General features: G+C 35.0%; 66 protein-coding genes, 2 tRNA genes and 3 pseudogenes (1 of these 71 running past the window's edge). 11 read left to right on the forward strand and 60 right to left on the reverse strand.

Features of this window, described 5'->3' with window-relative positions:
- The 39 genes and pseudogenes from Q9R40_RS05860 to Q9R40_RS06055 form a co-directional block, all read right to left on the reverse strand.
- A pseudogene (locus Q9R40_RS05860) lies at window positions 1-1514 on the reverse strand (peptidase); the annotation flags it as partial.
- Between the two features lie 11 nt (window positions 1515-1525).
- A complete protein-coding gene (locus tag Q9R40_RS05865) occupies window positions 1526-1882 on the reverse strand; it encodes a DUF6711 family protein (RefSeq protein WP_304676897.1) in 357 nt (118 codons plus the stop codon).
- A gap of 18 nt (window positions 1883-1900) precedes the next feature.
- The gene (locus Q9R40_RS05870; RefSeq protein WP_304676898.1) at window positions 1901-7963 is read right to left on the reverse strand and encodes a lytic transglycosylase; all 6063 of its coding nucleotides are present in this window, start codon (window positions 7961-7963) and stop codon (window positions 1901-1903) included.
- Window positions 7963-8256, reverse strand: coding sequence for a hypothetical protein (locus Q9R40_RS05875; protein ID WP_304676940.1), 294 nt, complete (start codon window positions 8254-8256; stop codon window positions 7963-7965). Before Q9R40_RS05875 ends, Q9R40_RS05870 begins: the two co-directional genes overlap by 1 nt.
- A 92-nt stretch (window positions 8257-8348) precedes the next feature.
- The gene (locus tag Q9R40_RS05880) at window positions 8349-8759 is read right to left on the reverse strand and encodes a DUF6096 family protein (RefSeq protein WP_304676899.1); all 411 of its coding nucleotides are present in this window, start codon (window positions 8757-8759) and stop codon (window positions 8349-8351) included.
- Between the two features lie 65 nt (window positions 8760-8824).
- Entirely contained in the window at window positions 8825-9316 is a 492-nt protein-coding gene (locus tag Q9R40_RS05885) for a phage tail tube protein (RefSeq protein ID WP_304676900.1), read from the reverse strand.
- A gap of 2 nt (window positions 9317-9318) precedes the next feature.
- Complete coding sequence (locus tag Q9R40_RS05890) at window positions 9319-9687, reverse strand: hypothetical protein (protein ID WP_304676901.1); 369 nt, start codon at window positions 9685-9687, stop codon at window positions 9319-9321.
- Window positions 9688-10236, reverse strand: coding sequence for an HK97-gp10 family putative phage morphogenesis protein (locus tag Q9R40_RS05895; protein ID WP_304676902.1), 549 nt, complete (start codon window positions 10234-10236; stop codon window positions 9688-9690).
- Entirely contained in the window at window positions 10229-10582 is a 354-nt protein-coding gene (locus Q9R40_RS05900; RefSeq protein ID WP_304676903.1) for a hypothetical protein, read from the reverse strand. The genes Q9R40_RS05895 and Q9R40_RS05900 overlap by 8 nt, the downstream gene beginning before the upstream one ends.
- A complete protein-coding gene (locus Q9R40_RS05905; protein WP_370648960.1) occupies window positions 10579-10896 on the reverse strand; it encodes a phage head-tail connector protein in 318 nt (105 codons plus the stop codon). The genes Q9R40_RS05900 and Q9R40_RS05905 overlap by 4 nt, the downstream gene beginning before the upstream one ends.
- A 9-nt stretch (window positions 10897-10905) precedes the next feature.
- Window positions 10906-11955 carry a major capsid protein gene (locus Q9R40_RS05910; RefSeq protein WP_304676905.1) on the reverse strand — a complete coding sequence of 350 codons (1050 nt, stop codon included), beginning with the start codon at window positions 11953-11955 and terminating at the stop codon, window positions 10906-10908.
- Between the two features lie 20 nt (window positions 11956-11975).
- A complete protein-coding gene (locus Q9R40_RS05915; protein WP_304676906.1) occupies window positions 11976-12341 on the reverse strand; it encodes a hypothetical protein in 366 nt (121 codons plus the stop codon).
- Between the two features lie 2 nt (window positions 12342-12343).
- Window positions 12344-12994: a DUF4355 domain-containing protein gene (locus Q9R40_RS05920; RefSeq protein ID WP_304676907.1), complete on the reverse strand. Its 651-nt coding sequence runs from the start codon at window positions 12992-12994 to the stop codon at window positions 12344-12346.
- A gap of 174 nt (window positions 12995-13168) precedes the next feature.
- On the reverse strand, window positions 13169-13375 hold the full coding sequence (locus Q9R40_RS05925; protein ID WP_278944328.1) for a hypothetical protein: 207 nt from the start codon (window positions 13373-13375) through the stop codon (window positions 13169-13171).
- A complete protein-coding gene (locus Q9R40_RS05930) occupies window positions 13368-14471 on the reverse strand; it encodes a minor capsid protein (protein WP_304676908.1) in 1104 nt (367 codons plus the stop codon). Before Q9R40_RS05930 ends, Q9R40_RS05925 begins: the two co-directional genes overlap by 8 nt.
- A 6-nt stretch (window positions 14472-14477) precedes the next feature.
- Window positions 14478-14765 (reverse strand): ribosomal-processing cysteine protease Prp, encoded by a 288-nt coding sequence (locus tag Q9R40_RS05935; RefSeq protein WP_043921305.1) that lies wholly within the window; start codon window positions 14763-14765, stop codon window positions 14478-14480.
- Window positions 14695-16195, reverse strand: a pseudogene (locus Q9R40_RS09535) (phage portal protein). Before Q9R40_RS09535 ends, Q9R40_RS05935 begins: the two are co-directional and overlap by 71 nt.
- 15 nt (window positions 16196-16210) lie before the next feature.
- On the reverse strand, window positions 16211-17485 hold the full coding sequence (locus Q9R40_RS05950) for a PBSX family phage terminase large subunit (RefSeq protein WP_151498217.1): 1275 nt from the start codon (window positions 17483-17485) through the stop codon (window positions 16211-16213).
- Entirely contained in the window at window positions 17472-18323 is an 852-nt protein-coding gene (locus Q9R40_RS05955) for a terminase small subunit (RefSeq protein ID WP_304676910.1), read from the reverse strand. Before Q9R40_RS05955 ends, Q9R40_RS05950 begins: the two co-directional genes overlap by 14 nt.
- 214 nt (window positions 18324-18537) lie before the next feature.
- A complete protein-coding gene (locus Q9R40_RS05960) occupies window positions 18538-18942 on the reverse strand; it encodes a hypothetical protein (protein ID WP_151498215.1) in 405 nt (134 codons plus the stop codon).
- Entirely contained in the window at window positions 18932-19564 is a 633-nt protein-coding gene (locus Q9R40_RS05965) for a DUF4417 domain-containing protein (RefSeq protein WP_155692931.1), read from the reverse strand. Before Q9R40_RS05965 ends, Q9R40_RS05960 begins: the two co-directional genes overlap by 11 nt.
- 56 nt (window positions 19565-19620) lie before the next feature.
- Window positions 19621-20103, reverse strand: coding sequence for a hypothetical protein (locus Q9R40_RS05970; protein WP_155692930.1), 483 nt, complete (start codon window positions 20101-20103; stop codon window positions 19621-19623).
- 34 nt (window positions 20104-20137) lie between these two features.
- Window positions 20138-21085: a hypothetical protein gene (locus Q9R40_RS05975; RefSeq protein ID WP_155692929.1), complete on the reverse strand. Its 948-nt coding sequence runs from the start codon at window positions 21083-21085 to the stop codon at window positions 20138-20140.
- Between the two features lie 106 nt (window positions 21086-21191).
- Window positions 21192-21263: transfer RNA gene (locus tag Q9R40_RS05980), tRNA-Glu, on the reverse strand.
- 700 nt (window positions 21264-21963) lie between these two features.
- Window positions 21964-22404, reverse strand: a complete 441-nt coding sequence (locus Q9R40_RS05985) for an ArpU family phage packaging/lysis transcriptional regulator (protein ID WP_304676911.1) — start codon at window positions 22402-22404, stop codon at window positions 21964-21966.
- A gap of 26 nt (window positions 22405-22430) precedes the next feature.
- Window positions 22431-22634: a hypothetical protein gene (locus Q9R40_RS05990; RefSeq protein ID WP_304676912.1), complete on the reverse strand. Its 204-nt coding sequence runs from the start codon at window positions 22632-22634 to the stop codon at window positions 22431-22433.
- Window positions 22635-22761: 127 nt separating this feature from the next.
- Window positions 22762-22980 carry a hypothetical protein gene (locus tag Q9R40_RS05995; protein ID WP_304676913.1) on the reverse strand — a complete coding sequence of 73 codons (219 nt, stop codon included), beginning with the start codon at window positions 22978-22980 and terminating at the stop codon, window positions 22762-22764.
- Complete coding sequence (locus Q9R40_RS06000; protein WP_304676914.1) at window positions 22980-23441, reverse strand: RusA family crossover junction endodeoxyribonuclease; 462 nt, start codon at window positions 23439-23441, stop codon at window positions 22980-22982. The genes Q9R40_RS05995 and Q9R40_RS06000 overlap by 1 nt, the downstream gene beginning before the upstream one ends.
- Before the next feature lie 16 nt (window positions 23442-23457).
- Window positions 23458-23973: a methyltransferase domain-containing protein gene (locus Q9R40_RS06005; protein ID WP_304676915.1), complete on the reverse strand. Its 516-nt coding sequence runs from the start codon at window positions 23971-23973 to the stop codon at window positions 23458-23460.
- A gap of 19 nt (window positions 23974-23992) precedes the next feature.
- Entirely contained in the window at window positions 23993-24268 is a 276-nt protein-coding gene (locus tag Q9R40_RS06010) for a hypothetical protein (protein WP_304676916.1), read from the reverse strand.
- 3 nt (window positions 24269-24271) lie between these two features.
- Window positions 24272-24487 (reverse strand): hypothetical protein, encoded by a 216-nt coding sequence (locus Q9R40_RS06015; RefSeq protein ID WP_155692922.1) that lies wholly within the window; start codon window positions 24485-24487, stop codon window positions 24272-24274.
- 42 nt (window positions 24488-24529) lie between these two features.
- Window positions 24530-25090 (reverse strand): hypothetical protein, encoded by a 561-nt coding sequence (locus Q9R40_RS06020; protein ID WP_304676917.1) that lies wholly within the window; start codon window positions 25088-25090, stop codon window positions 24530-24532.
- A 1-nt stretch (window position 25091) separates the two neighbouring features.
- Window positions 25092-25490, reverse strand: a complete 399-nt coding sequence (locus tag Q9R40_RS06025) for a hypothetical protein (protein WP_011162201.1) — start codon at window positions 25488-25490, stop codon at window positions 25092-25094.
- A gap of 9 nt (window positions 25491-25499) precedes the next feature.
- Window positions 25500-25652: a hypothetical protein gene (locus Q9R40_RS06030; RefSeq protein WP_167797414.1), complete on the reverse strand. Its 153-nt coding sequence runs from the start codon at window positions 25650-25652 to the stop codon at window positions 25500-25502.
- Window positions 25653-26003, reverse strand: a complete 351-nt coding sequence (locus Q9R40_RS06035) for a helix-turn-helix domain-containing protein (protein ID WP_086874975.1) — start codon at window positions 26001-26003, stop codon at window positions 25653-25655.
- A complete protein-coding gene (locus tag Q9R40_RS06040; RefSeq protein WP_304676918.1) occupies window positions 25993-26739 on the reverse strand; it encodes a helix-turn-helix domain-containing protein in 747 nt (248 codons plus the stop codon). The genes Q9R40_RS06035 and Q9R40_RS06040 overlap by 11 nt, the downstream gene beginning before the upstream one ends.
- Window positions 26740-26750: 11 nt before the next feature.
- Entirely contained in the window at window positions 26751-27554 is an 804-nt protein-coding gene (locus Q9R40_RS06045; RefSeq protein WP_304676919.1) for an ERF family protein, read from the reverse strand.
- A gap of 1 nt (window position 27555) precedes the next feature.
- Window positions 27556-28449, reverse strand: a complete 894-nt coding sequence (locus tag Q9R40_RS06050; protein WP_304676920.1) for a DUF1351 domain-containing protein — start codon at window positions 28447-28449, stop codon at window positions 27556-27558.
- Window positions 28450-28485: 36 nt separating this feature from the next.
- On the reverse strand, window positions 28486-28632 hold the full coding sequence (locus tag Q9R40_RS06055; protein ID WP_257579050.1) for a hypothetical protein: 147 nt from the start codon (window positions 28630-28632) through the stop codon (window positions 28486-28488).
- Between the two features lie 63 nt (window positions 28633-28695).
- On the opposite strand from Q9R40_RS06055, the gene Q9R40_RS06060 reads away from it, so the two are divergent.
- Window positions 28696-28971 carry a hypothetical protein gene (locus Q9R40_RS06060; RefSeq protein WP_257579048.1) on the forward strand — a complete coding sequence of 92 codons (276 nt, stop codon included), beginning with the start codon at window positions 28696-28698 and terminating at the stop codon, window positions 28969-28971.
- A gap of 118 nt (window positions 28972-29089) precedes the next feature.
- Here the strand turns inward: Q9R40_RS06060 and Q9R40_RS06065 are convergent, their stop codons facing one another.
- The 4 genes from Q9R40_RS06065 to Q9R40_RS06080 are packed head-to-tail and all read right to left on the reverse strand — an operon-like array spanning window position 29090 to window position 29785.
- Window positions 29090-29239, reverse strand: coding sequence for a hypothetical protein (locus tag Q9R40_RS06065; protein ID WP_014567333.1), 150 nt, complete (start codon window positions 29237-29239; stop codon window positions 29090-29092).
- Window positions 29236-29445: a helix-turn-helix domain-containing protein gene (locus Q9R40_RS06070; protein ID WP_011161481.1), complete on the reverse strand. Its 210-nt coding sequence runs from the start codon at window positions 29443-29445 to the stop codon at window positions 29236-29238. The genes Q9R40_RS06065 and Q9R40_RS06070 overlap by 4 nt, the downstream gene beginning before the upstream one ends.
- 15 nt (window positions 29446-29460) lie before the next feature.
- Window positions 29461-29592, reverse strand: coding sequence for a hypothetical protein (locus tag Q9R40_RS06075; protein ID WP_004895221.1), 132 nt, complete (start codon window positions 29590-29592; stop codon window positions 29461-29463).
- On the reverse strand, window positions 29570-29785 hold the full coding sequence (locus Q9R40_RS06080; protein ID WP_044496728.1) for a helix-turn-helix domain-containing protein: 216 nt from the start codon (window positions 29783-29785) through the stop codon (window positions 29570-29572). Before Q9R40_RS06080 ends, Q9R40_RS06075 begins: the two co-directional genes overlap by 23 nt.
- 85 nt (window positions 29786-29870) lie before the next feature.
- On the opposite strand from Q9R40_RS06080, the gene Q9R40_RS06085 reads away from it, so the two are divergent.
- Complete coding sequence (locus Q9R40_RS06085; protein ID WP_304676921.1) at window positions 29871-30578, forward strand: hypothetical protein; 708 nt, start codon at window positions 29871-29873, stop codon at window positions 30576-30578.
- Here Q9R40_RS06085 and Q9R40_RS06090 read toward each other — a convergent pair.
- The 4 genes and pseudogenes from Q9R40_RS06090 to Q9R40_RS06105 all read right to left on the reverse strand — a co-directional run bounded on the left by Q9R40_RS06090 (window position 30554) and on the right by Q9R40_RS06105 (window position 32015).
- On the reverse strand, window positions 30554-30799 hold the full coding sequence (locus Q9R40_RS06090; protein WP_304676922.1) for a hypothetical protein: 246 nt from the start codon (window positions 30797-30799) through the stop codon (window positions 30554-30556). The two genes, Q9R40_RS06085 and Q9R40_RS06090, sit on opposite strands and share 25 nt — an antisense overlap.
- Window positions 30800-30847: 48 nt before the next feature.
- A pseudogene (locus tag Q9R40_RS06095) lies at window positions 30848-30946 on the reverse strand (phage antirepressor KilAC domain-containing protein); the annotation flags it as partial.
- A gap of 76 nt (window positions 30947-31022) precedes the next feature.
- On the reverse strand, window positions 31023-31766 hold the full coding sequence (locus Q9R40_RS06100; RefSeq protein ID WP_304676923.1) for a phage antirepressor KilAC domain-containing protein: 744 nt from the start codon (window positions 31764-31766) through the stop codon (window positions 31023-31025).
- Window positions 31767-31805: 39 nt separating this feature from the next.
- Entirely contained in the window at window positions 31806-32015 is a 210-nt protein-coding gene (locus tag Q9R40_RS06105; RefSeq protein ID WP_095182654.1) for a helix-turn-helix transcriptional regulator, read from the reverse strand.
- 168 nt (window positions 32016-32183) lie between these two features.
- Here Q9R40_RS06105 and Q9R40_RS06110 point away from each other — a divergent pair, with 168 nt between their 5' ends.
- The 7 genes from Q9R40_RS06110 (at window position 32184) to Q9R40_RS06140 (ending at window position 38150) form a co-directional block, all read left to right on the forward strand.
- Window positions 32184-32558, forward strand: a complete 375-nt coding sequence (locus tag Q9R40_RS06110) for a helix-turn-helix domain-containing protein (protein WP_304676925.1) — start codon at window positions 32184-32186, stop codon at window positions 32556-32558.
- A gap of 3 nt (window positions 32559-32561) precedes the next feature.
- Entirely contained in the window at window positions 32562-32984 is a 423-nt protein-coding gene (locus Q9R40_RS06115; protein WP_304676926.1) for an ImmA/IrrE family metallo-endopeptidase, read from the forward strand.
- A gap of 440 nt (window positions 32985-33424) precedes the next feature.
- Window positions 33425-34606 carry an Abi family protein gene (locus tag Q9R40_RS06120; RefSeq protein WP_304676927.1) on the forward strand — a complete coding sequence of 394 codons (1182 nt, stop codon included), beginning with the start codon at window positions 33425-33427 and terminating at the stop codon, window positions 34604-34606.
- Between the two features lie 71 nt (window positions 34607-34677).
- Window positions 34678-35226, forward strand: a complete 549-nt coding sequence (locus tag Q9R40_RS06125; RefSeq protein ID WP_304676928.1) for a hypothetical protein — start codon at window positions 34678-34680, stop codon at window positions 35224-35226.
- Window positions 35227-35270: 44 nt separating this feature from the next.
- Window positions 35271-35489, forward strand: coding sequence for a hypothetical protein (locus tag Q9R40_RS06130; RefSeq protein ID WP_014567326.1), 219 nt, complete (start codon window positions 35271-35273; stop codon window positions 35487-35489).
- A gap of 296 nt (window positions 35490-35785) precedes the next feature.
- Window positions 35786-36676, forward strand: a complete 891-nt coding sequence (locus tag Q9R40_RS06135; protein WP_014567325.1) for a type II toxin-antitoxin system PemK/MazF family toxin — start codon at window positions 35786-35788, stop codon at window positions 36674-36676.
- A gap of 298 nt (window positions 36677-36974) precedes the next feature.
- Complete coding sequence (locus Q9R40_RS06140; RefSeq protein ID WP_304676929.1) at window positions 36975-38150, forward strand: site-specific integrase; 1176 nt, start codon at window positions 36975-36977, stop codon at window positions 38148-38150.
- A 110-nt stretch (window positions 38151-38260) separates the two neighbouring features.
- On the opposite strand, the gene Q9R40_RS06145 is transcribed toward Q9R40_RS06140, so the two are convergent.
- Window positions 38261-38348 (reverse strand) — tRNA-Ser (locus tag Q9R40_RS06145).
- Window positions 38349-38627: 279 nt separating this feature from the next.
- Window positions 38628-39476 (reverse strand): LysR family transcriptional regulator, encoded by an 849-nt coding sequence (locus tag Q9R40_RS06150; protein WP_300594338.1) that lies wholly within the window; start codon window positions 39474-39476, stop codon window positions 38628-38630.
- A gap of 123 nt (window positions 39477-39599) precedes the next feature.
- Between Q9R40_RS06150 and Q9R40_RS06155 the strand changes: the two genes are divergently transcribed.
- Window positions 39600-41867 carry an HAD-IC family P-type ATPase gene (locus Q9R40_RS06155; protein WP_297938493.1) on the forward strand — a complete coding sequence of 756 codons (2268 nt, stop codon included), beginning with the start codon at window positions 39600-39602 and terminating at the stop codon, window positions 41865-41867.
- A gap of 73 nt (window positions 41868-41940) precedes the next feature.
- Here Q9R40_RS06155 and Q9R40_RS06160 read toward each other — a convergent pair whose 3' ends face one another.
- The 3 genes from Q9R40_RS06160 to Q9R40_RS06170 all read right to left on the reverse strand — a co-directional run bounded on the left by Q9R40_RS06160 (window position 41941) and on the right by Q9R40_RS06170 (window position 44937).
- A complete protein-coding gene (locus tag Q9R40_RS06160; protein ID WP_297938490.1) occupies window positions 41941-43284 on the reverse strand; it encodes an SLC45 family MFS transporter in 1344 nt (447 codons plus the stop codon).
- Between the two features lie 175 nt (window positions 43285-43459).
- Window positions 43460-43963 (reverse strand): dihydrofolate reductase, encoded by a 504-nt coding sequence (locus Q9R40_RS06165; RefSeq protein ID WP_304676930.1) that lies wholly within the window; start codon window positions 43961-43963, stop codon window positions 43460-43462.
- A 17-nt stretch (window positions 43964-43980) separates the two neighbouring features.
- Window positions 43981-44937, reverse strand: a complete 957-nt coding sequence (locus Q9R40_RS06170; protein WP_297938485.1) for a thymidylate synthase — start codon at window positions 44935-44937, stop codon at window positions 43981-43983.
- Window positions 44938-45071: 134 nt separating this feature from the next.
- On the opposite strand from Q9R40_RS06170, the gene cls reads away from it, so the two are divergent.
- Complete coding sequence (gene cls / locus Q9R40_RS06175; RefSeq protein ID WP_300594350.1) at window positions 45072-46559, forward strand: cardiolipin synthase; 1488 nt, start codon at window positions 45072-45074, stop codon at window positions 46557-46559.
- Between the two features lie 52 nt (window positions 46560-46611).
- Here the strand turns inward: cls and yjeM are convergent, their stop codons facing one another.
- The 8 genes from yjeM to grpE form a co-directional block, all read right to left on the reverse strand.
- Window positions 46612-48120, reverse strand: a complete 1509-nt coding sequence (yjeM, locus tag Q9R40_RS06180) for a glutamate/gamma-aminobutyrate family transporter YjeM (RefSeq protein ID WP_304676931.1) — start codon at window positions 48118-48120, stop codon at window positions 46612-46614.
- 123 nt (window positions 48121-48243) lie between these two features.
- Window positions 48244-48771: an adenine phosphoribosyltransferase gene (locus Q9R40_RS06185; RefSeq protein ID WP_297938477.1), complete on the reverse strand. Its 528-nt coding sequence runs from the start codon at window positions 48769-48771 to the stop codon at window positions 48244-48246.
- Between the two features lie 134 nt (window positions 48772-48905).
- Window positions 48906-51176, reverse strand: coding sequence for a single-stranded-DNA-specific exonuclease RecJ (recJ, locus tag Q9R40_RS06190; protein ID WP_304676932.1), 2271 nt, complete (start codon window positions 51174-51176; stop codon window positions 48906-48908).
- Between the two features lie 99 nt (window positions 51177-51275).
- Window positions 51276-51965 carry a class A sortase gene (locus Q9R40_RS06195; RefSeq protein WP_304676933.1) on the reverse strand — a complete coding sequence of 230 codons (690 nt, stop codon included), beginning with the start codon at window positions 51963-51965 and terminating at the stop codon, window positions 51276-51278.
- A gap of 155 nt (window positions 51966-52120) precedes the next feature.
- Window positions 52121-53959: a translation elongation factor 4 gene (gene lepA, locus Q9R40_RS06200; protein ID WP_087713086.1), complete on the reverse strand. Its 1839-nt coding sequence runs from the start codon at window positions 53957-53959 to the stop codon at window positions 52121-52123.
- Between the two features lie 145 nt (window positions 53960-54104).
- The gene (dnaJ, locus tag Q9R40_RS06205; protein ID WP_004897148.1) at window positions 54105-55271 is read right to left on the reverse strand and encodes a molecular chaperone DnaJ; all 1167 of its coding nucleotides are present in this window, start codon (window positions 55269-55271) and stop codon (window positions 54105-54107) included.
- Between the two features lie 79 nt (window positions 55272-55350).
- Complete coding sequence (dnaK, locus tag Q9R40_RS06210) at window positions 55351-57198, reverse strand: molecular chaperone DnaK (protein ID WP_304676934.1); 1848 nt, start codon at window positions 57196-57198, stop codon at window positions 55351-55353.
- A gap of 17 nt (window positions 57199-57215) precedes the next feature.
- A protein-coding gene (gene grpE / locus Q9R40_RS06215) for a nucleotide exchange factor GrpE (RefSeq protein WP_304676935.1) crosses the window boundary here: on the reverse strand, window positions 57216-57671 show its 3' portion. Its footprint extends 123 nt past the window's final position; the window shows 456 of its 579 coding nt (coding positions 124-579); its start codon lies off the right edge, out of view — the gene reads right to left on this strand; the stop codon is at window positions 57216-57218.

Here is a 57671-nt window from a genome sequence, read left to right on the forward strand (position 1 = left end):
AATCCAGTAACGATATTTTTCTGCTCATTTACCTTAGTAACTACATCAGATACTTTGTTAGTTACATCAGTAATTTTAGGGATGGCAATTGTATTAACAGTAGCACTTAGACCATCAATTGTTCCTTTCTGCTCTCTGATACTTGCGTTTAGTTCGGCAATATCTCCATCAGCTTTAGCAAGATTATCAGTAATTTGTTTTTTAGCATCGTTTAAGCCACTTTGAGCTTCTTGAACTTGCTTTTTGATTTCATCTGGAGTGAGATCTCTTCTGATCCATTTTCCACTACCATCTTCTTGTGCGGTAAATACCCACAATTCTGTAGAATTACCATTCTGTTTAAACCAAACATCATTAGGCTTAGCATTCTTTGGAGGCTCTACTACACTAGGCGGAAAAATAACTGTACCATCAGGTGCTTTCCGTGCTTGAAGTTCTTCAATAATTTGAGCGTAAGTACCTCTCCAGCTAATTGCTGAATCAGTAGACGATGTTTGATCAGCTTTTGAAGTTGCTGAAAGTCCACCATTAAAATCAAGCGTGTAACTGTTATTAGGAACGATAAATTTATTACCTTGCTTGTCTTCTAACCGGAGCCAATCTCCAGCTTCAATAGCAGGATTACCGAACCAATTCAAGTTAAATGGATAAAAACTAATGTCTTTAATTTGCTCCCAAATATTATTTAGCCGATCAGGCGTCATAATGTTATTCTCTAGCTTAATTTGCGAACCACTAGTATCACCAACTTGATAAGTTTTTGTCTCTTCAGTGTTCTCGCCATCTCTAGTTTTAGTAGTAATAACCGTTTGACACTGAATACCACCAATTTTATATGGTGCTTCATTCTTAGTTAGGCCTGCTTGTTCATATTGACTAGGATCTAATTCATAATTAGGCTCAGCAATTGTGCGAATAGTAAACAATCCTTGTCGATCAAATGTAGCGTAACCCGCGTATAATTGTGCAATCCAACCTAGAGCTTTTCTACAACTTTGGCCACTAATTGGAATAGGTAAATCAGCTTGATGTGGAAGCCGTGCTAAATCATCAGCATTAGCTTTAACTCCAGACTGAGCACAGATTTCTGCAATTATATCTAAAACCTTTGCTGGATATACTAATTTAGATTTATACTTACCCTCTAATCCAAAAAATCTATCACTAGCACTAATAGATGTTAAATTATTATTTCGATCCATCTTGATTTCGCTGGATATAATAAAAACGCCTAATGGTTCATAAATATAGCCTTTAGACGTTTTTATTCCAATACTAGGACGGACTTCCATTCCTAGCTTCAATCCTTCAACAAGATGAGAAAATTCAATCTGCACATTATTAGAGTACGTAGAACCAATTGAAAATGTATCTCCGGTATATGCTCCCGAATCATATTTCAAACTATTGATATCAGTAGCTTCATAGGTCTTACCATTAACAACTACTTTAATATCTAAAGTTCGTTGTGTAGCTCGCCACGCATCTTGAACTTCTTTGATTTGTTTTAGCATTCTTTCACCTCCTACTGTTCAATTAAATCAAACGAAAGACCTTTCCATACTGGTACGGAATCTACAAAAGAATAGACGGGTGCAGTTCGGTCACCAACATAAAAAGTGCCCGATTTATTTTGGCCTGTTTCTGGATCCAGATATTCAACATTAAAGAACTCAGCTTTAACAGAGGCTAAAATTTTGGCACATTCAGACACAGTTAGAGCGCCAAAGGATAAATTTATTTTACGTTTTGTGGCAACTCTATCTCTATGTAAAAGACCTTGTGCATCTCGAGTTGCTTTAGCATCTATGTCTTGAATAGCAATTTGCATATTTTGCGGGGCAGGATTAACCACTGTCCCGGAAATTTTTAAAGAATACAATCACTCATTTCCTCCTTTTTAGAGATTCAACATATTTCTACCATTTCTTTGATTAATGGCATTAATTCCTTTAATAGCATGTTCACCGAAGGACTCATCACCAATTTTTACAGAGAGATGTAAATCAATTGGTTTTCCATTGTTGCTATTAATATTTTGCATTTGAAGAGCTTGGATAATCGCATTTACTAACTCTGTACTCATCTCCTTGAAGCCTCCACTTTTCATTGTGGAAGTATTGGACTGATTTTCAGCATAAATAGAGTCATTGCTAATTGAGTTTCTATTTAGAGACGTAGGGAGTTGTAAGCCACTACCAAAGTTATTATTCATAAAAGCAATAGCTTCATTAATTCTTCTCATACCTAATTCACGGTTAGTTAACGGAATTACCATTTCTGGCTTGTCGCCTTCACCGATTTCATAGAAACCGTGTTTAGCAATTAATCCACCATCTTCATAACCGTGACCATGACCAATTACAGCCAGCATATCCGATCCATACCGATGCTTTGCATAATTGATGGCAGCAAGCATGTTGTCGTATCCATTGAAGATGTTACCGTGACCAGGGAATTTATAAGCGTTAAAAGTTGCAGAGATAGTTTGCAACAATCCTTTTGCCAAGTCTCCTGTTAAGGTGTTGATATCCGTATAACCGCCTTGTACAGCATGTTCATTACCACCAGACTCAGTTTGGATTTGACGAACCCATGCATTTACATATGCTGGTGTTGCAGGTAGACCATTCTTGCGCAATGCTTTCTTAACAGCACTACGCCAACCTTCCGCACCCGGCCCTGTTTGATGAGTTGCACCACCAAATTGATTGATAACTTTCTTAGCCCAATTCATCATGCCTTTCTTTTCTTGATGAACAGCGCCTTTAGCAAACTTTAATGAAGCGTCGCCTAAACTCCAATCATAGGTGACAAATTTATCAATAATGTAGTTAACTAATCGTTCTGGATGAGCTATATCATCAGTAACTTTTTCAAGTTCTTCCATTACACCATCAACAAAATTGCCAACCCCATCAAATATATTCCCAAAATTTAGGTTTCCAAGAGCGCTACTAATTCCGCTAAAGATACCACTAAAATCGAAATTAAAGTTACCTATACCACCAGCATATTTGGGAACCATAGCTGCTAATTCATTAGCCGTATCAGTTGCAGTTTTAACTTTTGTGCCAGCTGGCAAGTAAGTTAACAAATTACGTTCAGCTGGGAATAAACCTTGTTCTCCGTTAGGTAATTCATAACTTTCCCGATAAGTGTCTCCGGCTTGATCATTAACCAGTGCTAAACCACCTGGGTGATTATCTGTACCGGTTGCATAGGAATTCCAGTTGAAGAAACCCCAACCAATGGATCCACCACCAAGCTTACCGAGTACCCAGTTGATACCATCTCTAATTTTATTAGTAGCATTTTGAACTGGTTTAACAATTGCATTTACAACTTTCCGAACAGCACTACTAATGTTGTAGATACCGTCCCTAATTCCATCACCAATAGTTCTACCAAGAGTACCAGCCCAGGATCCTAAGGTTCTTGAAGTGTTATGTCTGAAACTAGATACCCAACTTCCTAATCGCTCACCGGCATTTCGTGCTGAGTTATAAGCATTGCCAATGCCATTATCAACGTGACCACCCAAGCCACCAGCCCAGCTAGAAATACTGCTATTCGCATTTCCAAAGAAGCTACGTGTCCAACTAGATAGTTTGCTACCCGCATTAGTAGCTCCTGAACGTGATGATTCAGAACCGTTATTAATGTGATCGCCTAGTCTTTCAGCCCAAGATCTTACCAGTCCACTAGCTGATTCTCTGAAGCCTGTAGTCCAATTCTTGATCTTAGTCCCAGCATTCTTAGCCATTGCTTGACCATTTTCAACACTGTTATTCACGTCAGAACCAATTTGAGAAGACCAATCATGAACCTTCTTTTTAGCATCGCTAATAAAGTCAGTAGACCATTCTTTTACTTTATCTCCAGCTTGTTTAGCTAATTTCTTACCTTTATCTACATCTTTATGAATGTTAGAACCGATATTTTGTGCCCAAGATTTAATATCTTTCTTTGCACCAGAAATAAAATTAGTGGACCATTTATGAATATTAGAGCTAGCAGTTTGAACATCTTTTTTGCCTTTAGAAATATTGGTATTAATATCCTTACCAACGGACTTAGCCCAAGAGGTAAAGTTATCTAAGATTTCATGAGATTTAAAACCTATTGCTTCAACCCAGTCTTTAGGCTTCTTGCCTTTGCCGTATTTAGACCAACCATCACCAAATTTAGAGGCACCAACACCGCCCCATTTACCGATTAATGAGCCAATTTGTTGTCCTACGGCTGCACCTAAGGGGCCACCGAACCAGAGTCCAATAGCACCACCAACTGCACCACCAATTCCAGAACCAAAATCTGCAAATTTTTCTTCTTTGTTATTAGCTTTGATTCCTTTGTAGATATCAATTCCTGAAGTTACAGCAATCATAGCACCAGATAAGCCAGTACCAAGTTTTTGCCCCAGCTTCATTGGTTCGCCAGATTGTATTGAAGAGCGAGCAGATTTAAGAAAATCGGTCTTGGCAAGATTACTATCCTGCCAGCCTTTATTTACTTCACCCCAAAGATCTTTTATGTGGTTATAGCCACCCTTGATATTTTCAAAACTCAACTTAGCAAGTTCTTTAATATTAGTTATTGGGTGCTTTGCAAATTCAATTGCTACTCCTAATAAATCATCAGCATACTTTGCAGCAGCTTTCAATTTATCAAACTTGAGCATTGCAAGAATCTTCAGAGTATCAGTAAAGCTTTGAATTCCAGCAATAGTAGCTTTAGCAACTTTAATACCTAAAAGCGTAAGTAACGTTGCAGTCATGATCTTAACGGCTGTTTGATGATGATCTATCCAATCAGATAATCCTTCAAGTGCTTTAGTTAAAAGCTTCAAGGCTTCTACAATTGCAAAACCGGCTATTTTAGCTAATGGCTTAATAAAGCTATCAAAGAACCATTCTAAAACTGGTTCCGCTGCTTTAATTACACTATGTACAACTTTAAGAGCTGCAGCTAAAGCATTTAAGAACTCAGGAATTACTTTAGTAATCGTGAAACCTGCAAGTGGAAGCAAAACATTCTTATATGCCCAAGATAATCCATCCCAAACATCTTTGGTCACTGGTCGAATAGCTTTTAGCAGATTATCAATTGACTGAAGCAATGGAGTGAAATCAAGCTTCTTAGCCCAGTTTGCAGTATACGTTGCCATATCGCCAAGTGATCCAAGCATGTCATCTACCATACCGAGCAAAGTTTTAAAGATAGAAGTTCCAACATTTCCATGTTGCCACGCTTTATCAAATTGACCAGCTAAATTGCCAATAGTGTTTCCTACACCAGTTACAATTTGAATAATATGACTCCAAATTGAAACGCCTAAGTTGGAGTGTTTCCATGCTTCATCAATTGATGTAACTATATGTTTATAAGTATCAAGTATATTATTCAGTGCATTTAGCCATGCTTGCCATAGTCTAGTTTCGGCATTTCCATGTTGCCACGCCTCATCAAAAGACTTAGCAATATCGCCAACAAACTCAACTAACTTAGTAGCTAAATCAAGCAAATTAGCAAAAATTCTCTTACCAAGATCACCAGTATTCCATGCATCACGAAACGCTTGAGCTATATGATGGATAGCTTCAAGAACATTATTGAGAGAATTGAAGATAGTCTGAATAAACTTAGTTCCTCGGCCACTCTCTTCCCATGCTTCAGCAAAAGCTAGGGAAATGTCGCCAATGATATTCAGCATATCGGCTAAAAGTTGAAGTAAATTCTCTATTACTTTTTGTCCTGTTCCATTGTCCCAAACATGTAAGAAAGAATTACCTACATCCCCTAATAAGCGCTTAATCTCGGTCCATGAATACTTGGCTGCATCAACAACAGCTTGACCTTTTTCATCCCAAGCCTTCTTCATAGGATCAAAGATTTCGCCTAAAACCTTTTTGACTTTATTAGCAGCATCAATAGCATTTTGGGATGCAACTAATGGAACATTCCAGTCAAGACCTTGATTCCCACCTGCCTCACTATCATCTACTCCGGGATTATCAAAAATAGGTGTATCTTGCTTTTGCTGTGGGGTAAATTTTTCTAGTGGTTGAGCTTCAAAGCTGTCATTATCTTGATTGTTTTTATTGTTATCAAGAATGTTTAGCTCATCAAAGCCCATTAGTGATGCTTGAAGGTCTTCATTAGCTTTCTTTGTATCTTCAAAAGCTTTTTTAGCTTGTTCGTTAGATGCTTTTATTCTTTCATTTTCTGCTGCAACGGCTGCCGCACCTTGACGATTAGCTTGAGCAATTTGCTGATTAGCACGTTGAACTGCTTTAGCTTGTTCTTGCTGTTGTTTTTTAACAGCCTCATTAGCTTTACTTGCAGCCTTTGAAGTATCATTCATTGCCTGTACTTGATCGTACAAACCATGAGCACCGCTTCTAGCACTCGACAAACTCATTCCTGTTAACGCAGAAGTAAATTGAGCAATCCATGCAGTTGCTTTTTGCAATGAATTCATAAGAGCATTTATAGCAGGTAAAACATAACTATAAATCGGATAAAACGCCGTTAATAGATTTACCTTGATTGCATTAAAACTACTTGCAAATTGTCGGTTAGTCATTAATGCTGCACCCATACCTTGGGCAAGCATCATAATTGCTTGGTAGAGCAGAGTAAACACAATTAATTGACTGGCTAACATTCGAATTGCCATTCGAACGCCCTTTAGTCGTTCACTTAAAACTGAAGCGCCTGATCCAGCTTTCCGTATAGAAGAATTTCCACTATTACCAAATCGTCTAAGAGATGAATTAACATTAGAAATAGTATTTTTTAGCCTGCTAAACTTAGAACCAAGATTTGAGACATTTCTGTTTTCTTCAGCTAATTCAGTATTAATTCGTGAAGAACTGTTTCTTAACTCATCTCCACGTGCACTGACGTATGTATATGCCTTTGCTAACTCATTACTTCGGGCAACTAATCTTCTGTACTCAGCCTCAGCATTCTTAAGCTCTTTATTAGTACCAGAAGATCGGCCAAGAGTCGCATCATTATCCCTCATTTCAGCAATAGAACGTCTAATTCGTTCGATCTTGCCTTCCGTTTGATCCATTTCACGCTCAATGCGTCTTAATGAGTTGGGAACAGTATCAAGCTCCTGCGACATTTCCTGTGCAAGAGCCTTAGCTTGAGTCTGATACCGTTCCATCTTAATTTGAGCGTCAGCAATTTGATCATCTAATCTCATTGCTTTAACTTTACTACCCTGCTTGCTCATATCCAGATTGTCTCGATTAGCTGTTAAAGTAGCAATTCTCCGTTGCATTGATCGAGCCTGTTCCATCTTCTCGTTGATGTGAGTTACTAAGCTATCAACTTCTTTTTTAGCTCGAGATGCTTCAGCTTGTATTTCATCATCAATACCTAAATCAACAGGACGCTTTGGCAGATAACTCTGAATTTGTTTTTCTTGATAGTTATCAAAGCTTGAGTAGTCACTCTGTGAAGGGGACTTTAATGTTTCTTTTACTTGTGTTTGTGATTTAGGCTTAGAAATATCTTTTACTACATCATGAGCTGCACTAGTTTGTTGTGCAATTCGTTGTTGCATATTAGAGGCTTCTTGCAATCGAGCTGTTAAACTATCCAGACTTTTTTCTGACTGATTAACAGCTTCTTTAGAGCTTTCAGCTTGTTCCTTATTTCCTTGAACAATCTTATCCGTAACCTCATTTTGAGTATTAAGAGTCTGTTCAAGTAATTTTTGTTTAGCTTCTTCCGCTTCACTACGTTGACGAACCTCTTCTTTAACATTTCCATTAGCTCTTGAAGTACTTTCGTTCATTGATTGCTGAAATTTATCTAAATTATTTTGCATCTTATATTGCATATCACTTGTTTTTTGCACAATAAGATTAGTTAATTCATCAACCTTTTGAATGACATCCCCATAATTTGCTCTAAATCTTAACTCAAGTTCTTCTAGATCCATTAATTTCCACCTCCTTTATCTTTATTAAATTGTTTGATTTTCTGGGCTTGCTGCATAAAAATAATCTGATCTTTTTTCCAATCGGGTTCTTCCTCAGATATTTTATTTGTTTGATCCAAATTATCTTTCACAAATGGATAAGCTTCTTCAACTTTGGGCATTTTTGCTGGATCGTTAAAAGCAAAAGCCATCATTTCGCTTAAACGATGATCCATATAAGCCTTAGCTCGTAAATCTTCTAATCGACGTTTTTCATTTGCTGAAATTTGGGTCATAATTTCACCAAAATCCATGTCCCAAAAATGATCAGCATCTATGCCTGATTCCACTGCGATTGGATACAGATGTCTAAATAGATCAGATACTGTCTCGAAACGATCTGCGTCTACATCAATTCGCTTTCTGCTTCTACTGGATCTAGAGTTACTTCGTCCGATTCCGTATTGGTCTTTGTAGCCTTCTTCTTTTTCTTGCCGAAAAAACCAGATTCGTCAAATAGTTCCATTAATTCATTGAACAGATCCATAGTGGTATGACCATCGTCTAAATATTTTTCAAATGCTTCAATAACTCGTTTGTCTGTTACACCATGATTTTGATTTGCACCTTGTAATACGATGAGAATTTCATTTACAGGAGGTAATTTATTTCCACCTTGTGAATCTATAAAAAGTGAAAGCATTGATTTACCTAACCGGCGTTCAATTTTAAAAATTTCACGGCCACCTAGTTTTAAATTGAGTTCAAGATCACCTAGTTGTACTGTTTTAGTTGCTTTCTTAATTGTTGTTACCATAATTTCTCCTATTCATGTTTTATAAAAATAGACGCAGGAATCGAACCCACGCCTATCACTTTTTATTACTTACCAGCTGATTGGCTTGCTCCTGCAGCAGTAAATGTAGGACCATCAGATACAGTAATAGTGATTGTATAGCCTAATGCACCGTTAACTGCTACTGAGCCAAATTTAATGTTGTATGATCCTTTCATCGTAGCAGTCATTCCATCGGGATACGTAACTTTCCATTGATATTGCTTTCTATCACCAGCCTCCTTTAGAGCTTTTGCAAAACTAGCACCCTTATATACTGCTTGGAATTGAACATTAGAAGCATTTTGAATACCTTCAACTTGCTTACGTCTATCATCTGCTAAAGTAGTTACATCGATTTTTTCAGTATCTCCACCCAATTCAGGGATGGTTTTAATATCAGCAATTTCTTCCCAAGATGATCCATCTACTGATCTTTCGAGTTTTGTTCCTGTTCCTGCAAGACCTTCTGAATTATCAACTGCAAAACGTTGAAGGTCTAATGTTAATAAATCACTATAAAATTTTACGTTGTTCATTTTTATCCTTTCTGATATACACGATGGCTAGTATTATCTACAATTCCTGTAAAAACTATGACCACACGTGATACTCCATTTAAATCTTGGTCACCAACACTATTAGAAAAGCCCATTGCTGAAAATCTAGCAATGAGCCTTTCTTTTACATCAGTTAATGATCCATGGTCATTATATAAATCAATTGTTATCTTCCATTCAGTGTCTGTCTCTTCTTGTTGCGCATTCCGTATATAAGAAGATTGACTAGTCGAATAAATAGCAGCTGGGAATGTTGTAAATTTATCTGGATAAGATGGTGAAACTAGTTTTAATTCTGGTATAGATTTTAAAGTCTTAAATACTAGTGCTTTAACATTATAGATTTCCATTTAACCACCCAATTTATCATGAAGTTCTTGATCTACTGATCTTTTTATAATCTCTGGCGCTTCCTTAGCTATCCTATTAGCAGCAGGGGTCATAAATTGCCTTGCTGGCTGTCCAGTAGTTCTATAAAAATATTTTCCATTAATCTTAATCTTAGGAATGCCGTATATTTTCGTGAGATCAAGATCAACTGAATCAACTGGGAAGAACCATGGGGTTTGTCTATAAATAATGGCAACATTTTTAGGAAGTTGCTTATGTGACCGTTCACCAACTAACCCAGTCCCAAATTCACGAAATACAGCAACCATAGAAGAGTTCCACCAACGACCAATAACTTCATCTCCATCAACCTTCACTTCATGTTTAAAGCTTCGAGCAAGTTCGCCGGTGGAGTATTTAATACTGGATTGCAACTCATCAACTGCATAGGCTTCCGCCTGCTCAATTGCATTTTCTTGAGCATTAGCTGTTGCTTTTGCCATTATATCCGGTAGCTTCTTTAGCTTTGCTCTTAATTCATTGACTCCTTTAAGTTCAACTTCAATCATTTTGCTCATCCCTCTTTATACGTTCTAAAGTAACGTTTTTATGAGTAGAAAACTCCTGAATAGCCGTAATCTTGTAATCAGGATCACTAGAACTTGGAACCTTTAGACAAACGCCAAAACCTTCACCACGTCCCTCTGCAAGTAAGTCACCTTGATACTTACATGTCTTGATATATTTAATATCTTTTCCATAAAGTTGAGCATTGACCGTACCACCAGCTGATTGAACATTCATTCTAATTGGTTGTGGATCACTCCAGCCACAAATACTATAACCTTCATCATCTTGAGTATTCATTGGCTTTCTAAGATAAACAGTTGTAAGATCACTGTCTTTTAATCTCATAGCTTTTTCACCTTAGCAATTCGATAACGATTTAATCCTTGCCGAACATCTTTTGGAATGCCAGTCTCAAGATAGTTAGTTATACCACCTTCGGAACGTTGTGTTTCTCCTTCAATGCCTAACCGATTGTAATTAATAACTGCTAGTTTTTTAACGTAAATATCCATACTACCAACTAATTTCTTTTGGCCAGTATAATCTAGTACCTGTGCTATCGATTCTTTAACTAGTTCAGTTAGTAAGACATTATTGGTATTTTCTAATCGAGTACTTAAAGCTGAAACTATTTCCGTTAGTTGATCCACATTAAGCACCTCCCTTAATTAAAGTACCTTAGCTTGGAACACATCATCTGCACTAGCAAATGATGGAAGCATTGTAGCCGCTGCTAAAATCCATGTTCCAATTGGATCTTCACTAGTTTCATAAATCTTGGCCATAATATTACCGACATTAGATACTTGAGCATTGCTTGAAATTAAGCGATTTTCTTCTGGAGTTGGACCATAGATCTTTTGTCCAGGGACTTCATCATTGAAAAGAACGATGCGATCCTCTGGGAAGTAAGAGCTAGTTGTTAAATTGCCCTTTGAGTCTTCATCACGATATTTACCATCATAAGCACGAATAACTGGCAATCCTTGAGCCGTCATCCACTGATCTAAATCTGCTTGACCAACAACTCGACCGGTATCTTTACCAAAGATAGCTTCTTTAATTTCAGTACTACGCATTAAAGTACGTAAAACCTTCTTAGAAGTTAAAGCTCGGGTTGGTGTAACATCTAGTGAATCTGACCAATCTTGCAAGTTATCAATAATAGAAGCATCACTCTTATCCCACGTCTTGGTACCTGATAATGTCTCTTGATGTTGCTTTGGCACGCCATAATCAACAGCAATACCATTTTTCTTATCAGTAATTTTACCAGTAGCAAACATTTCCATAGTCATTTTTTCGCCACGTGCCTTAACTGCTTGAACCATAGCGTCAATATCATCAAAAACATACTGTTTTAAGTAGTTTTCTTCTGCAGTATTACGTGGTGATTGCAATTTGATTAGCATTTCTTCAGTAATTTGCATTTTGCGCTTCACGTATGCCAATTCAGCAGTCATCTTACTTGCTTCACGACTACCAATTTCAGCTTCAGCATCAAAAGCTGAAACACTTGCGATTGTTGGTACACGACTACCAGCTTTCAAAATATCAACTTCAAGTGTTGGTACTTTGACCGCTGGGAATAAAGTATCGCCTAACATTTCTGGATATTGACGATTGCGGGTATAGTCAAGCACCGTATTTTGACTAAACATATCAAGAATAGGTGTTGCAAATCGTTGTAAATCTAATTGTAGTTTTTGATTTTTCATTAATTATATTCTCCCTTCTATTAGTTCTTTGTGGTACTACCAGATGCAGCTCCCGTTGTATCCAAATCTTTAAAGTGAATTGCTGACATTGCCTTAATAGCCTCTGCTGTTGGAGTTGGATTCAATCTTTGACTTAACACCCACCCATCACGCATAACAGCAACCATTTGATTAGATCCATCTTCTGACACGTACACATCATTTACAGTGATTCCGACAGCTTTTGCATCATTAGTTGGATATATCGTTCCCGCTGGTACATATTTACGTCCTAAGTCATCTGTTTGGACGTTGTAATTATCTTTATTAATTGTTTCTGGGAAAGCAGTAAACTTTTCAGAAGCAAGAAAGTTTAATTGCTTTCCATTTTGAAATTGTGTATACATTCTTATTTCCTTTCTAAATTCCAAAAATCGTTTTTAGACTTTTGAGAATTATTAGCTTTTTCAGCATAGATTTCTCCAGGAGATTTATAATCATGATTTCCATCTAAGCTCTTTGGAGGTCTTGCACTTTGAGCTAATCGAGTTTCAACGGCATCATGAACTGCGCCGCGAAATACTTCACTAACCTTTTGATAAGTATCTGTCATCTTATCTTTATCAGCTAAAACGTCATCAAACACATCTACTAATTCAGCTGGCAAACCATCTTCAATCAATTTAGAAGCTAATTTATTCCTATTTTCACGCTTAGTAATATCAGCTTCTCTATCAACTAAAGCTTGTTCACGTTGCTTTAGCTCATAGTTTTGCCGTTCTTCAGGAGACATATTTTTAAGATCTTTAGCTTTTTGAGCTTTATCACTCTGTTCTTTCTCCCACTTAGAACGGGCGGTATCTAACGCTTTAGCTAATTTTTTATCAAAGAAAGAATCCATTTCAGATTGAGTATCAAAAGTTTTAAACGGTTTTGTATCACCTGAAACATCTTCATTTACTTCAGCTTCACTAGAATTAGTATTACTTTCCTCACCTCCTTCACTTTGACCATCATCAGCAAATCTCTGTAAATTTAGTTTTAATACGATATTTTTCATAAAAATTCCTTTCTACCCATGCACACTTGAAATATGACTGCATAAGAAAAGACACCCCATATTTCTACACGGTGCCTTCCTGGTATGCAGTAACAAGTCCACATACGTATTCAATTTTTTAAGTAGTTTCATGACATGCTTAGGTCAATCCAAAATAAAAGACATTCAATTAAGTTAATGAGTGTCTTTAGATCTATATATAACTTTTTCTATATCATCAATTGAAATAGGCTTCATAGCCATCGTCTTTTCTTCTTGTTCTGGTGTTTCAACACCATAGTCAGGCAAAAAATGAGTCTCATCCATTTGATCTATTAAGCCTACCATTTCTCCTGTTTTCAAAAGAACAGTGTCATATTCTTGTGGAATAATTTTACTCATTTTTCTTAACCTCTTTAATATAGCTAACAGCATTATTTTTAGGGCCTAAATAGATTACAGGTACAGTTCGGCAAAAGGGATGCAGAGGTGGCATATTCTTTCCAAAAACCGCATCCCTAACTTTAAATATTTTACCATTGATTGAACGACATATTTCACTAGTTCGACTATCAATCACTGCAAGCAATTGATATCGTTCAACTCCACGTTTACGCCAATTATCCAGCTTTATTTTGGAATAAAAGAAGTTAGCCTCAGTTCTAATCAAACGACAAGCATTAAATTTACTAGTATTAAACTCATGGGCAATCTGTTTAATCATGTCTCTTTCGGACATATTACTCAATTCTTTAGTCGTAAACAATTCTTGCAAGCGTTCAGCAAGCTTATCAGTATTATCCCAGATACGCGATGAAAAATTTTTACCTTCCCACCGGGTATTTAATGCTGCTTCAACGTAACGATTAGGTATCTCAGTGATTTTGTCTTTAGGGATATCTTGTTCCATCTTCACACTAGCAACCTTCTTGCCAGTTTCAGGATTTTTAATAATAATTTTGTTTTCTTTTGATTCTAATTTTGGCTTTACTTTAATATCAGGCAGATTATAATCTTTTGCTTTATCATATACAGCTCCCTGTCTTTCAACTTCAGACCACGTTCTTTTCATTACATCGGTGTGTAACTTAATGTTCTGATCTAATTCAACATCTCCAGCTGACTTAGCGGCAATATAAGCTTTAACTTGTAGCTCTTCTAATCTAGTAATTCTACTCTTAGCCGCTAATCTACTTAGATAATCGTCGATAGCTATCTTGCTCTCTTTATCAGTAATGTTGCTAGCCAAAGCTTTTAGCGTCACTAATTCAGAGGGAGAGATATGTGAGGACATAATATCTGATACTTCTTGTTCTGAAATATCAGCATAAAAATAGCGACGATAGATCTTTTGAACCTCGTCGCTTAGATATGATTGAGCTTTTTGATAAGCATTATTTATTATTTTCAATCGTTCAGTAGCTTCATCCTGATTTTGCTGCTCATTTTGTAAGTCTCGCAATTGCCAATATGTAAACTTACTCTTATCAATTTTCATAATTAATCAAGACCATGCTATATACTTGCCATATTGGCTTATAAGCTGGTCGACCGTATTCTCAAATGCATTTAGTAATGTTTTATTCTCAATGCGTTCACTATTTGCAAATATAGCCGTTAATGTTCCATTTTTATCAATAGTACTTACGTTAGTACAATTATTAACCGTATGTGTTAACAAAGTAGAAAATGCAGCACAAACAATATCAGAACCTTTAGCACTATATTGAGCGTGTCCGGCTGCTATGATTGTTGTCTGATTGGGGTTCTTTATTATCTTCACTCGAATCATCTTGAGACTCCTCCAATTCTAAACGATCGGGATCTTGCTGTCTTAATGCTTCTTGGCTTTTCTTGATAGTTTCGGCATCTTGTTCATTCATTTCATCAATTACATCTTGAGGACTATCAACGTCGGGCAACCAACTATAAGTATATTTTCTAGGGATGACACCATCAGCATTTTTGATGTTATTTACAACATCTGACAGATTAGATGGAATGTTTGCAGTAAGTGAAATTTTGCATCCACTAGCATCATCATTTGCTCCCTTAATGTTTACTATCGTCTGAATTAACTGCAATCTTCGACGTAAGCCATCAAAGAAATAGCGTTGTTTAATTGATAATAAGTTTTCCAGGCCAAACAACTTAAACTTCATTGCTTCACCTGACACATTACCCATGAATTTTTCATCATTCATATTTGGCACATATGAAATCTTATGAATATCATTCTCAATGGATTGGCTAAGCAAATTAACTTGTGTTTCATCAAAACTTTTAGTTAGCCACTCAATATCTGCTCCCTCTTCGCGTGGAGGAGCTTCAATAACGCCTCGATTTAACCTTTGTTTATCGTCCTTATCATTATCTAAACCAAATCCAAATGTAACAAGAAGTGCATCCACAAAAGCTTCCTTGTCTGAAATTCGATCTGTTTGAAGTAAGTTATATGCATCAATCAGCGAAATCAATTGTTCAAAATCACCTTGCCGTTCTTCATTATTTCGATATTCGATTATTGGAACTGCACCAAATAGATTTTCGCCATCATATACAATCGGATCAGTAGGGGGTTACTTCCATTCCCAGCTTTGTACGATATTCTACAGTTCTCTGAGGCATATAAATCGTAATACTATAACCATTTGTTTCTCCACTCAGATTTTTCTTTTCTTGAGCAAAAACAGCAAATAATGGTTCATGTTCAACCGTATCATCTGTTACCACAATGGTTGCCCGAGGATCTATTACTTCAATCTTTAAAGCAGTATTAGGTGTAAGCTTTTCATTTCCTAATTTATCTCTAGCAATTATAGGATCTGTTTGCTTTAAATAAAGTAATTCATAACCGTAACCAAATACAGATAAGTCTTTTTCTAATTCAATATCATGCTTATGGATATCAATTTGCTTGAATATATCTAAAATATCATCAATATTCTTTCCTTTATCAGCAACATACTTAATCGGATTACCTGTCATAAATCCAACATTCATATCACTAATATACTTAGCATGATTAATCATTACATTAGAAGCTCCAACATTAGCATTTTCAAATGTATGTTTTTCAATTTCTTGCTTTCCATTGTAATAATCAGACAGCATGTCTAATCGTTTTTGACGACTCTTTAGCTCTTTAATTGCATAATTTATGGCTTCAATGTTGGGCTCATTTACATCGCCAAGTAAATCTTTATCAATCACTAATGCCACCTTTACACCTTCTTTCTATAATCCACGAATGAGAGGACGCTTAGTAACTTTTGCATTAACCCGCTTATAGATAACTGTGTAAACAAAATATCTCATTGCATCACATGCGTGATCATGTTGCTTAACAGGCTTATCTTCTCCATGTTCAGCAGCTTTTTCATCCCAAACGTAACTTGCTAATTCTTTAAATAAATTAGGACAATTATTACTAAACTTGATCTTTCCTTCATTCATTGCAGTTTGTGTAACGCGAATGCCATCGATCACGTCGTTCTTAGCTTTTCGAACTTTAAAACCATTCTGTCGTAAAGTTGTACTGAAAGAAGCTGCAGAAGGATCAATAATCATCTCAGCTCTAATGTTCCCAAGAAACTCTTTGAGATCATGGCAATACTCTTCATCTGTCTTTTGATGGGATGTAGTTCTTCCTGAGTAATAATATTCTTTAATCAGATACCAAACTCCATGATTGCGTCCCCATAATAGGAACGCAGTAGGGTTTAATGTACCGTAATCACAAGATACATAATACTTTTCAAAATGATTAGGTAATTCATTAACTACCATTGTGTCTTTATCAAAATTGTCATAGATAACTCCTTCCGACATTACCCATAGACCTTGGATATACCTCTGATAGAACACTCCCGAATACATGCGTTCATATCTGCTAATAGTTACACTGTCAAGAGATGGATTATCATGCATCGTGAAGTGGATGCGTAAAGCACGTTTATCTTTCATCTGGTCAATCCAATTTAGTTTAAACCAATGAAACGGGCCAGACGGATTACAGTTGAACCACATTTTAGCGCCTGTCACTGAACAACGAGCTGTTGCTTGATTAACAAAGCTTTGTGGCATAAGTGCAACTTCATCAAAAAAGAACCCAGCCAAAGTAATACCTTGAACTAGGTCCTGGGATGCTTCATCCTTACCACCAAAGATGAAGTAAAAGTTTGTATGCCCATTTTTGCTGATTGTTATCATATTTTCAGAACGAGAATCATATACGTTATATCCTTCGCTTTCTAACATACTTCTTAATGGGCGAAGTACATTGCGTCTAAAAGATCCAATAGTCTTTCCAGCCATTCCGAATTGTTGTCCTGAAAAATTAGTCATGGACCACAATATATATGAGAGCGCCATTACTACAGTCTTTCCAGCACGAACTGAACCATCACAAATAATGGCTTCCTGGTTTATGGTTCGAGGATTAATCCACCAGCTTAAGACTTGCAGTTGCTTACGAGAAAACGGAACAAAGTTAAATCTAGTTATCTTCATTATCTTTACTCCAAATCTTATCCATACCATCTTTAAGAGCACGTAACAATGAAGCAGTACTGTCATCACTAACCTCAGGTTCTGGCAAGCGATCAAGTAATATTTGCATTGCTTTCTGGCGATCTTCCATCTCAACTACTGGCTCACCTTTATCAATACGAATACTCTTAATGTTTGATGTATCGATATCTTTACTATCTTTCAGAGTAATTAGATGTTCATAGTAATATGCTTGTTCACCTGTCTCTGGATCAATCTTAGGCTCATACCGGAACTTACCTCCCGCGTCCTCGTATGGGCCATCTTTATCATGAATTTTGTAGTAAATTAGATGTTTTTCAGTCTTAAATGAGAGAACGTCAGTAACATCGCTAGTAGCCTGTTTTAAATAGCGTAGCAATATGTCATTTGCCGTAGCATATAACTCTTGAGACTGTTGTTTCTTAAGCTCAGTTAGATAAGACTTTATCCGAGCATTTCTGAGCAACCGGCTTCCATTTGTCATAGCCACTTCATAGCTTGCACCATAAGCTTTTTGATATGCCCACGTACTGTTAAATCGCTGTAAATAGTACAAACAAAAGGTTCTTTGCTTGTCAGTAAGTTCATCATTATTTGGTAATTCTAGATATGGCAATGATGGTGCAACCTTTTCTCGTTTTGTACGCATACTTTTTTGTTTTGTATGCATACTTTTCTTTTTAGTTGCATTACGTTGCCACTTATTTCTAGTTTTCCATGACTTAACAGTACTTAATGCAACTCCATATTTCTTAGCAATATCTTTATACTTCATGCCTGCTAAGTAATCTGCTTTTGCATCTTCTATTTTGCTCATGACATATCACCACACCACCTTTCTAAAATTTAATGCATAATAAAAGACGACACTCGTTTGAGTATCGTCTTCTTTAAGACAAGCAAGGCGAGATTTGCACCCGCACCTATCTGACCTCTATGCACGCCCACCTAACTATCTACTACTTTCATAGTAAACTCGTGAATCGTTTGTTAAGCATAGTGCCATTGTTCTTCTCTCTAATAAACTACGTTCACTTGTCTTTTCTCTTATTGTACCAAATATTTTTAGTTCTAGATAATAATCTCTTCTCCCAGAAATTTAGATTTCTTACGTATGAACCTTGATGCTCATATCCTACATGTATATGGGGCGTTTCAAATTTTCTTCCAGCTTGAGTATGTGCCGGACCTGAGATATCAATTTGTGCTAATCTCTTACCATTATTTCTGTACATCGTTATATATTTAGGCTCATTTTTATTATTTATGGTTACATAAATTCTGTGATTAGAACGAGTTTCATAGGGACTGGTCGCACTCTTACTTATATCATATTTGATAAATTTAATATTATTAGATTGAAATAAAGTGCGATATTCTGTTCCATATTTTCTTCCTTTATCACTTATTCCAGATGCTGATCCTCTACCACCCAAGCATTTTCGCCTCTCTCCATTTTTCGGTAAATGAACTAACATGCACTATGTTGCCTTTACATTCAGCCGGTATATCTCCATAAAAAATAATTGTTGACGGATGCAGTCTGTCAATCATTGCATTATATCCAGTAATAAATTTATCTATTGTTTTGCTGCATCCCACACTAGAAATGGCAACTGTACTGTTCTGAGGCTCTCCATCAAAACACCATTCGAAACTGTCCAAAGTCGACCAACTTATAGTTGGAATAACATGAACTCCATGCTCTTGTAAATAAGCAGCTACCCAATGTTTGCGATAATGATTATAAATTTGCATTGCCTTCGGAAAATCAGTATAGGTACTAAAATCTGGCGACATAACGAAATCATAGCTTTTTAACAAATCTACATATCTATCAACATTTTTCCATAATCTTACGAATTGATAATCATCTAAAAAGAAGTGAATCCCTTTATTTTCTCTGTTTTGTGTAGCTTTAGCCTTATTGAATCCAATCCATTCAACGTTATGGTAATCTTCCGGCGCAATTACAGGAATATCAAACTCACCTTCACCATCATAAATGGCTTTTTCAGCATTTTCCCAATCTCGTTTAAATTTATAATTATTTGACATATTTTCTCCAAATTAAAAAGCCAGCTTTCGCTGACTTATTAAAATTTTATTTTCAATTATTGCTTTAACTTTCTTATTTTATTTTTTCTTACCCAATTAATTAAATTTCTAAATCTAATCAAAGTTAATCCGAAAAAAGAAAAAGCATCTAAATTCACTACAAATTGTGCCATAAATATCCAATGATATCTTTCTCCAAGATTAGAGTAACCAGTAATTACTCCTAATAGTAATGCGATAAAGAACCAACCAATTGAAACGTATACTCCATTGTAGTATTTATCAATGTATCCATCTTTATCTATACTGTTAAATTCATCATTATTACTAAAGGATAGCATTGTATTTAAGGCAGTGTATGAAAAACCAATCAATACTGTATCAATAGTTATGATACTTCTACCTAATGTTTGATTAACTGTTATTATACCTTTAAAGAGATTAGTTTTTATCCAAATAAGTACAATACTTATATTTAAAACAAAAAGAAGAACGGAAAGAACGAAAAGAGATTTATTTCTTCTATACATCTTTTTCATAACTATCTCCTTTTCTCTTTTTTATTAAAATTCTTTATTTATACACATCATTTATTTCTTTTTTATGTGTATTATATTCGCTTTGAATTCGCTCAGAAATAGTCTTATCATACTCTGTATTACTCATTGCGTCAAAATCAAAATTTATTGAGTAATTCAAAGGATTATTAACTAATTGTACTTCTGTAACATGGTCTTCTTTTTTATTTTTCATTTTAACTCTTACCTTTTTTATAAAAGGATTATTTTTTAGACCTTTAAAAAAACCACCTACTTCTTCAGAATCGTCAAAGGCCGACACACCTCTTTTTTCGGTAACAAGTTTGCACTGTAATTTTATAAACTTTTGATTTTTTAGCTTCTTATATTCGCCTTCGCTCAATTGTGTATATTCAGCAGCTAAGCTAGTAGGAATTTCCATATAATATTCAATATTTCCAATATAAGCAGCTTTTTTAAGATTTTCTATCATATTTTTGGTAGCTATTCCAGTAACTTGTCCCCATACAGTAGACATATTTGCATTATTTTTTGTGGCAAAATAGACCCAATCACCTAAAGCCTTTATGTGAGGAGCAGATTGCTCATATAAATAAGCTATTATCATTGAATCTGTGTCAATCAAGAAATAGGATCTCGCCTCAAAGAGCTGATCTTTTTTTGTTGCAATTTCTTCTTCATCAGCTCTTCCCTTTGTGCGTAATTGATATGCATGTTTATCACGAGGATGAGACAGTTTTCCACAAATTATTCCTGATTTATTTTTTAAAAAATTATCTATTCCCAATATAAATTCAATGGCTACACGTCTTTCTTTATATTTAAATTCCATAAACTTCGGAGTTGTTTCTATACCATTCAAAATATTACAGAGTATTTCTTTTTCTTCAGATATATCTAAAAAAATAGGATCATTTCCATCGCTAATGCCATTCAAATAATACATCTGTAATCTATGAAAATATAATTTTTTTGTTGCCATTCATATCCTCCTAAATACTATTTCAAAGTAATTTTATCAATAAAAAAAGAAGACATACAGCCTTCTTAATAAATAGTATTTAGGATTTTGCTACTTTAAATAGCAATAGCCCGTACAAGAATCGAACTTGTGTTACTGGTATGAAAAACCAGTGTCTTGACCACTTGACCAACGAGCCAAAATAAGGGGAACCGCGTCTATTATGCTACGTTTTTACGATTGCCGTGGTGTGTCTTTTCCAGTTTAATGCAGGAGTTACGTTAGTCACATCTAGTCTGCTCGTGTCTTACCTGCCTACCGCTAAAACAATCAACCTAATAACTGTAAAATTAAATGACTTATTCCGTGAATTTATCATTTAAAGTACTTTACCAATTGTATGACAAGGTAAAGATTTAATTTTTACGTCCGTTTTCCGCCGGACAATGAGTACGTCAGGATTCGAACCTAATATATTGTGAAAGAAGATACCTTCTTTCTAATTCCAAATTGTGTCGTCGTACCCACGGCAGTCGTACAGTCCGATGCACGACCAACCAGCTCTTAATTATGATACGCTCTCCCGAACCGTGGGGTCATCGCACATCTAGTCCTAGGGAAGTAGCATCAAAACCCTAGGTAAGCAACAAGTAGGAATCGAACCTAAATGTTGCTGCATGTTAACCATGAGACTATTTAACAGTAAGGGCCGAGTTAAAAATAGCTAACATGCTGAGAGATCTTTTCAGATCTAAAACTGTAAAAAATACGGATGAATATTGCTCGTATTGCAAACCGTACTAATGGATTTATCGAAAAACTTTTACTTTTTTCGACAATATATATTTAAGCATAGATAAGTATCAACGAATTACCACCATATTCCCGCAAAATTACCCTTATTTATACTTGTGTAGGTCAATAATAGGTTGGCAGTTGTTTACTCTTTGCCAATAATCAAATCCGTCAGCAAACTCAAACATTGCTTTTCTGCGTAAATAGCTAAACTTGTTATTCTCACTGTAAACCAGTGGCTTAACTTCATTCCATGGCCATTTGCGAATAAACAATCCTATCAAAATAATTTGAGAATTGTGCGAACAATGATGGATTGTATCATTAGTTGCTCTAACCATTGCTTCAGCATTTAAGCCTCTAATTATTGCCTTTTCACTGTTGTTATTACCATTGCTATGACCAGGAGCCGAACTTAATGTTGGAGACTTAAGATCTACTAATTCATGGCCACTCATTAATAGCAATCGTTCTAAATCTTTAGTAAAGAATTTCGCTACTTCTTTTAAGGTCTCTTTCTCATCTAATTCCGGAAATAAACTCACTGTATCAGCTCCTAGTTCTAGTTTTATCATTCCAATCCCGTATCTCTGTATTGTCTTACATCCATCGCACGCAGATATCCTTCACGGTATGCTGCCTGTTTTAGCTCCCATAAATCTTTTACTGTAAGGGATGCAGTATCATACTTATGGATCAAATTTAAGTCTTTATACGCTTCATCATGCGCTAAATGATAGCGCCTATAGTCATTACTCATTAACCTACATACCACTCTTCTATTCCAAAATATTCTTCCAAACATCTTAAACTGCAGAAAATATATTCTTTATCATCAGCATTTATAAAAGAATAAACGCCCTCTCCCGGATGCAAGGCGTCACCACATACACTACATAACATTATTTATGACCTCCGCAAACAAAGTCTGACGACAAACCATTTAAATAGGCGCTTTGAGCAAACATATATAAAGTATCAACTTTAGATGCATTGCTAACTGTAACCATATCCTCAACACGAGCCATGAACAACGTTCTATCTTCTCTGCCTAAAGCATCTAATGCGCTATCTAATGCCCACTTATATTTTTCTTGGTCATAAATCTTTACTCTTTTCATTATCTTCCCTCATCTTCCTTAACTCTAACTTCAACTCTTGCACGGTCTGCATACCTCTTTTTTACGGTCAGATATGTAACTTGTTGATCGTCTTGATATATACCTCGCATCACTTCGACCATTTTGTGTAACTGCTTATTTTTACGCAATTTTGGATTCATACCGTCTAAAACTATTTTTCCGATATTATCTATATCAGGCTTCTTGGTAGGCAATTCTATACCTGCTAGACAGTTTTCTCGTCTCTTCTTTGTATAACTCTTAGGTACTCCAAAATAAGCAATAATCTTTACATCTAAGGCACATCCCTTTTTAAAATATCCCTCAAAGTTGCTAGTTGCTGCATATCTAACCAACTCTTCATACCGAGATGTTCTTTTTGGTGTAAAAGTAACTGTTCTAGTTACTCTTGGTCTAGCTTTTCCAATCGGCTGACCATCTACTATAAATTCAACTCTCACTAATGCACCTCGTTTTTTAATTTCCTTTGATAACTTTACGCCAGTCTTCAATAACTTTATGGGTTGATTTATCTTGCGTTGCAGGAATATCTTTTGCTTTTTCTGGCTTGATAAATACACTCCACTTCGTTTTACTTCTCATGTCTCCTAAAATGGGTTGCTGACCGAATGCCCTTAAAGCTTCCTTAATCGGTATTTGATCTTCATTCCACTTAAAGATCATCACTCCTGTCGGTTTCATCACTCGCATTATTTCATTAAAAGCTTTATGAAATTCATTCGGCCACGTCACTAAGTCAAGGGTTCCGTATTTCTTTGCTAGCCAGCTAGTCTTACCTGCGCGTACTAAGTGCGGCGGATCAAATACAACTAAGTCAAAGGTCTCATCAGCAAACGGAATATTTTTCCAGTCTGCTTGAACATCTGGATTGACTTCAATCTTTCGCTCATTACCACGATCCATAGTCGTATAAACAGCTTTACGAATATCCATATAGGTTGTATGCAGTTCTTTTTTGTCGTACCAAAACATGCGAGATCCACAACAAACATCAAGAATTTTCATCAATCAGTTTCCTTCCACAAATCGGACAGTAATGAATTCTTAATTCATCACTATCGCACCCATAAAATTCATTGTCAGTATGAAGACTAACAAGAACAACTCCCTTTGAACTTACTTTCTTTAAATAGTTAAACCAATATCCCTCTTCCCAATCAGATTGAAACATTTGCTCTTCCGATAGTCGTAATTGACTATTTATCTCCATTCCAATATTGTCCGGACCTTGAAAATCACAATATTGGCATCCTTTTTTCTCCATCATTCTTTACTCTTCTTCTCCTTCTTTATACATTTCTTTAAATTCATCTACGCTGACATACTCCGCCATTAAGGCATCACATAAGCAATCTTCTGAACAGAAAGCATTGTCTCTTCCGTCTGGCCAATCAAAATATCTAAGTATTAGTTGATTATCAGTGATAGTTAAAATGTCATCATCTTTATCAAATACTTTTCCACAGTTTGCACATTCCAACTTCATTTTTAATCCTCAATTCCATGCTTTATTTCTTTAAACGCTTTATCACTTATTTTTAGTATCCTGGTCTAGCCACTTTTGTAGTCCAGAAGCATAATCCCTTATCCAGTCACTAATAACTTTTCCGTCAGGCAAGTTTTCCCAATAATTCGGATCAAACTCTACAGCTATTTTGGTCTCTAAATCAGAACTCATGTGATAGCCCGTTCTATCATCCCAGCTTTCCAAAATAGAGTTCTTTAATTCTTGACGTTCTGATTTTGATAAATAGCAATCATCATTTTCATCGGATAATCGTAAATAATCATTAAGCTGTTCATCTAAAAGACTGTAATCATAACTCCATAATTCTTCTGCTGCTTTTACTTTAGAAGCAAAGTAGCCTAAATCTTTACTGTATTCCGCAATATCTCGCAAAGTGTTTTGACTTGAATACCAGCAGAACACTGCAAATCCAAAATCACCACTAATGCTTAACGTTGAACTTGACCGATCGAAAAGGTAATTTATTCGATTTTTCCATTCATATTCAGGATCTTTACAAGCAAGATATTCTATTTTGTTATCAAAGCATTTGTATTCAAATACGTGGTTATTAAAGCTCATCTTAAAACTCCAACTTAACTCTCTTCCGTTTATTATCTGCTACCCATCTAGCAGTTACTTCTAACATTAATTTTTGAAAATCCTCATTTTGCCATGCTGACTTACCTAATAGTTGACTCCGTGCATATTCTTCATTCAAGGTGTCTGCAAGCTTCTTGCTGGTTAATTTGCTATAGGCATCCCTTCGACTTTCTTTTTTCTCCTCCGCATAAAAATCATTAAAGGGATTGGCCAATGCTAGGTGCTTTCTTTTTGCTTGATAGCCGGCTGAAAATACCCCCCCGATTAAGTTAAGAGCATCTAGGTCTTCTAACGGTTTATGCTCATCAAGTTTCTTTACAATTGTTTTATCAACATAGGCGGTCTTTAGATCACCTAGTACATCAGATGCTACTTTCATATTTCTCCTCTATACAAATCTCAAAAAAATCAAAACCACATCAATAATCGTTAAACATGTTATTAGAACGTAGGACTTTTGATCATCTCTAATTCCATCTCCAAAAAACAAATTAATTAAAATAAAAACGCACCACCATTCAGCTGATAAATGTCCGCTCATTTATTCCTCCCACAAACCTTCGTCTGCTAACAATCGACCTATTTTATTTTTAGAAATACTACCTTTTGGATAATCTTCACTAAGCATTGCAGTGATACGCTTGTATGCATCTTCTTCTGCTGGGTTTAGATCATTAACTGTTAGTGTCACTCTATCGTTAGTAATACCTAGTAGATACTCAGTAGGAACGTGAAAGAAGTCTGCTATTTTTTGCCAAGTTTCAAATTTAGGTGGTTCATTACTACCGGTCTCATATCGACTAATAGTGTTGTTGGCTAATCCTAATTGATTGCCCAATTCCTCTTGTGTTAGGCCTTTTTCTATCCGTAACTCTTTAAGTCTATTCTTCATTTGCTACTTCTTCCTCCGGTAAGTTCTTTATGCAAGTAAGTAGGTACCCTTGTGGATACTGTTCACCGTAAATAACAGTCTTTTCAGCTGCTTCTTTAAGTTTTCGGGTATCTTTTCCATGAACTGCTCTAATCATCTTATTTATTTCAGAATCTGAAAATGTAATTATTGGTCTTCTCCATTCCTCAGCACAATGGTTAAGATAATTGATTAAGATTTCAATTACATTTTCATCTCTCTCCCTCTCTTCTTTAGAGAGAGATTTAGTAATTGTTTCTTTTCTTACTTGTTTATCTTGGTATTTATTTTGATTAGTATTTATTAGTGTTCGATTTTCCTGTTTAGGTTTTTCCAATTTAGGCTTTTCCTGTTTAGGTTTTTCCAATTTAGGCTTTTCCTGTTTAGGTTTTTCTAAATCAGGTTTCCCCTGTCTTAGAAAATCTAAATTAGGTGTCTCACTTAAGGTCCAAATGCTTTCTTTTACCTGGCCTTTACTTCTCTTTCTCTCTCGTTTTAAATAGCCATGTTTTTCAAGTTCAGCTAATCCACTCCTAAGACCAGAAATTCCATCAGAAGAATGTTTGACTACTTCTTTTTCGTAAAAATTCCATTCATCACTCTGTGACCATAGGTAAACAAACAATCCCTTAGCTTTCCAAGAGAGATTAGTGTCCTGAATGACATGATTATCTATAACTGTGTAGGATTTTTCATATACTTTCTTGATCTTTGCCATTCTGCATTCCCCTAAAATAGACTATCTGTAACAGGATCTGAATCTACTTCTACCTTCTTTTCATCAAACGGATCCTTTTTGACTTCTTCGGGTCGAGACTGCTGTATCTTATCAAGAGCAGCTTTCTTTGCTTTATCAGATTCTTTTGTTCCGGGGTGTTTCTTTTTAAAAATCTGTGCAATTTGATGGATAGCTTGCGCATCTTCTGGTGTATGGGATTCTTTAAACCAATCTTGGGCATCTTTGATACCGTCTCTTGCTTCTTGATACAAGTCGTACAAATTGGCTTGCACGCCATTGTAATATACTTGATAATTTTCAAGCTCTTGTTTAGTTAAAATTTTTGGTTCATAAATAATCTTTTGATCTTTAGCATCATTATCATCATCTGCAGCAATCCCAAAGGCACCACTAAGTGAATATCTTTTTGCATAACTGATAAGACTGGCGGTTGCTTGTGCATCATATGCTTTACCGTTTTGAAAAACGATTTTATTTGTTTTTACAGTAAAGCCTGAGGCGTCAACTAAAAGTGTTTGGACGGTTACTGCAGTGTTAGTTGTTTGAATATCAAAGAAATAACTAAAAGTTACATTACCTTCTTTATCTGTAGCTTTTTTAATACCATCCATTACTGCTTTATCGATGTCTGCTAGATCAGCATACTTATAGTCATAGCTATAAGGTTTTCCTTGCTTATTTTTGCCTGAAACAGTAACATTATGTGTTCTTTTAGGCTGGCTAATATTAGCTTTAACTTGCGCATAATGCATTGCCCACTTAGCTCTGTCTTCTTCTTTTCCATAGATCTCCATCTTAGTTCACCCTCTCATAGCTAATACCCCAATCGCGAATGAAATTAGATAGGGCTGTTAATTGTTCTGTAGTACCAGTAAGCTTAAGTGTGACGCTATGTACCTTATCAACTACTTCGCCTGTTTTAGCATCGACATACTTATCGCCATGTTGTTCAAGCGATTCTATAGCTTTCTTGCGATTTTCTTCTTGCTGTTTAGCCTGCTTAATTAAATAATCATGGTCATTATCCATTTGAGTTAGTACGTCAGGCAGCGACTTATAATCAAGCATTTGAAGATATGGACTAGCAGTCATAGCAGGTTTAGTGTACTCATTAGCCTTAGTAGCAATAACTTGCTCAGCTTCTTTTCTAGCCTTTAGTCTTTCAGCAATTACTTCAAATTGTTGTCTAGCTTCTTCTTCAATAGTTCCCCAACTAGTGGTCTTGTTATCCCACTTTTCTTGGTAATCAAGCTCCTGTAAAGGCACATTATATTCAACTGCAATCTTACCCAGTTGCAATAAATTCTGCTGATGTTTGTCTTTTTTAGCTTTATCATCAAAAGACTTAATTCCTTCACTAATGTGATCAACAGCTACCTTAATTTTCAAATCAAGTGATTTAATTTGAGCAGTAAACTCATCAATAGGTTGACTAGCTTGTTGTGTAATTGATTTTCTTCGATCATTTAAGGCTTTCCGAATGCGATTTAGTTCTGCCCTAGTCTTTTTATCGTAAGGATACGATTTAGAAGTTACTACATAGCTTTCCCAGCCTTTAGCTAAATCATCTACCTTAGCATTTAGTAGCTCGTACCCGGGAAAGTCTATTTCAGCCTTTTTAAAACTAATTGGAAAATTTTCATTTTCAAACGTAATCATGTCTTTTTTAGCTTCGTTAATCTTATTCATGTTATAATTCCTTTGGTTTTGTATTTTTTGTAGTCGTTAAACTGTTGGCGCAGTTAACGGCTTTTTTGTTGTCATTAAATCTGTCTCAAATTGCTTTTGATATTCATCATGTATAAGCGGTTGTCTTGTTTCTCTAGTGAAGAAAGCATTACTGTTACTGATTAATCGTGTTTCTAGCGTCATCTACCTCACCTCTTTTCAAGTCTGACTATTGTTATAATTAATTCCAAGAAAGGAGGATTAATTATGCATAAGTACCTTGTAACGTTTGATTATGAAGTTGCACCCACTAATCAACCGTTGGCAGTAGCTATTAGAACTAAACTAGAAAATTTACCTGATACAAAATGGTTTCAACATTTACCTACAGAAATCATTTTGATTAGTCCTTTAGACATAGATAAAATTTTTGACGAAATCCAATGTCTTGAAGATACAATCAGAGTTTCAATTTCTGAATTTTCTAGTTTTAGAACCAATTCATCTAGAACTAATCTTTGGCTTCGCCAGAACAACGCTTAATGTAGCTTTCATAAGCTGCAATATATTCTTCTCTAGATACAGGTTTTCCTTTAAAGCTCATCCCTTTAAATGGATCCCTGTATTTTTTGTTTTTAATCATATTTTTTCATCACCTTACTTAAATATTTGGAAAAATCGCTGTGTACATCGTAAAAACAATTGCTACTAATGCAGTAATGAGTGTACTTAGTGTTAGAATTTCGGTTTCTCTAATTGTGAGTGCAGTACCCATAAATTCGTTAATTTTTTGATTAATCCATTTCCTCATAGTTTGTGATCCTCCATAAACTTTTGTAAGACATCCTTGTCATATAAGATTTGGCCATCAATACTAATTGGCTTAAAATCAAACTTTTTCAGCCAAATTCTAAATGTAGATGGACTAACTCCTAAGAAGTTTGCTGATGCCGTCACGTTAAAATACTTCTGTTGAATAGCTCTTTCAATAACTCGTTCTGGGATTGCGATTTGCATGAAATCATCTCCTTTTTAATGAATCAAAATACTTTCCTTACTAGCTCTATCTACTCCTTTTACAGCAAGATAAGTTTCTTGCTGAAGATGGATAAAACTTAGAATATCTTGAATTTCTTCCGGTTTACCTTCTAGTGTTAACTTCATCCTTATCTCCTCTCAATTCATCAAGACTAACTCCCAAAGCGTCAGCAATCTTACACATTGTCTTGAAAGTAGGTTCATAGTGCTTATATCGATAATTTCTAAGGTTTTCATAGTTAAGGCCTGATTTAATAGATAGACTCTTTAAGCTTATATTTTTAATTTGTAATACTTCTTCTACTCTTTGCCACGACATATTGTGGTTCCTTTCTAATTTTTGCGGTTAAAAGACTACATATTGTGTTACAATAACATTGTTATACAGAAAGAAGGATAATTATATGCAATATAGATCTCAAAAAATGAGCATGGGATATCCCAATTACTATCAATCAACTTATTTAATTCCAGATCTTTGCCCTGAATGCAGTCGTTCAAATAATCCAATTACAACAGTTGAAGGAACTAAAGGAACTTCAGATGGTCGTGTCTTTTTTTTGACTCATCGTTGTCCTAGTTGTAACCATGAGCATTATTCTTTACAGTTCATCAGTCCAGATCGTAGCGGTAAAGAAACTCAATTATGGGTTCTTTATCCTAGCAATACCCTCACTAACTTTTCAGAAAATCTAACCAAATTTTCTCCCCGTTTTATTGATCTTTACCATCAAGCAGAAACTGCTGAAAATAACGGAAATTTAGATCTCGCAGGTATGGGATATAGGGCTGCTGAAGAAGTTTTGATAAAAGATTTCGCTCTAGCTTTTTCTGGCGAATCCAAAGAAGATATCGCTAAGCTAAAGCTAAATGATGCAATCTCGCATTATTTCAAAGACGATGAGGCAAGCTTAATTTCTACTGATGTAGTTAGAATTAACGGAAATGATTTTACTCATTGGAATCGTCCAGCAAATTTTGATTTAAAGACTCAATTAGAACAAATTAAGCAATATTTAAAGATTTATATTGCACGTGTTGACTATCACTTGATGATTAAAAATCCACCAGTAAGCCGCCGTACCAATCACACTTCCAAATCGAATAAGTGATGTCCATCAAAGCTCCAGTATGAGGTAATAACTCGTACTGGATTTTCTTTTGTTCCTAATCCCTTTCGATATTTGATTTTTATAATTTTTTCAATTTGAAAATCAGCTATCACTTTTTCTTGTAGATTTGCAGCAGTTTCTACCTGTTGCTTAAGACTATTGTTTTCTTCAATCAGTCTTTGAAAAAGCTCTAATCTTTCCATTTTTGATTCTTTTTCCATCTCTATCTCCTAAGCTTCTAAGCTGCTCAGCTTATTAACAAAATACTGTTATCCCCTACCTGTTACCTTAGGTGTCTTACTAATTGATGTGGAGCCGTTTGAAAGGTTAATAGTTGTCTCTTTGATCTTGAACAAACCAAGCTCCATTTATGATTGTTACTGACTGTTTTCCACCAGGGGTCTCCAAAATAAAGACCCCTTTTTTATTTTCATGATTACGTCCCTATGCAATATCGTCACGTTCAATTAACGGCAGAATATTATTTTCTTTAAGCACATCGTAGATAAGTTTTCTTCCCTTCTGAGTCCAGTAAGTAGTTGTCTTGCTTCTGTCCTTGCCTAAATGATCTTTAAAAGTGAAAGCTTGACTTACTACATAGCCTTTGCCCATATAGACCTTGTAAAGAATCCATTGGCCATTAACTTTATGCTGAATACCAACTTGTTTTAGAAGTTTGTTGAAGCTTACTGCACCATAACCATAATCAGCGGCAATCTGCGTAATCGCTAATGCATCTGGCGTTCCTAAAATGATATCCAGGTAGCTAGCCTTCTTATTGCTTTCTTCAAGTTGAACAGTTAAATTCTTGTTTTCTAGTTTTAACTGAGTATTCTCATTTTGTAAGATTGCATATCCACGCTTAACTACTTCTTGTGGATCATTCCATTTACGCTCTACTTCGATTAAGTATTTACGATATTGTTTGCCTTTTTCGGTTCTACTCATCAAGCAAAGCTGTTTAGCCATGTCGATTGTTAAAAAATAATCTTTAATTTGCTTTGTACCGCCATTCGGCATGTTTACACTTTGAGGTGTAAACACAAAATCAGTGTTTTCTTCAAAATCTTTAAAATTTTGTTTTACCCAATCCGTAAACTGTTTTTTAAGTCCTAAGCCTTTATGCAAGTCTCTAGCGCTTAGTAATTGCTGATCGTTTTCTACTTTGATTGGTATTAAATCTTTCATAAACTACCCTCTTTTTACTTCTTCTCAAAATGAATAACTTTATTTTAAAAAAATAGACGGCGATAAATTTAAGGCCTTTGCAAAGGCAATTGCAAAATTTGCATCAAACTTTAATCGTCCATTTAAACGACTACTTAGTGTTGTCTCACTAATGCCCATTTTATTGGCTACATAAGATTGTTTAATGCCATGCGTTTTTAAGTAATTCTTTGCGATTTTTTGTGCATCCTTTTCAATAACATTTACCAAGCTGTTCACCACCTTTCTCGTTTTGAATAACTTGATTACATACACTATAATACTATTCATTTTGAGAAAGTCAACATTTTTCTTTTCTTTTTGAGAAAAAATATTTTCAAATTGAAAATATTTGTTTAAGATATACTCAAAAAGAGAAAAAGAAAGTGTATTAAAATCATGAGTATTTTAAGTCAAAGAATTGAAAGTGAACGTAAACTAGCTGGGTGGACAAAAACAGAAACAGCTAAAAAAATGAACCTTCCTCTAACTACATATGCCAACTATGAATACGGTAATAGAGAACCTGATAGTGCCACTATAACTACAATGTCCACTCTCTTTGGAGTTTCAAATGATTATCTAATGGGAAAATCCAACAATCGAAATTCTTCAAGTGAAACACAAAAAAAAGATACTCGTTCTAATAAACTTAATTACGAAGATCTTGGTCTGCCCTATAAAGGAGTTATTTCGGAAGATTTGAACGATACTTTCCGCTTACTGGCCCAACAGTACGCAGAAAAACATAATCTTCCAAAAAAGGACCAATAGCCCATGTATCAGACACCAGAACAAAAAACAGCAGCTAGAAATCAAGTAATTAGGTGGTTAATGAATTACGCTCTGGATCATCAGTACGGTGTTACTTTCTCTTACGCCGCAAAAAACGATGATCCTTCCGAAGCTTTCCCCGAGTATCGCACTGCCGTAATTAACGCTAACTGGAAAAATATAGATGAAATTCCTTTTATTATTGGTCATGAGTTGGGACATCTATTTCTAGGACACGAAAAAAGCGAATACCATTCTAGTTCGGTAAACAGTATTCGCTTAGAACGAGAAGCAAATGAGTTCAGTTTGTATCTTTTAACTGAATATTGCGACTTACACGATATTTACTTCTATAATATGTACACCTTCGCTCAAGCTTTCGGCATCCCTAGAGATTGCTACTATTTACTTGAGGAACAAGCTTGAGTATTCAAAGAAAATCATAGATAAAGCAATTCTATTGCGGAGAAAGTAGTTCATCGCCTGTCGAAGTCAAAGCAACACAAACGGGAATCAAAATTCTTGCTGACTATTATTTCTATGATGTGCCTAAAGAAGATTGGAATATAGATAATTTCATGCTTTATTATTGCATTCCATCTTCTTATAAAGACTGGGTCATAGAGTATCTAGCAGCAAAATAGATTTTTTTATTTTGTAAAAAGGCAATCCAATCTGTCTAAAAATCACATTGATTTTAGCATGCACCATAAACGAGTATGTAAAGCTTTTCTTTAAAATAAGCTATTAATATTTGACAATTGATATTTTTATATTTACCATAGTGGTATAGCTGAAATGCCTGTAATGTACACGGGTCGTTAAAACACCTCATGGTAAATATTCCATGAGGTGTTTTTCGTTTAATGAAGAAAAAAGTAAAATTTCTAACTTATCAACAACAATTAGATAATTTAAGAGATCATGGCTTAATTGTAACCAATGACCGAATTGGAACCGAATTACTCCAGAGCCGTGGCTACTATAATCTTATAAATAGATATAAAGAAGACCTATACAGAAAAGGTCAAAAAGAATACCCTATTCAAACTACATTAGAAGATCTATATAAATACCATAGAATAGAAGATGATCTTAGAAACATTCTATTTCGTTTTACTTTAAATGTAGAACAACGTCTTAAAGAAAATATAAGCTATGCCCTAGCATCTAATTTTGGAGTAGATCCTAAACAATATTTAAATCCACATAATTTTAATTTGCGCCATGCAAGCCGAACTTCAAGTATACTTTATGAATTTGAAAGGATATTGAGTCGTCCACGTAGCGAGCCTTTACGTTATTACAAAAATAATTATGATGTGGTCCCTCCTTGGATTTTATTGAATGACGCAATGCTGGGAGAAACAAGAATGCTATTTGGTATTCTTCCCTTTAAATTAAAAATATATATTATAAAGTCAATGTTACCAGTTGCAAATCAAGAATTTGGTTCTAGACCAAAATCTACTGAAGAAGAATGGAATGAATATATATTTTGGCAAATAGAAAAGGAATTAAAGCAAAAAGTAGACATTGACAAAGATGATCCTAATATTGTAGATAAAGTTGCCGATTCCTTAGAAAAGAAGTTCAAAAATAAATTAGTTGAATTATTTTCTACAATGATTCATTCTATAAATGATTTTAGAAATGCGCTAGCTCACGGCGATCGAATTGTTCATTTTAAAAGCCGGTACAATTTAAAATATAAACAACTATATTCAATAATAGAAGTTGACATAACAAAAAAGAGATTTGATACAAAGAATCTTGGAAATGGAATATATGGCATATTAATAGTTTTAATGTGTTTACTCGATAAATATGATGCTTTACTTTTAATTCGCCAATTAAAAGATTGGCAATACCAGAATACTCGCACATATAATGACAGAAAGACTTATAATCTCTTTATCAAAAACTGTAATTTGCCTCGTCGCTTCACTACTGAATTAGAAGATATTAATCATTCTTTACATTACTATTCTACGTTAAATAAAAGTTTTCCTTTTTTACACGACGGTAAGTATGCAGACTATGATTAGGGTTTCTTAATCTTAATAGTAATAAGATATATAAAGTATAATTCAATAATTTTCAATAATAGAGGATGAATATGAAAAGAAATATTATTTCGTTCTGTGCGATTGCCTTAGTTGGACTATCTCTTGGAGCGCTAAGTCTTTCAAATCGTTCAAGCAATACAAAGCAAGCCGAGGAAGCTACCACTAAAGTTAAAAAACACAAATCGAAAAAGCAGTCTAGCAAAAAAGATACTAAGAATGAACAGTCTAATACTGATACTAAAGATATGGCGCAAGAGTCAGCTCAGCAGGATGCTAGTGCAAGCCCACAGCAAAATGATCAGTCTTCTGCTAATACCACTCAGACTCAAAAACAAAACACACAGGTTCAACAGCAAAAAACTCAAGGACAAATTAATAAAGAGCGTGGATATGATCCAAACGGACACCCTCTCCTTCCGGGTCAAGATCATGCTGCAGGATCTAATCCTGATGGTTCAGCTGATGATTGGGTTAAAGGGCAAGATGAATGGCTTCGTCAAAATGGATTAATCAATTCAGATGGTTCACCTACACAAAAAGCAAAAGATATTCAAGCACAAACGGCAGCGGAAGCATCTAATTCGTATACTAATCCATAGACTTACACGCAAAAATATACAAGTTATCTTGGAGGATTTGAAAAATGGGATTATTTCATAAAGGGCCGCGATGCCCTAAATGTAAATCTACTAACGTTGAGCCAATCGGTCGAAAGAAAAAGGCTTTTTCTGTTGGTAAGGCAGTTGCCGGTACGGTTCTAGTTGGTGGTGTAGGATCACTTGCTGGATTTGCTGGTAAAAATAGCAAAAAGATTGAAATGATTTGTATGGATTGCGGTAAAACATTTAAGTACAAATCTTAATAGCATAAAAAAACGAGCATCCCTTAAAGCCGAAAAGCTCTTAGGGCGCCCGCTCCTTTCATGTTATGTCACTCTCCTAAGCGTAGCACAGCAAGCTGTGCTTTGAAGGTGACAACCATGAACCAAACAATACTTATACTGATTATCTTACTTCTTTTGATTCACGAAATCAACAAGAGATAATCTAACCCACGGGCGCCCTAGATGCGCGCTCGTTCCGACCGCGCATCTGTTATAAGTAAATAAAAAGCCGTTTATATAAGACACCATTATTCTTTGAGGAAAACACAAAAAATATGGATAAAAATGAACACATTGAAAACGCATCTAAAAAATTTAAACAAGTATGCGATCCAAATAAATACCATTACCAGCAAAAATTTAAATCACTTCCATATTGGCTAGAAGAAAGTTCTCATTACTTCTCTCTAGAGGCAAATAAAAAAATAGTTGACCGTTATTACTACTATTCGCGTGGCTCTATAATAAGTGTGAATTTTGGTGTTAATGAAGGGAGTGAGTTTAGTAATTTACACTTTGCAGTAGTCCTAAATAAAAAGGACAGCCCTCAAAATCGTACTCTTACCGTAATCCCCTTAACTTCAAAGAAAAAGCCAGGATTATTTTCTTTGGGGACCGAAATATTTAATCAAACTTCCGTTCTTATCCTAGAGCATCTAAATAAGGTTAAAAAGAAAATAGAGGTGTTGGAAAAGCATAATAAAGAAATTACACTTATGCGTCAGAAGCTTCTTGATGACAATAAAAAGTTTAATCAAGATCTCACTGTCCTTAAGGCAAAAGTAGAGAAGGTTCTTAATGATACAGAAGACTCTAATTCCAACCAAGTTTCTTCTCTTTCTGAACTTTATAATGCTGTTATCCAAAAAAGCTTAGAAGCCAATTCTTTAGAACAAGATGCTAAAAAATTAGATGAGAAAGGGCAACAACTAGTAAAGGAAATTGCTGAATGTCAAGTACAAGAAAAACAATTAGCTAAGGTAGTTTCCGTTTATAAAAAATATAATAAAAATACATTTGCACGTATCGAAGATATAACTACAATTAGTAAATTACGAATACGAAAAATAAATAGATTTGATCCCTCAGGAGACATTAAATTATCTAGTGATCAAATGACCGCTATCAGTGATAGGTTAATGCAGCTATATGTCTCTAAAGATTGAATATCAAAGCTAAATGTGTGATAATGAGTGTACTGGGAGTTTAGCTCCTTAATTTATATAAATACGTGGGATTTAGTCCCTTCACTCTCTATCATGCTTAGCTGATAGGGAGTTTTTTTACGTACAAAATATCTATCTAAGAAACAAAAAAAGACCCGCAAAGCGCTGGTAACACTTTACGGGTCGGTCATCACTATGACCAATGCAAAATAAACATATATATGTTAGATGAAAAGTTGAACTGGTAATTCAACGCTTTTCATCTACCCTATTTTAGCAAAATATGAGGTGATATAGAATGCCAAAAAGAAAAAATTCTAGTATTAAAGACTATAAATTAAAATCTGGAAAGAAACGATATGAATTTGTTATTTCACTGGGTCAAAACAGCAATGGTGACCGAGTACAAGTTCATCGGCGTGGTTTTAAAACCTATGCTGAAGCAGAAACAGTATTCAACAAATTATCTCAAACTAAACCAGATAATTTTGTAAAACAAAAACAGATTAAAGTTTCTAAATTACGTGATCTATGGTTTGAAAACTATAAGACTCAGGTAAAAGAATCTACTGCGAATAAAAATAAACAAGTCTTTGATAACCATGTTATTCCGGATTTTGGTAATCAATACGTTGACAAGATTACAGTAGCTGAATTACAAAAGTGGGCTGATAGGAAAGCAAAACAAATTGTTAAATATAGGGATGCTATTAATGAATTTAATGCTCTTTTTGAATATGGTATTCGGTTAAACTATGTGTCTGAAAATCCTTTAAAGCGGATCATTATCCCTAAAAAGACATCTCGACCACGTAGAGATACTGAACATAATGTTTATACACGAGATGAACTAAATCAATTTCTTGAAGTGGCCAAAGAGTATGGATTAGTTCAATATACTTACTTCAAGCTACTTTCTGCTACTGGCCTTAGAAAATCCGAAGCATTAGCTTTAACTTGGCAAGATATTGATTTAAAAGCAGGTACTTTATCCGTAAATAAAACCTTGGCATATGGTTTAGACAATAAAACAATTATCCAGCCACCTAAATCACCTAAATCTAAGCGTATTTTACCCATCTCAGACAGTTTAAAAGAAGTTTTGATAGATTATAAGCAAAAGCAAAAAATAATCTCTAACAAGCTCTTTCACACAATTAAAGGAACGTATTTAAAAATGAGTAAACCAGATCAATGGCTCAAATCAATTTATGCTAAGGATCATGAAGAAAAAGTTAAGTATGCAAACACACAGAACTTAAAAGAACCACAACCTGATTTACGTCATATAACAGTTCATGGCTTTAGACATACTTTTGCAACACTACTTATTGCGGAAACTAATGTAAAACCTAAAACTGTTCAAATGCTGCTTGGTCATGAAAATATCCAAATGACTTTAGATATTTATACGCATGTAAATAATAAAAATAAAGAAGATGCAGTTAATGCATTAAAACAATTAAATATATAAAGAAAATGCACCCTTCCGGATGCATTTTTTCTTTATGTTACCAAAATGTTACCATTCTAGTATTTTTATTGTTCTAAACGTTGCTATATCAACATTCTTTTAATCAAATAAGGAGAGTACAGGATTTGAACCTGCGCGCCGGTATAAGCCGGTTCGCCGGATTTCGAGTCCGGTGCATTACCACTCTGCCAACTCTCCAATTACGACGTTTTTATTATAGCAATTAAAAAATAAATGGTAAATACAAAATATTTAATTCTAAAATTAATCTTTAAAAAGTCATCATTCTTTCATAGTTTTTCTGTATCTTAAAACTATATCAGTTGATAATGAAAGGACTCGTATTATGGCAAAGATCATTATTTACAAGCCCCGCAAAACTAAGTTAATGCGTCAGGCTGTTGAGCGTTATCTAAACTATAAGATTATTAAACATAATTAGATTTTTTAGCCAGCCACGTTGGTTGGCTTTTTAATTTAAAACATTTCAATAATCTTTTCCATTAGTGGTGTTACCTCTCTATCTTTACGCCATACTAAATTTAAATGTGTAATCCAATTAGTATGCTTTACTGGGATAAGCTTACTTTTGGCATAAGTAAGGGCAATCGATTCCGGAACTAAAGCTATCCCTAAACCTTCATCGGCCCAGTGAATTGCTGTTCTTGCATCATCACAAGTTACTGAATAGAACGGCCTTATTCCCTGATGCCGAAAACTACGATTAAATATTTCTTGAAATCTTCGATATAAAATTATCGGACTATCTTTTAATTCGTTAAGATGTTTAATTTCTTCTCTTTCAAAAAAACCTTCTCTTGTCACTGCCACCATTGGTTCTTGGTGAAAGTCTTTAAAATTTAGTCCTTCAAGATTAAAAGGTGTCCGCACTATTCCCAAATCTAATATTCCGTCTTGTAGTTGTTCAACAATGCCAAAAGTATTTGCTTCATGTATTTCAAAGGATACATTAGGATAGTATTTTACTAATTTTTTAAATTGCTCGTTTGGGACAACTCCACCACAAGAAGAAATGACCCCGATTCTAATTTTTCCTAATTCACCCTCTTTAATTTGGTGGATTTGGCTTTTAGCAGATATACTCAGAGCAACAATTTTTTCAGCATATTTTTGAAATACTTTTCCTTCTTCTGTCAATTCTATCCCATGAGCAGTTCTAACAAAAAGCTGTACTCCTACTTCTTTTTCTAATTGTTTTAACTGATAACTTAAAGGAGGCTGAGCAATATATAACTTTTTAGCAGCAGACGTAATCTGCCGTTCTTCAGCAACCACTAAAAAATATTTTAATTGTTTAATATTCATTATTAATACCTTTTAAATTATTATCTATATTTTTAATATCTCCTATCTTAATTTGATATTTTCTTAATAACAAGAACTGCGCTAAAATATTTTAAGAAAATAGAGAATTAACGGAGGATTTTTATGGAAAATAAAGAACTGCAAGGGTTAACCGATGCCCAGGCAGAAGAGCGTCTTAAAAAAGATGGTCTAAATGAAGTTCCCGAACCTGAATTTAATTTCTTTAAAGAATTTATGTCCAAATTGTGGAACTTATCAGCCTGGATTTTGGAAGCAGCCTTACTATTAGAATGTATTTTAGGTAAATGGATCCAGTCGCTATTTGTTTTATTAATGCTTTTATTTGCCGCATTTAATGGAGCGACTCAAAAGAAAAAATCTCGTAGAGTTTTAAATACAATTTCTCATGAGTTAACGCCAACAGTGTCTGTAAAAAGAAGTGGGAAATGGAAACAAATAAATTCAAAATTCTTAGTTGTCGGAGACTTAATTAGCTTAAAACGTGGAGATGTTTTAGCGGCGGACGTAAAAATTGCTCAAGGACAGATTACAGTGGATGAAAGCTCAATTACTGGCGAATCAAAAGCCATTAAAAAATCTGTTGGTGCTACTGCCTATGCCGGAACTACCGTAGTGGATGGAGATGCCTTAGCAATAGTAACTGCAACAGGAAGCAATTCCCGTTCCGGAAAAACTATTAATCTAATCAACAATTCTGCTGCTCCTGGTCACTTGCAACAATTGTTAACCAAAATCATCTATTACCTATGTCTCTTAGACGGTGTATTAACTCTAATTTTAGTAATTGCGGCATTGATTCGTGGACAGAATGTCATTGAGATGTTGCCTTTCTTAGCGATGATGTTTATTGCCTCTATTCCGGTTGCTATGCCATCTACCTTTGCATTATCTAATTCTTTTGAGGCAACTCGGCTAAGTAAAGAAGGTGTCTTAACATCAGACTTAACAGGTATTCAAGATGCTGCCAACTTAAACTTACTGCTACTTGATAAAACTGGAACAATTACTGAAAACAAGACAGCTGTCTCTCAATGGGATAATCTAAGCAGTCTTTCAAATAAGAAAGTTCTTGCTCTAGTTGGGGCAGCTACTGATAAACGTAGTCCAAGTATCATCGATTCTGCAATAGATGAATATCTTAAAGAAAAAGGCATTACCCCTGATACTCCAGAAAAATTTATCCCCTTCACATCTGATACTGGATATTCAATGGCTACCGTTGGCAGCTACAATATTAAGTTAGGTTCTTTTAAACAACTTTCTTTAATAGATAAAAATGCTGATAAGGAAGTTAAAAATATTGATTTCACTGCTGGTCGTTCAGTTGCAGTTCTAATTAATGACAAACTTGCCGGAATATTTATTTTACGTGATAAAGTTAGGTCAGATTCAAAGAAAGCTTTAGAAGAGCTTAAAAAGCGTGGAATCAAACCAATTATGTTGACTGGAGATAACCGTAGAACTGCTGAAGCCGTGGCTAAAGAGGTTGGTTTAAAAGGAAAAGTTATTTCAATCCATGATTTCAATGATAAAACTGATATTAATGATTTAGCCGGAATTGCTGATGTTTTACCAGAAGATAAGCTTAAAATGGTTAAACTATTCCAAAAAGATGGCTATATTGTGGGGATGACTGGTGACGGAGTTAATGATGCTCCTGCATTAAAGCAAGCTGAAGTTGGAATTGCCGTTTCAAATGCTGCTGACGTTGCTAAACGAAGTGGTAAGATGGTCCTTTTAGAAGATGGTTTAACCCCTATTGTTAAAATTCTGGACGCTGGTCATCGAGTTTATCAAAGAATGACAACCTGGTCATTGACCAAATTATCTCGGACTGCCGAACTAACAATGCTTTTAACATTTGGTTACTTATGCTTTAACTATATTCCAATGGCATTAAATGCAATGGTAATTTATACCATTATGAATAACATGGTAACTATGATGATCGGAACAGATAATACGCATATTACCTATAAACCTGAAAGTTGGAATATGCTTAAATTAGCTAAGATCGCTTTCTCTCTTGCTGCAGGATGGACCGCAATTGGTTTCAGCTTTGTTTGGTACCTTGTATCCCAAAACTATGCTCAAGGAACTGTTTCTACGATGGTTTATGTCTATCTAGTTTTAAGTGCAATGTTGATTGTATTAATTACTAGAACTAGAAAATTTTTCTGGCAGTCAGCCCCATCAAAATCAGTTGCTATAGTTCAAATTATTGATGTCTTGTTAACTTTTGCTTTAGCATTATTTGGTTTAGCTATGACTCAAATTAGCTTTGCAAATCTTGCCTTAACCATAATTGTGGCCTTAGTTGCAGCAATTATAATTGATTTATTCTATCAACCAATTATGAAAAACAAGTAATAAAATATACTAAATCCATAGAAAAATAGGTTACTTTGATATGTTTATCAGAGTAACCTATTTTTAATAAGCTTTAGTTTTTATAAGTTTCCTTAATAAACAGCACACAAACTGCTGCTAAAATACCCGAAATTCCTGCAGTCAACATCATTGCTGGCATTGAATAATTCATTAGTGGAAATAGTATAAAACTTAATAATGAAGCAATTATTTGAGGTAAGCAAATGGAACAATTAAATAAACCTAAATACGTCCCCATGTGTTTGCCGGATAAGGCATTAGAAACCATAGTTAGGGGATAAGTGTTCATAGCTGCCCAAGAAATTCCAATTAAAATAAATGACACAATCAAAATATTTTGAGAATGGACAAAGAAGATAGAACCATATCCTATTGCTCCTAACAATAAACTAATACCATATCCAAACTTATGATGGTCATTTGGCACCTTTGCCAAAACATATGACCATATCACTGCGGCAATTGATTGAACAGCTGTTAAAACCCCAAACCAGTTTCCGGCTAATTGATAACCAGCCGAAGATGGGTCGGTTACTTTCCAAACATTTTCTGCAATTGCACCTGTAGCATAAGTTGATAAATATTGGAATGAAAACCAACAAAATAATTGTACTAATGAAACTTGCCAGAAAACTTTAGGTGCCTTTTTTAACAGTCCAAACCAGTTTCCACCTTCTTTGTTATCTTCTTCTTTAATACCATGATAACGAGCATAAGTTTTTGGATCATATTCATGAACTTTTGTTACGGTTAACAAACTTGTAATGACAAGTATTGCAGCTCCTACATAAAATGAAATTACAACTGATTGAGGTACTATACCCTTTTTAGCAGTGTTAGCAACTCCTAAAACCGTTAATAGAAATGGGAAAAATGCTGCAATTACTGCACCTGAGTTTGAAAGCATACTTTGGATACCATATGCATATGATTTTTGCTCATCATTAACCATATCACCAATCATCATTTTAAATGGTTGCATAGCCATATTTGCTGCTACATCTAAAATTGCAATTGCAATAGCTCCAAATACTAATGCTTCAATAGAGCCATATCCTAAGCCTAAACTCCCAATGTTTGGTAAAAATAACATCATAATCACTGCAAAGATCATCCCAATTAACAAGTAAGGTAATCTTCTTCCACCAAGTTTTGGAGCCCAAGTTCGGTCAGAGAATGATCCAATAGCTGGCTGTACCACTAACCCAGCCAAAGGCGGTAAAATAAAGAACCACCCTAACTTCGTTGGATCAGCTCCTAAGGTTTGAAAAATTCGACTCATTTGTGATGTTTCAAGAGTAAAAGCAATTTGAATACCTAAGTAACCAAAATTAATCATCCAGATCACACTTTTTGCAAGTTCTGGTAATCCAGATACGTTGTTATTTTCATCCATAATTTTCTCCCTCACTTTTTAGCTAAGCGCTTTCAATAATTTTATATTAAGCAAGAGTGAAAATGCTTTCAATACAAGATTAATTGTTACCGGTAACTAAATACATAAAAATGCTGATACCATTACAAAAAAGTAATAACTATCAGCATTTCTAAATTTATATAAGTAAATCTTCTTATATTCTTTTATATTCTAAAAAGTCGTAATCAAATTTATTATTTTCATCTGGATGATGACTTTCGGAATTTACTAATTTAAAGTCTTCATACTTTAGTTCCGGCATCCATGTATCACACTTAAATATATGGTGAATTTTTGTCTTTTCAAGAATATCTACCTCATCCTTAAATTCTTTAAAAACTTCAGCACCCCCAATAATATCAATTGTTTCTTCAGTGTGATCTTCGATCCAATTTTTCAACTGTTTAATTTGTGAAAAAACTTTAACTCGTGAATTATCTTGATATCTACGTTGCAAAATTGGATTAGTAGAAAGGACGATATGTTTTCTTTTAGGAAGTAATCCTGGAAAACTATCAAATGTTTTTCGTCCCATAACGATAATATGATTACTAGTCAGCTTTTTAAAATGTTTTAAATCAGCGGGCAAATGCCAGGGCAAAGCACCCTGGTAACCAATACGTCCATCTTCATCTTCTGCCCAAATAAATCTAATCATTGTTCTTTCCTCAACATTTAAACGGCTACCGGTGCCTTAATAGTGCCATGATGCCGGTAATTAATTAACTTGATATCTTTCATTTCAAAATCCTGTACTAATTTTTTATCCGGATTTAGCCAAAGCATAGGAGCGTCATATGCAGATCGACTCAGTAATTCTTTAACTTGGTTAAAGTGATTTTTATAAATATGAGCATCCCCTAAGGTATGAATAAATTCACCCGGCTTTAAACCAGTTTCACGCGCGATTAAATTCACTAGTAAAGCATAACTCGCAATATTAAACGGTACACCTAAAAACATGTCACCTGATCTTTGATACAGCTGTAAACTTAAACGCCCGTCATTAACATAAAACTGAAACAAGACATGACATGGAGGCAAAGCGGATGTTGGTACATCTTCTGGATTCCATGCGCTAACAATTAAGCGACGAGAATAAGGTGTTTTCTTAATTTGATCAATTACATTTTGAATTTGATCAATAAAGCCACCTTCACGCTTCTGCCAATGTCTCCATTGAGCGCCATAGACATCTCCCAAATTTCCATATTTTTCTGCAAAAGTTTGATCTTCCAGGACTTTTTGATCAAACTTTTGCATTTCTTCTTGATATATCCTTTTAAATTCTGGGTCTTGTTGACTTCTTAGGCCAAAATTAGTCATATCTGGCCCCTGATACTCATTACTCTCTACCCAGTTTTTAAAAGCCCATTCATCCCAAATATGGTTATTGTGTTCTAGCAAAAAGCGAATATTAGTATCTCCTCGTAAAAACCATAACAATTCGCTCTTAATAAGTCCAAAAGGTATTTTTTTAGTAGTTAAAATAGGAAAACCATCAGTTAAATCAAATCTCATTTGGGCTCCAAATAAGCTTCTAGTCCCTGTTCCGGTTCTATCTTCCTTGTCGTGCCCTTCACTCATTATCCTGCTTAGTAAATCTAAATATGGTTGCTCTAAAGTTGCCATTTTATTTCTTCTTTCTATTCCGCATCTTCATCTTAAAATACCATATATTTTGTATCTTGGTAAATACAAACACTATATTTTGTGCATTCAGTGATATGGTAGAATTATATATTATAAACTTTGGGGGAATTATAATGATTTTAACTTGGGATATAATTAGAAGAATAATCGAAATCCTTTGGTTAATTAATGTTGGTCTAGCAATTTGGACAGTTTTTCGTAGTCATCGTGATATTGCTTCTACTTGGGCATGGCTCTTGATTTTGTCTATCTTCCCTTATGTTGGGTTTGTTTTATATTTATTTACTGGTCGACAATTATCACATGATGATATCTTCTCAATTGAAACTGAACAGAAAAAAATTCGAGACCATTTTCTTAATGAACAAAATAGGCTATTAAGAATCCATGACTTACTACCAAGTAAAGCCCAGAATCCACGTGCAAGACGCTTAGTAGAACTGAATCTAAATAATGATGATGCACTTTTAACTTTTAATAATGAAGTCGAGACTTTTATCGACGGACAAGTTTTATTTCCAAATCTTATAAAAAATATTGATGAAGCAAAGAGAACCATTAATGTAGAATTTTATACATTTTATGATGATCAATTAGGAAATCAGGTCTTACAATCTTTAGAAAAAGCAGCCAGTCGAGGCGTTAAAGTTAGAGTTTTATATGATGCAAGCGGCTCTCGTGGTACACGACCATCTTTTTTTAAAAAACTTCGTCAACTAGGTGGAGAAGCTCAACCTTTCATTTCAACAGCTGGAAACCGTCTTTTTACTACTCCTCGTGCTAATTATCATTTACACAGAAAATTGGTAATCATCGATAATGAAATTGGATACATTGGCGGCTTCAATATTGGTGATCAATACATTGATCGAAGTAAAAAGTTTGGACACTGGCGTGATACACACCTACGCGTAGTAGGACAAGCTGCCCTATTAATGGAAATTCGTTTTGCGATGGATTGGAATACCAGCTGTCGTAGATCTCACCTTCCGAAATATAATATTGACAGCTTAGTAGAAACATTTGAATTAAAAGTAGTTCAATCTAAAGACTTGGTGCCAATGCAAATTGTTTCCTCCGGACCAGACAATAGTCATTTTGGTATTCGGCGAGCTTATGAAGAAATAATTGCTCAGGCAGAAAATTACGTCTACATTCAAACTCCTTACTTAATCCCGGGTGATTCAATCTTAGAAGCTTTAATCATTGCAGCAAAAAGTGGAGTTGACGTACGAATTATGATTCCCTCTATGCCAGATCACCCCTTTGTCTACCGGGCAACTGAATACTATGCAAAATACCTAGTTAATCAGGGGGTTAAAGTTTACAAATATGATAATGGTTTTATTCATGCGAAAACTATTGTTAGTGGATCTAATATCGCTTCAGTTGGATCCGCAAATCAAGATTTCCGTAGCTATCAACTAAACTTTGAAGTAAATGCTTTTACCTATAGTTCCGCTCTCGCCAAGGAAATAAAAGAAATTTTTGAAGAAGATTTAAAAGAATCGACTTTACTCACAAAAGAATACTTTGAAAAGCAATCTCATTGGCGTAAATTTAAACAATACTTTTCAAGATTGCTATCACCAATTTTATAAAAAGAAAGAGACATACTTAGCTTTTTTAGCTGAGTATGCCTCTTTTTCTTATTTATTCTTCTTCATCAATTACAGTAACAGATTTTCTTTCTTGATATGAATAATATATCCAAGCAATAATACCAAATGCTACAGGTCCAATAGCAGTCCAGAATGAAGTTGCATAATCTCCAGTAAATAATGGCTCAATACAAGTAAAGACAATTCCTATTGCTACTACTAGCCCAACAACAATTGTTACAGCCCACACACGTTTTTTGCCCTCAATAAAGATAAATGGACGATCAATATCTTTTTTCATCTTAAAGAATGGATATGCACCAATCAGGAATAAGTATGGGGCTGATGAAGAAACATTCATCATATCCATTAAAATAGTATAGAATTGACCTGCTGCGTTACCACCAAAGGAAATAAATAAAATAATAACACTAACAATAACAGCTTGAAGCCACATTGAACGCTCTGGCATTCCGTGTCGATTTAATTTAACCAAGGATTTAGGTAAAAGTTTTGGATCACAGCCTTCAATAAATGACTTAACAGGTGAATAAACCATTAAAAATGCTGCTGAAATCCCTGCCAAAACGTCAGCTAATCCAGCAAAACGGGAAAAAGTGGATCCGAGAGCTAATGATGCGGAATGAGATAATCCAAATGCTTTACCAGTTTCAACTCCCAAATTGTTAATTAAAACATATTCAACATTAGCCAAATCAACATTCTTGCCACTTAACTGACTACTCCAATTAGCAGCTACCCCACACATCAAAATATTTAAAACATATAGAGCCGTCATCCAAATCATTGCAGTAATTAAAGCCTTAGGAAACGTTTTTTCAGGTTTATCTACTGAATCAATTACACCAGCAGATGTCTCTAACCCACCATAAGCAAACAAAGCATAAACAATGAAAGACACAATGGCAATTGGAGATTGGAAAGCCGGATTAGGTGAATGAACTAGTGATTGAACTGTTAAAGGTTCTGCTAACTTTCCATGATTCAAAAAGAATACTAAAATTGATACCAAAGTAAAACCAATTGTAATGGCTAAAGTAAAAAAGCCTCCAACGTTACTTACAGCTGCAATCTTATCAACACCTTTAGCAGCAAAAAATGTTACGACTACTAAGAATACTACTTCTAAAATTCCTAAAAGTTGTGTTGATGTCAAATTTAAAAAGTGCCAGCTTTGAGTAGTATCATGACCCGAAATTGCTGTTGAGACTGATACTAAGAAAAACTGTGTCGATGATACAAGCCAAACTACCCAAGCAGCTAACCAAATAAAAGTACCGATAAAGGCTGTTTTTTCACTAACTGAGCCTTTAAGCCAAGAAAAAATTCCCCCCTTAACCCCTTTAAAAGCTGCACCATATTCGGCAAAAATTAAAGCTGATGGTAAAAAGAATAAAATTGCGGTTATGATATACCACACAATACTTGCATAACCCATTTGGTAATAGGCTGTCAAAGAATTACTAAAGCCAAAAATAGCTGAAAAGATCATCAAAACTAGACTCTTTAGTCCAATTTTGACTGATTTGTCTTTTTTCATAAAAAACTAAAACACTCCCTCTTTCATACAAACATAACTATTATGCGCTTTTTGTTAAATTAATACAAAAGAGATTAAAAAGAAGCAAAATAAAAAGGAACTCGATTGAGCTCCTTTAAAGAATTAAGCATCGTGGTACTTCACGAGAGAATATATATCTAAATCTGGGAATTGTTCTCTTCCCTTAAGATCAGTTAATTCAATATAAAATGCTGCCCCTACTACTTCTCCACCTAAGTTTTCGATTAATTCCTTAGTTGCGTGAAGAGTACCAGCAGTTGCCATCAAGTCATCACAGATTACAACTTTTTGACCTGGCTTAATTGCATCTTTATGCATTTCTAAGACATTAGAACCATATTCTAAATCATAAGAAGCACTTTCTACTTCGCGTGGCAACTTATGAGGCTTACGAGCTGGTACAAAACCAACTCCTAATTCTGTTGCAACAGGACAGCCAACAATAAATCCACGGGCTTCTGGTCCAACAATTACTTCTGCTCCACGACTTTTAGCATAATCAGCTAATTCATGAGTAGCAGCGCGATATAATTTCCCATCTTGTAAAATTGGGGTAATATCGCGAAAGACGATCCCCTTATTTGGAAAATCCTGTACACTTGCAATGTGTTCTTTAAAATCAATTGCCATTTAAAGAGAAACCTCCATTTTAGACTCTCATTGAAAAATTAGACCGAGCGGTCTTTGACTTGTATATTCTACCAAATTTTTGCTTTAAAATCAGGCTTAAACCGAACTTTTTAACAATTTATAACTAGTAATGATCACTTCAAATATTGCTTAACATAATTAATCAATTGGTTTGATGGCATCGTTCTTAACTGATTAGTAAATTTTATCTGGGATGATACACTGTTGAAATATTTCGAAGCAGTTAGTTTTTTACTTTCAGGATTTTTATTACCGATAATTTTTCCATCAGTGAATGAGACAAAGTTCAATTCAAAAAATACACGTAAAATAAATAAAACAGACTGATAATCTAAGCCAAGATAAGAAGATACAGCCTGATAATCATCAAGACTTAGGTTTGGATGCGCATAAATATATTTTAAAGTTGTACCAAAAACATCTCTACTTGGCAACGTATTGATTGGTAATTGATCAAATAAAAAGCGTAAATAGAGCTGTTGATATTTTTTCTCCAAAGCGATATTTAACTCCATTTGATTACGTGGTGTATCTAGTAAAGCAACCACTTCAGAATTTCCATTATAATCTTTTGCTAGCCTAATCTTTTCTTCTGGAATACCCAATCCATTTCTCGCCCATGGAATAATCTTTTTATCAAAAATCAAATACTTATCAGCAAATCCCATCACATAGTCTTCTTGACGCATATCAATTACTTGATCAAAGACAGCTAATTTGGGAGCGCCATATTCAATTCCAGCTAGCATCCCTTGAACGTTAGAAATATTTTTCCAACTATTAAGAGAGAGAGTAATGTAAAGTTCTTTAATAAAAGGAAGTAATGTTTGATTTAAAAATCCCTTATTAAACCCAACAACTGTAAGCTTCCCCGCATTTTTTTCTGCTGTAAACTTTACATGATTTTTATCTTTTCCCATTTTAAACAGGCTCTTAATATGCGGTTCACTAATACTAAAAATCGGTTCCGGATTACCTGTCCCAAATGGACCAACTAGATTTATCTCAGCTACGGTATCAGGTGTTATCTCTTTTAAATTTAATTCAAAGTCAAAATCTTTTACCTCAAGATCGGTACTTGGTTTAAAACTATCCTCAAAGCGTACTCGTAATTCTTCAAGCTTGTCGGCTTTTAAAGATAAGCCACAAGCAAAATCATGACCACCAAATTTATCTAAAAGGTCATCCTTCAGTGGCTCTAAAGCATTAAACAAATTAAAACCTTCGCTTGATCGACCAGATCCCTTTAGCTCACCTGACTCATCCTTAGTAAGGACAAGAGTAGGTTTATGCAATTTTTCGACCACTTTATTCGCTACAAGACCTAAGACACCTTCATGAAAATCAGGATTATAAATAACTAAAGTATTTCGATGCTGCCATCCATTGTTTTCAACTTGAGCTAGGCAATCTTCATAAACTGTAGTTGTAAGTTCTTTTCTCTCATTATTTAATTCTTCAATCTTAGTGGCTATTTTTTCAGCTTGTTCCTCATCATCGCTTAAAAGTAATTCCACGGCCAAACTAGCATTTGCTAAACGTCCCACAGCATTTAATCTTGGTGCAATATTAAAGCCAACATCTGTTGCCGTAATTTGTCCCATAGTTAGACCCGCTTGTTTAATTAGAGCGCGTAAGCCTGGTCGTTCAGTTTGGTTCAGAATATCTAATCCCCGTTTAACAACAATATGGCCTTCACCAGTAACTTTTACCATATCGCCAATTGTTCCAATCATGGCTAAATCTAACAACTCAGGCATCGTATCCTGCATTAATGCACGGCAAATTCTATAGGCAACCCCTGCGCCACAATAATCATCAAATGGATATTTCTGGCCGGGATAATTACAGTGAACTGTACTGAAGGCTGCTGGTTTTTGATCTTGAAAAGTATGATGATCAGTTAAAATTACATCGACACCATGTTCTTGAGCGTACTTTATTTCTTCAACACCAGTTACACCATTGTCAACAGTAATGATTAACTTAGTTCCATCCTCTACTATCTCTTGATAGCGCGTCATGTTTGGTCCATAACCATCTTTAAATCTATCTGGAATAAAAAAATGAACATCGGCACCCAAAATTTCTAACGTATCCATCATGATACTTGTTGCTGTAATCCCATCAGCATCATAATCGCCATAGATTGTTATTTTCTCGCCATTATCAATCGCTAGATTAATTCGATCAATTGTCTTTTTCATATCATGCATCAAAAAGGGATCTGCTAAATCATTTTCGTCTGCATTTAACCAAAAATCCAATTTTTCTGCAGTATTTATTCCCCTTAAAGCAAAAAGCTTAGCTTGAATATCCGTTAAGCCATAATCCTCAATTAATTCTTGATCTAAATCATTTGCTTGTCTTTGTTGCCATTTCATTATTTTCTTGTTCACCTAAATCATTTATAAACATCTAAGTTTCTATTATAGCAAAAGTTAAAAAGGATTTACTTCCTTTCATTTAAGAAGTAAATCCCTTTATTTAAGTTTGAAAACTTGAAGGTTTTTGTCTGTTGCTGGTTTTTCCGAAATTAATTTTCCTCTAATTGCCCAGCGATTAACTCCACCATCAGCACAAGTAATTAAAGTAACAATATTTTTCTTAGTATTATCAACTAGCCAAACTGCTGTTGGATCGACAATTTTTTTCATATATATTCGATAAACATAAATTTTATCTAGATTAGTCAAATATACTTTTTCGCCTATTTTGGTGCTTTCTAGTGGTGAAAATAATACTCCCTTGGCAGTCATATAGTGTCCCGCTAAAGGATAGTTGCCTTTTCCCATCACTTGGTCAGGTCTCATCGTTCCCCCACCAGTGGACATCGCATCATCGCTTAATCCTTTCATAATTGGTAAGTACATGTTTACACTGGGAACCGCAATCGCACCAATCGCATTCGCTGTATTATTGACACGCGATTTTGTTACTTGACCAAAGTCGATTTCCTCTACCTTAGAAAAATCAAACATTCCTTTTTTCTTTTGATTCTTTTTAACAGTTTCTTTATTTAACTTCTTTAAGGCAGTCGTTTGATTTTGTCTAACCATCATATCTCGAATCTGACTATTGAAAATCATCCCTAATCCGATGATTAATAAAATAATTGCAGCAATTCTAATTATCCAAGTTTTCTTGGAATTATTTTTCTTTGTCTGTGCCATTTTTTCTATTCCTTAATTAATTGATACTGTTATAAATTCTAACACAAATTTAGAAAAAGAATATCAATTACCTTAGCGATAGACTTTACGTAAATTTATATTTTTAACAAAAAAGACGCACCAAAACCCTTGGTACGTCTATAAAGTCACATTATTTACTTACCTTTGATGTCGTCATCGTTCATTTTTAAGACAGCCATAAATGCATCTTGAGGCACTTCTACTCTACCTACTGCTTTCATTCTCTTTTTACCACGACGCTGTTTCTCGAGTAATTTTGCACGTCGATCAGGGTCACCTGTATGAATCTTCCAAGTAACATCTTTACGATATGGCTTAATTGTTGCACGAGAAATAATTTTTGCTCCAATGGCACCTTGAATATCAACTTCAAAGTTTTGACGTGGAATCAATTTTTTCAACATTGTTGTCATTTGACGAGCACGATTTTGTGCTTCTTCACGGTGTGCAATAAAGCTGAGAGCATCAATAGGCTCTTTATTAAGAAGCATGTCAATTTTAACTAAGTCTGTTGCACGATAACCAGTTATTTCATAATCAAGGGATGCATAGCCCTTAGTTGAAGATTTTAATTCATCAAAAAAATCATAAATAATTTCAGCTAGTGGCATATTGTAAATAACATTTACTCGATATTTATCTAAGTAATCCATAGTTACAAATTCGCCACGTTTTCGCTGACATAATTCCATTACTGGTCCTACAAAATCATTCGGCACCATAATTTCTGCTTTAACATAAGGTTCTTGAACTTCCTTATACTCACCAGCATCAGGTAAATCAGCTGGGTTATCAATCAATTTAGTTGATCCGTCGTTCATAATAGCATGATAGTCTACACTTGGTGCAGTCATAATTAAATCCATGCCAAATTCTTGCTCGAGTCGTTCTTGAACAACATCCATATGAAGCAAGCCTAAAAATCCACACCGAAAACCAAAGCCTAGTGCTTGAGATGTTTCAGGTTCAAATTCTAAGGCAGCATCATTCAATTGTAACTTTTGAAGTGCTTCTTTTAAATCATCATACTTTTGATTATCAACTGGATACATACCAGAGTATACCATTGGTGGAATTTGACGATAACCAGGAAGTGGCTTTTCAGTCGGATTTTCAGCACTAGTAATAGTATCACCAACACGAGTTTCACGAACCGACTTGATGTTAGCAGTTAAATATCCTACATCTCCGGCAATAAGCATATCTTTTTTAACGGGATGTGGGCTTGAAACACCTACTTCTGTTACTTCAAACTCTTTTCCAGTATTCATAATGCGAATTTTATCGCCGGGTTTAACAGTTCCCTCTTCAATTCGAACTGATAAAACAACTCCGCGATAATCATCATATTTTGAATCAAAAATCAAAGCTTTCAATGGAGCATTAAGGTCACCATCAGGTGCAGGTACTTTTTTCACAATTTCTTCCAGCAATTCAGGGATGCCTTGACCTGTTTTTCCTGAAACTTCTACTGCATCTGAAGCATCAAGACCTATCATCTCTTCAATTTCGTTTTTACACATCTCTGGATCTGCTGATGGTAAATCGATTTTATTAATAACTGGTAAGATTTCCAAGTCATCATCAATAGCTAAATAAGTATTAGCCAAAGTTTGTGCTTGTACACCTTGAGTGGCATCTACTACTAACAGTGCGCCCTCACAGGCCGCTAAAGATCTTGAAACTTCGTATGAAAAGTCTACGTGCCCTGGCGTATCAATTAAGTGAAAGATATATGTTTCACCATCTTTAGCATGGTATTTTACCTCTACAGAATTCAGCTTAATAGTTATACCACGTTGTCGTTCTAGCGGCATATCGTCAAGTAATTGATTTTTCATTTGACGTTCAGAAACCGTATCTGTTAATTCCAAAATACGATCCGCAATCGTTGATTTTCCATGATCAATATGGGCAACAATTGAAAAATTTCGAATATGTTTTTGATAATCTTGTAATTTTTTTATATCCATGTTCTCACCCTTTTCGCTTTATTAATTATATCAAAGGCCTACGAGTAGATAAAATTCTTAATGCAACATTTTCTAAAAGCAATTATTTATTACAACAAAAATAAAACGCATATCTCACCACTTATAGAGATATACGTTTTCACTTTTATTCTCCGTTTAATTTATCTTTTAAACGTTCAAAGAAATTCTTTTCTTGTGGGGAAATATTACCGCCACCAGCTTTAACGTAATCAACCAAAGCTTCCTTCTGCTTATCATTAATCTTCTTTGGAATAACTACTTTAACTGTTACTTCTTGGTCTCCATTGCCTGTACCATTTATCTTTGGTACACCTTGACCACGCAATTTAAAGTTAGTATTAGGTTGAGTTCCTGCTGGAATAGTTAAATCAACTGGACCATGAACTGTATTTACACGAATTTTATCTCCTAAAGCTGCTTGAGCAAATGAAATTGGAGCTTCCGTATAAATAGTTGTCCCATTTCTTCTAAATTCTTTGCTTGGTTTGACTCTAAATACAATGTACAGGTCTCCGTAAGGACCACCATTCTTTCCGGCTTCGCCTTGACCACTTAAGCGAATCTGTTGTCCATTATCAATACCCGCTGGAACAGTAACTTGAAGAGTTTGTTTTTTATCAACTGTACCCTGACCATGGCAAGTTTGACATGGATGTTCAATGATTGTTCCACGCCCTCCACACTTGTCACACGTAGTTTGTTGTTGAATAACGCCAAGGGGTGTTTGACGGGTTACAGTCATTACTCCACTTCCATGACATTTATCACATGTAATTGGATGAGTACCTTTTTCAGCACCAGAGCCATCACAGGTAGGGCAGACTTCACTTCTAGTATAGGTAATATCTGTCTTTTTTCCTTTGATTGCATCCATAAAATCAATGGTCATCGTATAATCTAAATCTTGTCCTTTTTGCGGTGCAGTTGGATCTACACGACTTCTACCTCCACCAAATGCTGAACCAAAGATATCACCGAAAATATCGCCAAAATCACCAAAGCCTTGAGATGAGTATCCACCTTGGCCGCCAAAACCGCCAAAGCCTTGACCACCAAAACCACCTTGACCATTTACACCTGCTTGGCCAAATTGGTCATACTGAGCTCTTTTCTGTTTATCATGGAGAACCTCATATGCTTCATTTACTTCCTTGTATTTTTCTTCAGCACCAGGTTCATGGTTTAAGTCTGGGTGATATTTTTTTGCTAGTTTGCGATATGCCTTACTAATATCACTTTCACTAGCATTTTTATCAACACCCAGCACATCATAATAATCACGTTGTGCCATCTGAAAACTCCTTTATTCATAAAAGAAAAGAACTACAATCACGCAGTTCTTTTCTTGTTTGATTTAATTATAAAACTTTTTACTTATCAGGGTCTACCTTATGAAAGTCTCCATCAACAGTTGAACCACCTTGACCGTTGTCTGAGCCATTATCATTGTTTGGTTGACCACCATTTTGTGGACCTTGAGCACCACCATTTTGTTGGTAAAGCTTAACAGCTAAATCTTGAGCAGCCTTTGATAAAGCTTCTTTCTTTTCTTTCATTTCATCCAAGTTGTTGTCTTTTTGAGCCTTCTTCAAAGCATCTAAAGCATCTTGAACATTCTTAGTTTCAGTTTCAGGAACTTTACCCTCAGTTTCCTTTAAAGTCTTTTCAGTAGTAAAGATTAATTGATCTACTTCGTTACGTAAATCAACTTCTTCCTTACGCTTTTTATCTTCTTCAGCATGCTCTTCAGCATCCTTTTGCATCTTCTTGATTTCTTCATCTGATAAACCAGAAGAACTCTTAATGGTAATCTTTTGTTCCTTACCAGTACCCATATCTTTAGCCGATACATTTACAATACCGTTCTTATCGATATCGAAAGTAACTTGAATTTGTGGAACACCACGTGGTGCTGGTGGAATGTCAGTCAATTCAAAGCGTCCTAAAGTCTTGTCATCAGCTGCCATTGGACGTTCACCTTGTAAAACATGAACATCTACTGCTGGTTGATTATCAGCCGCAGTTGAGAAGATTTGGCTCTTTGAAGTTGGAATGGTAGTGTTTCTGTCAATTAACTTAGTGAAGACACCACCCATAGTTTCAATACCAAGTGATAATGGAGTAACATCAAGTAAGACAATGTCCTTAACATCACCTGAGATAACACCACCTTGAATGGCTGCACCTAAAGCAACAGCTTCATCTGGGTTAATTGAGTGGTCAGGTTCTTTTCCAGCCCAATCCTTAACAGCCTTTTGAACTGCAGGAATACGAGTTGAACCACCGTTTAAAATAACTTTATCAATATCATTTACAGTCAAACCTGCATCACTTAAAGCATTGTCAAATGCTACCTTAGTCTTTTGAACTAAATCATCAGTTAATTCATCAAACTTAGCACGAGTTAAATCAGCTTCAAGGTGAAGTGGACCAGCTTCTCCGGCAGAAATAAATGGAAGTGAAATGTGAGTTGAGGAAACACCAGATAAGTCTTTCTTAGCCTTTTCTGCAGCATCCTTTAAACGTTGTAATGCCATCTTATCCTTAGATAAGTCAACACCATTTTCTTCCTTAAAGTTTTGGATTAACCAATCCATAATTCTTTGGTCAAAGTCGTCACCACCAAGGTGAGTATCACCATTAGTTGATAATACTTGGAAGACTCCATCACCTAATTGCAAGATAGAAACATCGAAAGTACCACCACCAAGGTCGTATACTAATACTTTTTCATCATTTTCATCTTTATCAAGACCATATGCTAAAGCTGAAGCAGTTGGTTCGTTGATAATTCTTTGAACATTTAAACCAGCAATTTTACCAGCATCTTTAGTAGCTTGACGTTGTGCGTCGTTGAAATAAGCAGGAACAGTAATAACTGCGTCAGTTACTTTTTCACCCAAATAGTCTTCAGAGAACTTCTTAATGTATTGCAAAATAAAAGCTGAAATTTCTTGTGGAGTGTATTCCTTATCGCCAACTTTAACTTTGTAGCCCTCTTCACCCATATGACTCTTGATCGAAACAATAGTGTTAGGGTTAGTGATTGCTTGACGCTTAGCTACTTCTCCAACTTGGATTTCACCATTTTTAAAAGCAACTACAGAAGGAGTTGTACGGTTACCTTCTGGGTTAGTAATAATTTTAGGTTCTTTACCTTCAAGTACGGCAACAGCAGAGTTTGTCGTACCTAAGTCAATACCAATAACTTTTGACATATATAGAACTTCCTTTCTTATTGAGCCACTACAACCATTGCTGGTCTTAATGTTCTATCTTTATATTGATATCCTTTTTGTAAAACTTTAACTACGCGATCCTTTTGTTCATCATTTTCTGCCGCTACAGTTTGAACAGCCTGATGAAGAGAAGGATCAAAAGTTTCACCTTCGGCCTTAATTTCAGTAATTCCTTGATCTTTCATTGATTTAACTAATGAATCAAGAGTCATCTGAACGCCCTTTTGAAGTTGCTTAGCAGCTTCATCATCAGCCTTAACGGCTAATGCTCGCTCTAAGTTATCCATTGCAGGCAAAACTTCTTTAGCTAAGCTTTGAGATTCATATTTTATTAACTGAGCACGTTCTTTCGCATAGCGTGCTTGCATATTTTGAATCTCAGCTTCACTACGTAAGTATTTATCTTCAAGATCCTTATTTTTAGCAGTTAATTCAGCAATTTCTTTTTCATA

This window comes from uncultured Lactobacillus sp., from assembly GCF_948948975.1.
Lineage (GTDB): Bacteria > Bacillota > Bacilli > Lactobacillales > Lactobacillaceae > Lactobacillus.

Coding starts and splice junctions, on each gene's coding strand:
- Q9R40_RS06015 (WP_155692922.1), bottom strand. CDS start 24,487: ATGAAGTTGGAATGTGCAAACTGTGGAAAAGTATTTGATAAAGATGAT.
- Q9R40_RS05920 (WP_304676907.1), bottom strand. CDS start 12,994: ATGAAAAATATCGTATTAAAACTAAATTTACAGAGATTTGCTGATGAT.
- Q9R40_RS05925 (WP_278944328.1), bottom strand. CDS start 13,375: ATGAGTAAAATTATTCCACAAGAATATGACACTGTTCTTTTGAAAACA.
- Q9R40_RS06075 (WP_004895221.1), bottom strand. CDS start 29,592: ATGAAGTTAACACTAGAAGGTAAACCGGAAGAAATTCAAGATATTCTA.
- Q9R40_RS06050 (WP_304676920.1), bottom strand. CDS start 28,449: ATGAATAAGATTAACGAAGCTAAAAAAGACATGATTACGTTTGAAAAT.
- Q9R40_RS05900 (WP_304676903.1), bottom strand. CDS start 10,582: ATGAGATTAAAAGACAGTGATCTTACAACTGTTTATCTTAGAAAGCCA.
- lepA (WP_087713086.1), bottom strand. CDS start 53,959: ATGGATATAAAAAAATTACAAGATTATCAAAAACATATTCGAAATTTT.
- Q9R40_RS05885 (WP_304676900.1), bottom strand. CDS start 9,316: ATGAACAACGTAAAATTTTATAGTGATTTATTAACATTAGACCTTCAA.
- Q9R40_RS05870 (WP_304676898.1), bottom strand. CDS start 7,963: ATGGATCTAGAAGAACTTGAGTTAAGATTTAGAGCAAATTATGGGGAT.
- dnaK (WP_304676934.1), bottom strand. CDS start 57,198: ATGTCAAAAGTTATTGGTATTGACTTAGGTACGACAAACTCTGCTGTT.
- Q9R40_RS05975 (WP_155692929.1), bottom strand. CDS start 21,085: ATGGCAACAAAAAAATTATATTTTCATAGATTACAGATGTATTATTTG.
- recJ (WP_304676932.1), bottom strand. CDS start 51,176: ATGAAATGGCAACAAAGACAAGCAAATGATTTAGATCAAGAATTAATT.
- Q9R40_RS06120 (WP_304676927.1), top strand. CDS start 33,425: ATGAAGAAAAAAGTAAAATTTCTAACTTATCAACAACAATTAGATAAT.
- Q9R40_RS06065 (WP_014567333.1), bottom strand. CDS start 29,239: ATGAGGAAATGGATTAATCAAAAAATTAACGAATTTATGGGTACTGCA.
- Q9R40_RS06135 (WP_014567325.1), top strand. CDS start 35,786: ATGGATAAAAATGAACACATTGAAAACGCATCTAAAAAATTTAAACAA.
- Q9R40_RS05935 (WP_043921305.1), bottom strand. CDS start 14,765: ATGATTCGAGTGAAGATAATAAAGAACCCCAATCAGACAACAATCATA.
- Q9R40_RS06185 (WP_297938477.1), bottom strand. CDS start 48,771: ATGGCAATTGATTTTAAAGAACACATTGCAAGTGTACAGGATTTTCCA.
- Q9R40_RS05875 (WP_304676940.1), bottom strand. CDS start 8,256: ATGGATTTTGGTGAAATTATGACCCAAATTTCAGCAAATGAAAAACGT.
- Q9R40_RS06155 (WP_297938493.1), top strand. CDS start 39,600: ATGGAAAATAAAGAACTGCAAGGGTTAACCGATGCCCAGGCAGAAGAG.
- Q9R40_RS06055 (WP_257579050.1), bottom strand. CDS start 28,632: ATGACGCTAGAAACACGATTAATCAGTAACAGTAATGCTTTCTTCACT.
- Q9R40_RS05895 (WP_304676902.1), bottom strand. CDS start 10,236: ATGATTGAAGTTGAACTTAAAGGAGTCAATGAATTAAGAGCAAAGCTA.
- Q9R40_RS06165 (WP_304676930.1), bottom strand. CDS start 43,963: ATGATTAGATTTATTTGGGCAGAAGATGAAGATGGACGTATTGGTTAC.
- Q9R40_RS06010 (WP_304676916.1), bottom strand. CDS start 24,268: ATGATGGAGAAAAAAGGATGCCAATATTGTGATTTTCAAGGTCCGGAC.
- Q9R40_RS06110 (WP_304676925.1), top strand. CDS start 32,184: ATGAGTATTTTAAGTCAAAGAATTGAAAGTGAACGTAAACTAGCTGGG.
- Q9R40_RS06005 (WP_304676915.1), bottom strand. CDS start 23,973: ATGTTTTGGTACGACAAAAAAGAACTGCATACAACCTATATGGATATT.
- Q9R40_RS06160 (WP_297938490.1), bottom strand. CDS start 43,284: ATGGATGAAAATAACAACGTATCTGGATTACCAGAACTTGCAAAAAGT.
- Q9R40_RS05880 (WP_304676899.1), bottom strand. CDS start 8,759: ATGGTAACAACAATTAAGAAAGCAACTAAAACAGTACAACTAGGTGAT.
- Q9R40_RS05965 (WP_155692931.1), bottom strand. CDS start 19,564: ATGTCAAATAATTATAAATTTAAACGAGATTGGGAAAATGCTGAAAAA.
- Q9R40_RS06040 (WP_304676918.1), bottom strand. CDS start 26,739: ATGGCAAAGATCAAGAAAGTATATGAAAAATCCTACACAGTTATAGAT.
- Q9R40_RS06085 (WP_304676921.1), top strand. CDS start 29,871: ATGCAATATAGATCTCAAAAAATGAGCATGGGATATCCCAATTACTAT.
- Q9R40_RS06125 (WP_304676928.1), top strand. CDS start 34,678: ATGAAAAGAAATATTATTTCGTTCTGTGCGATTGCCTTAGTTGGACTA.
- Q9R40_RS06090 (WP_304676922.1), bottom strand. CDS start 30,799: ATGGAAAAAGAATCAAAAATGGAAAGATTAGAGCTTTTTCAAAGACTG.
- Q9R40_RS06195 (WP_304676933.1), bottom strand. CDS start 51,965: ATGGCACAGACAAAGAAAAATAATTCCAAGAAAACTTGGATAATTAGA.
- dnaJ (WP_004897148.1), bottom strand. CDS start 55,271: ATGGCACAACGTGATTATTATGATGTGCTGGGTGTTGATAAAAATGCT.
- Q9R40_RS06080 (WP_044496728.1), bottom strand. CDS start 29,785: ATGTCGTGGCAAAGAGTAGAAGAAGTATTACAAATTAAAAATATAAGC.
- Q9R40_RS06150 (WP_300594338.1), bottom strand. CDS start 39,476: ATGAATATTAAACAATTAAAATATTTTTTAGTGGTTGCTGAAGAACGG.
- Q9R40_RS06045 (WP_304676919.1), bottom strand. CDS start 27,554: ATGGAGATCTATGGAAAAGAAGAAGACAGAGCTAAGTGGGCAATGCAT.
- Q9R40_RS05890 (WP_304676901.1), bottom strand. CDS start 9,687: ATGGAAATCTATAATGTTAAAGCACTAGTATTTAAGACTTTAAAATCT.
- Q9R40_RS06060 (WP_257579048.1), top strand. CDS start 28,696: ATGCATAAGTACCTTGTAACGTTTGATTATGAAGTTGCACCCACTAAT.
- Q9R40_RS05930 (WP_304676908.1), bottom strand. CDS start 14,471: ATGAAAATTGATAAGAGTAAGTTTACATATTGGCAATTGCGAGACTTA.
- yjeM (WP_304676931.1), bottom strand. CDS start 48,120: ATGAAAAAAGACAAATCAGTCAAAATTGGACTAAAGAGTCTAGTTTTG.
- Q9R40_RS05950 (WP_151498217.1), bottom strand. CDS start 17,485: ATGAAGATAACTAGATTTAACTTTGTTCCGTTTTCTCGTAAGCAACTG.
- Q9R40_RS06170 (WP_297938485.1), bottom strand. CDS start 44,937: ATGGCAACTTTAGAGCAACCATATTTAGATTTACTAAGCAGGATAATG.
- Q9R40_RS06030 (WP_167797414.1), bottom strand. CDS start 25,652: ATGAGCGGACATTTATCAGCTGAATGGTGGTGCGTTTTTATTTTAATT.
- Q9R40_RS06100 (WP_304676923.1), bottom strand. CDS start 31,766: ATGAAAGATTTAATACCAATCAAAGTAGAAAACGATCAGCAATTACTA.
- Q9R40_RS06035 (WP_086874975.1), bottom strand. CDS start 26,003: ATGAAGAATAGACTTAAAGAGTTACGGATAGAAAAAGGCCTAACACAA.
- Q9R40_RS06140 (WP_304676929.1), top strand. CDS start 36,975: ATGCCAAAAAGAAAAAATTCTAGTATTAAAGACTATAAATTAAAATCT.
- Q9R40_RS05995 (WP_304676913.1), bottom strand. CDS start 22,980: ATGAAAAGAGTAAAGATTTATGACCAAGAAAAATATAAGTGGGCATTA.
- Q9R40_RS05970 (WP_155692930.1), bottom strand. CDS start 20,103: ATGAAAAAGATGTATAGAAGAAATAAATCTCTTTTCGTTCTTTCCGTT.
- Q9R40_RS06070 (WP_011161481.1), bottom strand. CDS start 29,445: ATGCAAATCGCAATCCCAGAACGAGTTATTGAAAGAGCTATTCAACAG.
- Q9R40_RS06020 (WP_304676917.1), bottom strand. CDS start 25,090: ATGAGCTTTAATAACCACGTATTTGAATACAAATGCTTTGATAACAAA.
- Q9R40_RS05955 (WP_304676910.1), bottom strand. CDS start 18,323: ATGAGCAAAATAGAAGATGCAAAAGCAGATTACTTAGCAGGCATGAAG.
- cls (WP_300594350.1), top strand. CDS start 45,072: ATGATTTTAACTTGGGATATAATTAGAAGAATAATCGAAATCCTTTGG.
- Q9R40_RS05915 (WP_304676906.1), bottom strand. CDS start 12,341: ATGTATACACAATTTCAAAATGGAAAGCAATTAAACTTTCTTGCTTCT.
- Q9R40_RS06115 (WP_304676926.1), top strand. CDS start 32,562: ATGTATCAGACACCAGAACAAAAAACAGCAGCTAGAAATCAAGTAATT.
- Q9R40_RS05910 (WP_304676905.1), bottom strand. CDS start 11,955: ATGAAAAATCAAAAACTACAATTAGATTTACAACGATTTGCAACACCT.
- Q9R40_RS06025 (WP_011162201.1), bottom strand. CDS start 25,490: ATGAAAGTAGCATCTGATGTACTAGGTGATCTAAAGACCGCCTATGTT.
- Q9R40_RS06130 (WP_014567326.1), top strand. CDS start 35,271: ATGGGATTATTTCATAAAGGGCCGCGATGCCCTAAATGTAAATCTACT.